Here is a 57,057-nt window from a genome sequence, read left to right as displayed (position 1 = left end):
CGCCATTCCTCCGCACTTTTGGGCACCTCACCCACACCCCAGAACGCGGGCTGCCGTCCTCCCGCCTTGCAACCACCAAGGGTATGGCGCATGCTTGGAAGGGTTGCCGAAGGCCCGATACAGCTTCTTGCCGGCCAGTTCCTGGGAACCTATCGCAGAAATCTCTCCGGAAAATGTTGCGACTTTCGTGAAAACCGGTTTCTTCCCATAGCTGGCAATCTCGCCGCGGTCTTTCAGGATATCAGGCCAGCCCGCCTTGATCCTGGGGCCGTACTTGCTGGTCAGCATCGCTTCGACTTCACCCTTGTCAGCACGGCACTCGGAAGAAGGGAATTTGCCACGCCGGATTTCCCGCGCAAGCCGTCGTTCTTCAAGATACGCCTCTGCTTCTCGACGTACCTTCGGCATGCCACCAGTAGCAATCTCATGAATTTCGCCACGGTAGACCATGTTCTGTAGCGTTTTGAGTTTCGCTTCGAATTCTCGCAACGCCTTGGGGACCATGCGGTCGGCCATGTCCTGCAACGCGGCGAAGCCCGCGCTCACCTAGTCGATTTTGCTGCGCCAGATTTCGGGCAACAGTTTTCCGACGCGTGCGTCGAGAGACCTCCGGATGGCAAGCTGAACCGTCGCACAAAAGTCCTTCAGCTTGTTTAGGACCTGAGACTCGTACTGCGCTATGTTCAGTGCTTTCAGCCATTTCGGCGCGTCACCGTGACCCATGCGGTTCAGGAACTGGATGACTTCCGCAAGGAGCGCATGGTCTTTCGCGGCGATGCCCTCAACCCGCAAAGCTAATCGGCCTACGCCCTTGTCGTAGCTAACCACGCGCCCATCGGCGCGACGGATATTTACCGTCAGTTCGATTTCGCTCGAAGCCAAGTGCGTACCCGAACGCTGAAACGCCGGTGAGTGATGAAGACCTGGAGTGGGCGGTACGACTGGCCCTAGAGGTGCGGCGCCGGGTGAAGGAGCAGCAGAAGCGCATTGGCGCGGCCGAGTTCCGCAACACGCATTTCAGCTACACCATGGGCGCGGAAGGTGTCGAAAAGTTTGTGAGCACGCCCGAACTTCAAGTCAGGGCGGTATTGGCGATGAGCCGCTAGAGTGCGGACAGATTTGGACACTGAGCCCCGGCGGCCAGGACGAGCACCCGGGGCTGTTCCGACTTGAAGTCACCGAAGGACCAGGCAGCGGCGTGAGGGTGCTTAACAACCCGGGGCCCGCTGCTTTCAAGGAGTCAATTCGCTGTGCCGAGCAGAATCTCTATGCAAGGGCGCAGCAACTAGTGGGAGACCGAGACCCTCGGTCGCACGAGTTTTCTGTTCAGTTCCGAGGATTCGATGCCGCCAAGTCAGCTGCCAAGACTAGCGTGGCCGCACTCATCGCGCTGGCTAGTGCACTGTTGAAAAAGTCGGTTCGCGGTGGTCTGGTAGTGGTGGGCGAAGTGACCTTGGGCGGCACCATCGAACTCATCCACAACGCAATTACCTTGGCTGAGATAGCCGTGGAAAAGGGTGCTAAGTCGCTACTCCTGCCGGTGTCGTGCCGGCGCCAATTGTTTGACTTGTCGGACGAGATGGCAACCAAGTTAGACGTCGAGTTTTATCAGGATGGGCGGGACGCGTTGTTGAAGGCGCTTGCCGAATGACGGCCTCACCTTCGCAAACAGTGTCAGCTGAAAGAGAAAAGGGCCTGTAAGTATCTCGACATACAGGCCAGGCGGACTTCGTTCATACCCGTTTATGCCACCAATTATTGGTGGCTATTGAAAGGCAGAACCCATAAATTTCTCAGTTTATGGGTCCGTTTTTCTCAGGTTATGCGTCTATCTACAGGTACTTTCTGTACGTTCTCAAAGAAAATGAAAAAATAGTCCATTGAAAATTAAGGCGTTTTTCACATTTGAGCAAATGTGCACGCGCTCGCGTTTGCCGGAAAGGTGAAAATTTCGCTCTAAATTCTCACTTTTTCTGACAATTCCCGCAAACGTGCTCACCACCACTTTAGCGGGCCATGGAAGAGGTTGTTTCGCGGGCATCCCGCGACCCCGAGTGCCCGACTGGTTGAATCAGCCACCCTTCTCGGTCGTTACATACACCAGCTGCCAAGCGACCGCTTTGAATCAGAACTGCCCTGCGCTGCGGCGGTCGAGACATAGCTCCTGACCTTCACAAGGCGTGTGCGGACTGTGCACCATCTACGGTGCCGCCGCACAGTGTTATGCTTAACTATTTCGAGCCCATGTGCGGCGAAGGGAAATTGTCAGCATCAACATTCTTGCCTTCTTTCCGAACTTCATCACGGATCCAGTCGTATACCGCCCGGCCGCCGATTGCGGGCGGATGCAATCGCGGATCAGGGTCGAAGGCCGTCTTAATCAACGGGCAACAGTTCATCGCACCGGCAAGCACCGAGATCGAACGAAACGAGCAGCTCAGTGATCGGCGCGCTTTCCTGCCTCCCAAGCGCACCGGTCTATGCTGTCGGGGCGCTCTTGTTCATACCACACCGAATGCAATTTCGGGGCCTAAGCGACATAGATCACGGTGGCCTCGCTTGCGAACCTGTCGAACCATGCTACCGCGTCTTGCGGCGCATCTGCAAACGCGCTTTCCTCGTTCTCGTTCGTGAGTAAATAGGTGTAGAGGTACACCGTGCTCGCCTTCGCAATGTCCAGCAGCGGCAACGTCATCTCGTTCTCGTCATCCAGGTGTGTGCAATGAACTTGTCGCGCAAAAATCGCATCTCGTCGATGTACTTCAGCCAAGTCGACTCCTCTACGTCGAGTTCCTCCAGCAATCCAGCTATAAACACCGCTTGGTCTTTGACTACCTTCGTCCAATGATGCTTCCCTCGCCCGTCAGCCAGCACTTTGCACCACTCCAAGATTGTGACATCAGCAAAATTTCCGTTTGCTGTGACCCAGAACTGCTCGCTCACCCGTGGCTTACCCATCTCGAACCATGTCCTGTAGTACGCAAGGTTTCGGAGCGTGTGGCAGCACACGATGCCGACACGCCGCAAACGCTGCCTTCGGGTCATTGCCATACAAACTCCCCATTTTGATTGACAAAGCGAGCAGTGGAGTGCACGACAGAGCTGCTAAAGCTCGGCGAGGTACGTACTTACCGAATACGGCGAAGCATTAGGCTTTATGCGGCATGCCTACTGTGCATTACCCTGTGTCTGCGTGCATTTTGCCATGGCACCGATAAACGAATCGCGGCGTGCAACTAGCTCCTCGCGAGGGGACCGACTCCCGTAGCCATTGTCTAGCGTATCGTCCAAATTTCTTACCTGCTGCTGCAAGAAGGCGCAGGTGTCGTTTTGTTTGACGAGGGCCATCAGATCGTTAATTTGCTTGCCTTGCGACAGAATGGTCTGCTGGTCCGCGTTGTATGCGTCTCTCCATTCGGAGATATGTTTCTCGGCTTCGATGATTGTTGCAGCGTCTGCGCTAGCTGTAACAGAATTCTTGTCTAGGCTGGCTTGCAGGGTGGAAGTTCTCGTATCGCATGCGGCATTTTGTTCATCCGCTCCAATCTTCTTGCCATGTTCGTAACTTGCATCCGCAATGCCAATGATGCCGCCGATGATTACAACGGCAGTACCCAATATGGCAAGTAGCCCACGGTTATTACTGCCTTCGTTCTCGGTCGAACCACCCGTTGCAGAAGTTTCTGACATTCGATGCCCCCAAATTCTTAATTAACGGCGTCTTTGGGGACAGCTTTACCCCCTCTGGCTGACACGGTGCGCAGGATGTCCGCCTCGACCGTCTCGGAGTGGCGCAATGCGGCGTTCATGGTGCTCTCGGTCATTTGTTGTTCCTCGTACCCACCCCGCATGTAGCTCGCGTCTATCCGCCCCTTCTGCGGCCGAAATATGATTGAATCAGGCGCTGATGCGAACATCGCGTTCGTCCGTTCGCATCCGGCGAGCGGACATTGAATGCAACCTCGGCCACCGTCCTCTCATGGCCCGATCACTGACTCGACTCATACGATATGCATGCGCCCCCACTTGTTCAGTGAATCTATCTGCCGCAAGCGACCCAATACCGTCAGTTTCGCCCTCGGGACTACGACGGCAGCAAACAGAGCGGATCGGTCATCCGAGTCGGCTTCTCGGGGACAATGGACATGACTGATTGCTTCCGCTTAACTGGCAGCCGCTCACGTCTGACGCCTATGGGCGGCTCAGTGGGCAAGGCTCAAGAATGGTGAAAACTTCGCATCAAGTACATCGAATTGCTCACGCATCCATGTCTTGATTTCGCTCTGCGTCTTAACATTAGCGGAGCGTTCCGTCCCGACCGGCAGGCCTTCGAGTTCGGCGGATAGGGTCTGCAGCTGCAGCATTCTGAGGCGCAGTTCCTTGTCGAGATAGTCGGCTACGCCCGCGCTGAGCAGCCATTTCGCCTCTCTCGTACCTGCGAAAAACATGAACATTTCTTCGTCCGAGACTTTGCCGCTGGTCATCACCGCCGATAGCATCCGGCGGCTGGCGTCGTACACCGCAAAACGCTTCTCGAAGAGATCCAGCTTTAGTTTGTTTTGCGCGGTGCGCCATTGCCGGTACGCAATCGCGACGCCCAGCACGGCGACCGTGGGCACCATAAAGGCTGACACATAGGCGGTCCAGTGCGGATCACAGCTCATAGGCAAAAAGTGGGTTGCCACTTAGAAACAAACGCCGGGAAATCCGGAATTAAGCCGAACCGTGAAGCGGCGTCACCATGAATTAGTTGCCAGACACCACGGTGCTATGGCTGCCAACTGGTTTGAACAACAACGTTGCCATCACAGTCTTTTTGCACGACAGAGTGCGTCACGCGGAATCCTTTTACTGCCGTGTGCTCAGTGTGTTCAACGGAGCCAACAATATTTTCTGATGCGTCCAAGATAAGGTAATTAGTAACGTCTGTCTCCCCCATGAACCCGTGGGAGCGAGAGCTCTTGTACTTGAGCGTCTCATCAGCAGCTAATTTTAACTTTTCTTTCATGGATACCTCGAAGAACAATTTCTATGAGGGAGGTTAAACAAGCGCTTAACGCCTAAATCAAGCCTTGCCGCGAAATGGCATCGGCTGGGATGAACTGTTACGCACTCTGCTCACTCTGCATCGGTCGCTGTGTAGAAGTCGACAGCGATCCCAGCCTCAACGAACATATCTCGCGCCGTCTTTCCACTATTATCCCAATGAGAGTCTGTATCGCCTGGCGCCAGTGCCACAACTCTTTTGATTCCGGCCTGGATAATTGGGCCCGCGCAGCGAGCGCAAATAGGTTTGCCCCAGACATAAATAGTTGATCCCTCTGCACGAGCGCCTGCTGCAATTATCGCATTGACCTCTGCGTGAACAACTAGCTCCAGCTTCACGTCTTTATCCGTTAGGCGCTCCGCAGAATCCTCGACGCCCATAGGGAATCCGTTGTATCCGATGGAAACGTTGCCTCCCTTCTTCGAGAAAAGTACAGCGCCAACTTTCGCGTTAGGATCTTTAGACCAAGCGGATATATACCTTGCCAGTTCGCAAAAGCGAACGTCCCACTTCTGCATTTGCTCGGCTTCGATCATGTAGTCCATACACTTCCCCTCTTATTGCCTAACTAGATTTAGACCCCAAGCGCCCATGCGGTCTGATTGTTTAAAAATGGCATTTCCCGAGCGGCTTGCCGCATCTGCACGCCTAAAAAGCTCTGCTGCCCTTCCTCTATTCGGCAAGCCTGCGGCCGCGGTCTGGATCGCCGCGCGCCCGCTTCGGGCCAGATCTTGACGGACGACGAGTGGCACGGTTCGACGCTAACCGGCCCACGACGCATCATGCCAGAAGCGGCGGATTTCGGCCGGGCGTGTGAAAAGGCAGGCTGAATGCGATGTTCAAAAGACGCGACCCTTCAGATCGCGCTGAATTGGCTTGGTTGTAGCTTGTGAAGGGTAAAGCGACACCCGAAAACCGAGTACTTTTGCGTTTTCGCACACCTTTGCCGCCAGCGGGCACTCGACGTGATCCACGCGACCGCATAGGCCGCGATAATAGCTTTGCAAGAAAAACTTCGGCAGTCATCTCATAGCGGACGCGCCGCTTGCGCCCAGGATCTCTATCCCGTCATTTCCAAAGTCAGAAACATGGTCCGCCGTCCGTGTGCCCAGCACGAGACGTACATCCGGCGTCGGCTGCTACTGATTAACTACCGTCCCGGCAAGACACAACACTTATCCGTGCACTAATTCCGCTTCCCTGCGAACCTACAAATCTGTATGTTGTCAGAGTAATCGAAAAATTCGACCCTTGAGAACCAACGTTTTTTTCATCCTCTATGACGGGCCCGTACGCGCGATACATTCGCCGCATGGCGCGAATGCACCTCACACGCCGGTTCGAACTCCATTTCGATCGAAGCGTGTTGATGAGGGTGAGTGCGCCACGTACACTCGCTACCTCAGTCTGATGCTTGCAGCTTATAGCAATAGCGGTGTCAAAAAGAGCGATAATTCAACGTCAAAAATGGGGTGACGATTGGTGACGGGAATACGATACTGGCCCGTGGGAGGTGGCGAGCAGCACCTGGGTTTAACCGACACGGATATAGCTGCTCATTTGATCGCAGACTGGATTCCGGGCGTACCTTCTGCCTCCCCTCTAGATCTACTTGGATGGCCGGGTCATCTCCTCGCCCCAGTCGCTTCCCGTGGCCGGTCTTATCTGGCTATGCATCAGATTGTGGCGGGGTGCGAGAGACAGTGGAAAGGCGTTATGTCATGGATGTTGGGGGTTGCGTGTTGCCGCAAAGTTTTGTTAGAGGAGGGGTACCAATGGGTCGCACCAGCAAGCGCTTTTTATCCTAACGTGAATACCGCTGTCAGTGCCCCGCACTGGCACCACCACTATCCAGCATCAAGACTCAAGATCCATCGTCTCCCTAGGCCGATAAGCAAACTGCTCCCAGACTATATTGCCATCCGTCCGGTAGCGGGTTCAAGCTCCATTGAGTGGGCTCTCGCGGAGTCTAAAGGTACACGTGCATCCATCAGCGGCATGATGACCTGCCCGTCAAGCTGGACCGCCCAAGTAAATAACGCCGCGGTCGAGGTTGATGGCGTCACTGTTCCAATTGCAAGGAATTTGGTGGTCGCCACCCGTGTTAATCCAAATGCAAAACGTCCCCTAACCCGGCGCCTCCAAGTTCGAGCTTGGAACTCTTCAATTTCGGCTCCGACTGACGATTTCGAGCTCGCCAAAATCGAGGTGATCGCTGCGTCATTGTTCGGAATTTGCCGAAATCTTGATCTAATCGATAATGCGAATGCAATAGCTCAGGCGACGCGCATGCGCCGCAAGGGACAGGCGACCGACACGGAGAGAGGTTTGCTCTACAGGTTGAATGAACAAGCAAGTCAAGAGCTGAGAGAGAGACGGGTAGACTCTCATTTCGACGGTGCGGAGCTTAATGTTCCAGTCCGCTATCGAGAGGATGGCTTTTCTCGGTTGCGTATAAAAATCGAGCGTTCGACTATGCAACTGATAGAAGCCATGCAGATGCTTGTGACACCATTTGAGGATGTCATGTCGCGCGTGCCGAGTCTCGATCGCGAAATTACTGGCTGGTATGAAGGTCAGCGTTCGCAACGCACGGCGACAAGATCAGTACTTCCCGAAGGGATTGTAGTACAGCTCGACCGATAGACGAAGTAGCCGCTTCTTGCTGGCTTCGCCCTGCTATGCGCTTCGGATGATCAACGGCTCCGCGATTTTGTTCGCGACGCCCGTGCTTGACCGAAGGGGTCACCGGATCGGCCTTTTCTGTAAGGCTGGCGTTAGGAATCGACAGGTGAGAGATGTTCATTTCTTCCCGGCCGGGCGCTCCGACAGCGAGAATCCCGAAAAACTGCTGGCTCTGGCAATTGCCAAATTCTAAATCGGGAATCTTCGGTGCTAATCTCTGGCAATCTGCCCCTCAATAAGCTAAAGGTGAGCATTAATCGCGGCCTGTGGTCAGAGGGGGCGACGGGGCGGCTCGCTCTCACGTTTGCCTGTTGGCAATGTGCTGCAGGCGGGCTGCACGTGGAGGACACACGCTCCTCGTCGTTCAGACAGGACATTTGAAGAAGGATGAATTTTCTGCGCTTTCCGATTTCTAACTTCTCTTGCGATTTAGCCACGTGAGGGCATCTCAAAATATTGGCTCGGACGGGTGCTCGCATGACGAACGGAATGAAAAAATGCACGTACAAGAGCCTGACGCGGCCCTAGAGGCCCTTGATGACCTTTCCCTACGAACCAGGCTGGCTCGCGGAGACTGGGAGCACGACATCCTCTACGTTTCGGACGAACAGGTATTCCGGCTGTTTGGGCGTGCTCGCGCCTCAGGACATAAAGGCCGCATCGGCTTGCTCTCCGGGGTTCTGTCGAAGCGGCTGCTTGGTTTGGCTAAAGGATTCGCTCTGCGCAGCGGCATCTACCCCGGAGTCATCGGCAATCTCGATCAGGCAGCGGAAGAGCTTTCCCAGTACGTATGGGAGTGCCTCGTCTCAAGACCTGGCGACGCGGCTCACGCAGAAAAGCTCTTCGGTCAGTTATTCAAGCGCCGCGCGCTCGACTTCCAACGCCGCCTGCTAGCGAAGAAGCGGAAGTGCCAAGACAGTCTTGACGCCATGGAGCACTCTGCGGACGATGATGATCCGGATAAGACAATACGAGAGGTGGCTGGTCTACGCCAAGCTGCTACGCCTGCAGATGCTCTAGAAATTAAGCAGCGGCACGTTCAAGTTGCAAATCGCCTGCAGACGATCCTCACCAAGGAAGAGCACTTCGTCTTCGTCATGCTCCATGTCGACGAAATGCAGGTCAAAGACATCGCTGCGACACTCGGCGTGACCGTCAAGTCCGTCAATAACTATAAGAACAGGGCCCTCGCCAAGATTGAGAAGGAGTTCAAGCAATGACATCGCCCACCAATAGGCTGTCACTCGAGGAAGTTCTGGACGAGTTCTTCTTCTCCGCGGACCAGCCGTCCCCCTCCGCCATACTCCATGCCTGTAAAGCTTATCCCGAGTACCGCCGAGACATTCTGGAATTCGCTGCCCTGTGGACTTCGTATGAAGCTTCGCCCGCACCCACCAGCACAGAAGCCGTGGCTGAAGTTTCCGAAGATGCAGTCTCTCGCTTGCAGAGTTTTGTCCTCAATCGCATGCACGAACTCGACTCGAAGCCTACATCCGAATCCGACGAAGCAGCTGCACGTGCCGCACTTGCAGGGCTGGCGGGAGGAAAGCTCAAGCGAGCAGCTGCAGCTGCGGGACTCGGGACGTCGACAGTTCTTCTGACCAAAGCCATCACTCGACGATTCATTGACCTCCCGACCAAAGTTGTGAACGACTTGGCGAGGTACCTAAACGTAACTGCGGCAGCACTTGAGCGCTGCTTCGGTCAAGAGTTGGCAGACGGTCTGAGTTACAAGGCATCAAGCAAGCCGAGCGCCCCTCAAATAGAGAGTTGGGAGAGCGCGGTACGTGCACTTCCGGTAACGGAAGAGGAGAAGAGGCGTCTGCTCGCACTGCAAGGGGAGGAAGATGCTTCATGACACCATTTCGTCGAGCGCGTGAAGCCGCAATACAGCTTCGCCACGAGCTGTTCAAGTCTGACGCGATATCAGCAATTAGGTCTCAGGTACTTATTGACGCCGTGGCAGGCGAGGACGCCGAGGATTTCACAATTGAGGATATCAATCCCGCCGACGCGATGCTCGGCGGAGCCGATGCACTGCTGGTTCGAAAGTTGAGGCAAGTCTTCGTCCGAAACGACGTCTCTAGCGACGAGCGAGCATTTCTAATCGCACACGAATTTGGACATTGGAAGCTGCATCCGGAAAGCCATGACAGCTGCCACAAAGTCATCGATTCAAGCTTGAGGCCTGAGGATGGAGACACCTTCGGCGCACAAAAGGTCGAGGCATATGGCGCTCGGGAACGGGCGGAGCTTCAGGCAAACATCTTTGCGCGCGAGTTGCTCCTGCCGCGAGAAGTGGCACGCGCCCTCTTCCTCGCAGGCAAAACCGCGAGGCAACTCCAGAGAGAATTGGACCTCCCCCTAGAGCTTGTTCGCCAACAGCTGCTCGATGGAGTGCTCCTCCCTGAACCGCTTGTGGAGGACGAGGCGTCCAAAGAACCAATCACTCCGACCGTCGAGCAGGCCAGAGCTGCGACTTCGAAGGAGAAAGCCTCGCTCGTTGTAGCGGGTCCGGGAACGGGCAAAACCGCGACGTTGCTCATGCGAGTGCAGCACCTCATCTCAAAGGGCGTTAAGCCCGGCGAGATATTGCTGCTGACATTCTCCAATCGTGCCGCACGAGAGTTGGTTGACAGGCTTCAAGCACTTGGCGTTCAAGATGCCCATGATATATGGGTAGGCACATTCCACGCCTTCGGACTGGAGTTTCTGCGAAAGAATTATGATCAGTTCGGTCTCCGGCCACGATTTGGTGTGGCGGACAAGATGGCTCAGATTGCAGTGCTTGAGCCACACATCTACGGATTGGGGTTGACTGCCTTCAATCCGTTGGGAGACCCGCTCGATTGGCTAAACGAGGTGGTCAAGGTTATCCAGCGTGCGAAGGACGAACTCGCGGACGTCAAGGCGTTTGCCAGAGCTGTGGAGGCCTCGGCACCTGATACCAACTCGAGTGTCGTCGAAAAGCAACGCGACGTAGCCAAACTGTACGAATGCTACGAGACAAAGCTGCAGGCAGACGGAGGCTTGGTCGACATGGGCGACCTGGTGATGCTGCCCGCACTGGCGTTGACCCGCAACTATGAGAAGTTCAAAGCCAGCGTTGGCCGTTTCAAACACATCCTAGTTGACGAATATCAGGATGTGAACCGGGCCAGCGCTCAGCTTGTGAAGGCGCTGGCCGACCACGCCGACAGCCTCTGGGTTGTTGGAGACGCACGCCAAGCCATCTACCGCTTCCGTGGCGCGTCAATGCGCAACATCGTCCGATTCGAAGACGACTTCCCCAAAAGCAAAACTTTCCCACTCAACGAGAACCGGCGCAGCTATGAGGAGGTCATTCGCGTCTTCGAGCACACCGGGAGAGACTCCAACCCGTTGCAGATGGTGCTACCTTTGGATGACGTCGAGCCAGTTCGCGGGTCCAGCGGCGTCAAGCCTCGCCTTATCCAGTGCGCGAGCGATAGAGTCGTTCAAGGCGAGTTGATAGCAAATGCACGGCGCCTCCGCGCTCTGGGAGTCGCATATCGCGACCAAGTGGTACTCGCGAGCACGCACGAGACTTGCGGAACTGCCGCCGAAGCCCTGAACGCTTCGGGAGTGCCTGCGCTCCATCTCGGGGATATCTTCCAGCGCCCTGAGGTCAAGGACCTCCTGGCACTGCTTCAGCTCTTCATTGATCGCTCGGGCAGTGGACTGCTACGCATAGGTCTACTGCCGACTCTGGAAGTTCCACCTGAGGATATTGAACTCCTGCTGGAGTGGCTCAAAGCGAGCCGACCAGTTGCGCTTTCGTGGTTAGGCTCGCCTCCGCCGGGACTCTCCTGTGACGGCGTAGCCGCAGTGAAGCGCTGGGCACACGTCTTCCAAGGGCTGGCGTCGACCAACTCTCCTTGGGAGGTCACGTGCGAGCTGCTACTTGAGAGAGCTGACATCTTGCGCCCATACCTCGAGGGGCAAAGCATCCTCGACATCACGCGCCGGATTGCGCTGTGGCAATTCATCTATTACCTCAGGGTACCCGACGGCGGGCGGGCCTACCAGACGGTGGGCAGCTTCATTACTCGCCTTCGAAGGCGGTTGCGGATTGGCGACGACAAGGAGCTCCGTATGCCCCCGCCCGAGGCCGACAGTCTCGATGCAATCGCGGTGATGACCATTCACGGTAGCAAAGGACTCGAGTTTGAGGCCGTTCACCTTGTCGACATTGACGCCAGACACTTTGCCGCATCCGCCGATTCGGAGCTTGTTCCTCGTTCTCTACTCAAGACTATCGTGGGGAAGGATAACTTCGAGGAGGACACTGAGGCATCGAACAAGCTCTATGTAGCTCTCTCAAGGGCTAGGGAGCATCTGGTGCTCTACGAAACGCGCGAGAGGTACGATGCCGCGTGCGTAGAAGCGGTCTCTCAAGCTGCCCACCTATTTGAAACTGTTCTCGGACGCGCGGAGCTACGTGCGCCGGGGAGGCCAATGAAGGGCGGCGCCACGGCAACTTCCCCAGCCACCTACGACCTCGCCGGGTTTCTTTCCTACAGGGTATGCCCGCGTCGCTACTACTACGACTATGTCAAAGAACTCAGGCCGGCTGCTGGCCTGCACCCGGCAGCACTGGTGGAAGGTGCTGTGATGAGGGAGCTATTCGCCGCATACGGCGAGGTCCCGGGCGAACCGCCTGGCGAAGTTGACCGCGCGTTGGCTTCACTTGGTCCAGGTTTCAATGACGCGCTACCTCATCTCAAGGCCTATGCCGACCAGCTTCTCGAAGCTGGAAGGAACTGGTTGGGGGCTAGCCGAGTCGCAATGGCAAAGCCATTTGACATCATCTGTGCTGGCCTGCCGCTCCACGTCAGGCCGCACAGGATTACCAAATCAGGCTCAGTCATCACGATTGAGTTCGTCCGTACAAGGCCGTCGGGTAAGCGGGCGAGACAGCACAAGGTCCTGAAGTGGGTGCTCAAGTATTTGGCGGAGAAGTACCCCTCCTACTCCTTCAGGGGAAGCATCTTTGCGCTGAGCGCCGCCGCTGCTGAATCTGTGGCACCGTATGGCCGGCTGCCAGGCGAGTTCTTCCTCGTACCCATCGCTAAGGGGTTGATGTCCGGCAACTTTGAAGCGCAACCAAACCCTTGGGAGTGTCCCAAGTGCAGGCACTTTATGCATTGCCCAGCATAGCCCTGTAGGTGGGCTGTGCTGATCGTCGAAGTCTGCATGCTTCGCTTTCCGATTTTCGAACCTGCCTGCGACTTACCCAGTATGAGCAACGCATCCCGCGGAACTCGCCAAGCTGAGTAAGGAGGGCAGAGATGCCTACCCGTATTTACATCCAATCGGAACACTTCCCCAACGTCAAACTAGTCGAAATCGACGACGACGCCACCATTGAAGACCTCAAGCTCGCTGCCCTAGCGCTGTTGCCTCCCGGCACGGACGCTTCAGGCCTGATGCTATCGGTCGAGGACGATGACGACGACGCCTACACCCGAACGACGCACATCAAGCACCTCAAGAAGGAGCACGGTGTTCGCGTCCACCTGCACCGCTGCAAGCATGTCGAAGTTCATGTGCGTTTCGGCGCCGAGGTGGTACGCCACCCGTTCCGCCCGGCAACGACGGTCGGCCGCGTCCGCCAGTGGGCTGGCCACAAGCTGGGCATGCAGCCTGGCGATATTGCAGAACACGTGCTGCAGATTGCCGGGACTAACGATCAGCCAGACGTCGATGTACACATTGGCACCCTGACCCATGACCCGCAGTGCTCGGTTACGTTCGACCTAGTGCCCGCGCACCGCATCAACGGCTAGCCGGGAGGCGAAATGGCACCGGACGAACAGTCCCTGCGTGCCGACCTTACGTCGGCACATTTCCTCTCTGGCGAGGACCGCAACCGCTGGCAGTTCAAGAAGCTGGAGTGGCCGATCCTCTACGTGAGCGTCACAGCACGTGATGCACGGGAATTCACTCTACGATTGGACTGCAGCGGCTTCCCCTCGTCGGCACCTACCGGCACGTTTTGGGACCTGGCCTTAAACAGCCGGCTCACGTTCGATAAGTGGCCCCACGGAGGGGAGCGCATTCAGCTGGCCTTCAAACCGGGCTGGATGAACGGCGATGCACTCTATATTCCCTGTGATCGAGCGAGCTTCGCTGGCCACGATTGCTGGGTGACGCAGTACCCGCAGCTCATCTGGAAACCCGCCAAGGGGATCACCCACTATCTCGAGGTCGTTTATGAACTTCTTCAAAGCCGCGACTATGTCTGCGCCCCTAATTGAAGCGCCGGCGCCGCTGTGGGCGGCGCTTATAGAACACCTGCGTGTTCAGAGCGCAGGTGTTCGGGAGAGTGGTGCTTTTCTGCTTGGCCAAAAGACCGATTCCGGTCGTGTGGTGACGCGCTTCTTGCCGTACGAACACCTTCAGGCCGACGCTTTGCACGATGACTACGTATCGCTGACTTCGAACAGCTTCGGCAAGCTCTGGGATCTGTGCCGCAGCGACGGCGTCGGCGTCGTGGCCGACGTCCACACCCATCGCCGTGACCCAGGTCAGAGTCGCTCCGACCGAGCCAACCCCATGGTCGCGCTGGCCGGCCACATCGCGTTCATCGTGCCGCGCTTCGCCCAGGGCCCGATCCACCTCAGTGAACTAGGCATGTACGTCTACGAAGGAAGCCACGAGTGGACGGCCCATTCCGGTTCCGCTATCAGCCGGCTGGTGCGGCTTACCGGTGATGGAGGTTCTAAATGAGTTCCCTCGATGCCGAATCCATGCACCGCCTGGCCAAGATGGCCCTAGACGCAGGCGAAGTTGCATCCCCCGAGCAGGCGCTTGAACTGTTTGCCGATTACCGTTTGCGTCTCCACGTGGGGGACGGCTGGGCCGACACTTTGGCTGGCCAAGCCTGTTTCCTGACGGCCCTGAACACGGCTGCGCGTGCCTTTCTGGGTGGCGTGGAGGTCCACGGCGATCTCAACGTCATGCTGCAGGTGCCGCTGTACGAAGGACGCGAGGCGCACGAGGTCGTTGAAGAGTTGGGTGGTAAGGTTTCCAAGAATGCCATCACGAGTTTGCCGACAGTTGTACTCGGTGCCGCGCCAGCAGCGCCGCTACCGGGCTTCTGCATCCGCCTGAGCTGGGACCATTGGCGCGCCTCAGTGACACCAGTTATGACTAGTGCCAGCCTCATTTGCAAGAATGACAATCCCCTGGCCGGCGTGGCGGCCGCCGCGATCGGCGTCAACGAGGCGTTTCTGCACATTCGCGGCGACTTGCTTGACGCCGGGCATCGAACTGTTGGCTTGTCGCTCTGGAACCCGCTCGCGGTCACCGATTGGCACGAGGACGTGCTCAGAGGGCCGGCGCTCCAGTACCTGCCTAAAGCTCTGTGGCTCGTCGGCCTAGGGCACCTCGGGCAAGCCTATGCATGGACAATGGGCATGCTGCCCTATCGCGTCGATGGTCGGCCGCATTTGGTGCTCCAGGACTTCGATAAGTCGACGAAGTCGAACCTCAGCACGTGCATGCTTCTGTCGTCCGCAGACATTGGCAAGCGGAAGGTGCGTCACGTGGGAAAACGTCTCGAAGCCGCCGGATTTACCATCGACCTTGTCGAACGCCGCTTCGGTCCACATCACCACGTCATGCCCAATGAACCGACCACCGTCCTTTTCGGTGTGGACAATGTTGCTGCGCGCCGTGATCTTGATTCGGCAGGCTTCGCCATGGTGGTCGAAGCTGGCCTGGGTAGCGGTTACCGCGACTTCCGCAACATCCGCACGCATACCTTCCCTGGCCCGCGAAAGCCGTCCGAGATCTGGACCTCAGGCGCTGGAGCACAGGTTGCAGTCGAATTGAACGACACCTACAAGAAGCTCGCCCGAAAGGGAAACGACCTCTGTGGCATGACGCAACTCGCCTCGCGTGCGGTGGCGACGCCGTTCGTCGGAGCGATGGCCGCAGCCTTAGTGCTGTCAGAGGTGATTCGACCTCTCCACGGCGGGCCTGTCCACCCGACAATAGACTTGCAATTGAAGAACCTTCGCTACCGCACTGGCAGCCCCCCTTCCAAGTACGTCGGGCTGCCCACTTCCTACGTTCAAGCGCTTTCGCCGAAATCTGCAGCAAGCAAACCACAACAAAGTGACCCACAGTCTTACGGGGCCACCGCGACACTCTCCTGGTCATAGGACGAGGCGACCTGACTGCGGCGGGTCACTTCGGAATGTAGGCTCCCCTAACTCGATAAGCGCCAGAGCAGACACTGGCGTAATTTCAGCGCTTCGATCTCTCTAGCATCGGATGCTGTAGATCGAAAGGTCTTTTTGACTCGGGAATGGTCGCCTTTGTCCACCGTCTGGAGATGAAGGTTCTTCATGCAGTCTGTCCGTAGCTTCACGTCCATTGGCAGGCGCGCTTGCTTCGGATGAACCGAGATGGTCCATAGAGGAGAAGAATGCGTACACCTCCGATCCCCAAAGCGCAGTTATGAACGCGGTAACAACCACTTGGCTTCTGTATCTCCGAAGCCATGTCAAAACCCGTTTGTAGCGTGGTCGCCTTACTCCTGCCTTGAGTCGGATCCGCACCTTAACCACCGGACGGGTCTGCTCAATCGCTAGTTGCGGGAATAAGACCTGTCTAATGTAAAACCACGTGTTGTACCACAGTAACGAGAAGAAGCCGATAAAGAGCACCGTCGCCAACAAGACAGCTATGCCTTTTCCCGCGATAGCGATGATGCTATCCGCATGGGCCGAAAAAACTTTCGCAGCAGCCACTGCAACAGCGACTACAAGCGTCGAATTTTTTAGATGATCGAAAAGCGCCTTGTAGTAGCGCTCTTCCGCGAGACGCTTCCAACCGATCCTAACCGAATAATTCGCCACAGATTGCCCACTCTTTTTATCACAACTCTATTTCGGCAACGCGAGCTAAAACATGAATGTATACCGTCTGCGTCTTGCTGCCATTCGCGGGGTGTCTTGTCTTCCGCATGGCGCGACGAGGTATACCTCCGGCTGAGTTCCACCCGCTCCCAGTAGCGAGGCGGCATTGGTGTCTTATGCTTGGTCACTACTCCGCGACCGCCGCAGGCGGTAACGCCGCGATTATCGCGCTGATGAGGACGTACATGGTAGGCAAAAGTTCGCCGGAAATCACGTTCAGTCTGACAGGTAGAATGAGCACACTGAATCGCTAGGAGAAACCGAATGGCGCATCTCCTTTTGCTCGGGGCGGGCTTCACCCGCAACTGGGGCGGCTGGCTCGCTGGCGAACTCGCCGACGACCTGATCAGCCGCCTCGCGGATAATCGGGATCTCTGCAGGCGGCTCATCGAAAATCAGAACTTCGAAGAGGTTCTCGGAGACCTGCAACGCGAGTGGCGGCAGCATCAGCAGCCCGCGCACCGCGAGCGGCTCGATGCGATGGAGCACGCCATCAGAGCATCGTTTAACGACATGAATCGGATGCTCGTTGATGGTGGTGGATTGGATGGTCAGGGGAACGGCGCAAACTTCGCCGATAGAGGTCTTACGTCCTTTCTCGCGCGTTTCGACGCAATTTTTACGCTCAATCAGGATCTACAACTCGAATTACACTACAGGCATCCGCCACTCAGGCAACGTGGCCCGGAGCAGATGGCTGATCGCCCGCAATATCCTGGCATACGGCTTCCGCCGAACTATTGGCAGCTCCGACCGGAAGAGTTACTGGCGACCGAACTGCGACCCACGCCGGGCGCCAACTATCACATTGAAGACGACTGCCAACCGATCTTCAAACTACACAGCTCAGTCAACTGGCGCAGAGAGGATGGTAACGATCTGCTCGTGATGGGCGCTCGCAAGATAAATGCGATTGCAGGATCGGCGTTGCTGACTCGATACGTCGATGAGTTCCGTGTGCGTCTTCGGGAACGGGGCACGCATCTCATGACTATCGGCTACGGCTTCGGCGACGAGCACATCAATCAGGAGATCGTCGCGGCTGCCGAAGCCGACGACGCATTCGGCATGTTTGTGGTCAACCCTAGCGGGCGAAAGGTACTCCGACCGCGCAATGACAATGGGGCAATTGCGCAACCGCGCCGAGCGATCGAGGACGTTCGCTATATCGGCGGTTCGACTCGGCCGCTTCGCACGACCTTCACGAGCGACGAACTCCAACGCCCGAAGCTGATGCGTTTCTTCGAAACCTGAAGAGGTTTGCACAGGAAAGGTTAAATTGCCAAAAACATTGCAAGCGATCAACGAAGACGGCTCCCGACTGGATGCTCGCTTCTCCGTGGACGAAGCAGACATCATCCTGCACAGTCGAGGTGGGGCGAAGGGCCGGCGTGGAGCGGAAAATGCAGACTATGCAAAAGCCCTGCTCTTGCTGACTAGCAGGCTTTCTCAAGCCGCTATACCTATACTTGGCGCATGGGTGGATAGCACAACCGTCCAGTCACTACCTCTCAGCGCGCGATCTGTTCTGAGCAAATCCGAAGGAAGCCTGTCGCCGGAACAAATCTGCAGCCTGCTGAGCAGTCGCATGAAAGATATTCGCAGCGACCCAAATTCAAGTGCGAAGGGAGGAAACTCAACAAAGCGCATTCGAATAGCGACTGGCTTTAGCGGATCCAGCGAGGATCTGGCTAACCGGCTCGGAGGCATAGCTGCGGACGGAGATCCCCCGGGCATGGAAAGGCTACCCGCCGACGTGCTGCGTCAAGCAACACCCGAGTACATCTGGCGAGCGGTTCAGCAATTCATCAATGGCAATATCACGGATGATCCCTTTGGCCCGTCGACCGACTACGACCTGATCGCTGACGATGGCCGTCGACTGCGGCCCAAAGCCGTCTTTGGACTCGCACTTTCGATGGCGCTCGATGGCGCTCCGATCGGACCGAGACACTTTACTGCCGGGGGATTGTGTTTCAACCTGCTGCAAGAGGCCGGTTACCAGATTGTGCCGAAGGGCAAAGCGTACGAATCTCCCGATAGCGACACTTACATCGACCGGGAATGGCGTGAGGGCGGTGCAAGGCTGAAATCTCACTTGAAGCGTGAACGAGCCGCTGGCCTCGCAAAGGCAAAGAAGGCGCAGTTCCGTCGAACACACGGACGGCTTTGTTGTGAACAGTGCGGCCTAGATCCGGTGGCGCATTACGGAGCCGAAGAGGCCGAGGCATGTATCGAAGTTCATCATTCCGCCACTCACGTGAGCGAAATGGCAGAAGACCACAGAACCACCCTTGACGAACTCCAATGCCTCTGCGCCAACTGCCACAGATTGCTCCATCGGATTCTAAGCGTGAAGAAAAAGAAGGTCTGACGAAGGACGAGGGCGGACAGAGTGTGCGGGCGCTTCAACCCAACCCATGGGGACGTTTGCGGACTGCGCCCACTGGGCGCTAGGGCCGGACACGCTGGCGTCCCTGAGCCTCCGGATTCACGTCGTACGATACCGGAGTTGCAAGATCGTCTGACGCCGGTTACGCAACATGCGCGCAGATGACTTGTATGTCCGTTGTCATTTACTAGCGGTATGCAGCTCTATTTGCTCGTGCGTCATGAAGAGCGTGGTGACGGCCACCGTGCACTCGGAAGTATTCTTCCTTCGTGACGGGATCAATTCTTGAACTGATGAGCTTTTCCTTCCAGCCGGTGGTTCGTCCACCGACTAACTCCCACAACAGTTGAAGGTCAACAGGATAGTCGTAACAAATTACTGGTCGCTGTTTCAATCCAGTGAACATCGACATCCAGCTTCGCACCGATTCGCTCAATGCCGCTCGTTCCATTACTCGCGCCGGATCCGCACCAAGCTGTGGCAACACATTGGCTTGGACAAATACGCTGCAAGTATCTCTATTTACGTGCGCTTGCTCTGCATAGAACTCAGGCCCGTCCTCAGCGACCATCGCCAAGCTTATCAAGCACGGCGCTGCAACGTCCGTAAATTCCGTGTCGATGAAGATTCGGCGTTCCCATGGGTGCAAGGTGCTCACGCTATTCTCCAGCGGTCTGTAAAGTACATGGTTCTGACCATTATTTCTCCCCGAGATTCGACGCCTTAAGCGCTTCTGAAGCAAGCTCAACGTCTCTACGCCGAAAGATGTTCTGCCGGCTACCATCCGTTTGCGGTCCACAAATCGGCAATACGCCGTGGTCGGAAAGCACTGCCACGACCCGTCCAACTGAAAGCGACATAGCCGCGGCCAGCTCAGCCGAGGAAATATAGCGCTGTTTGAAATCAGATACGGCATCCGAGGTGATCAAAGTTGCAGACCTCCGACCACGAACGGCTACTCGCCCCCTTAATAAGCCTGATTTCACTAGGTGGTATGCGACTTCTTGCTTGACGTGAAGGTGCGCCGCTGCTTCTGGAACGGTCATGCCTCCAACGCAACATTGTTGTCGATGCCAATTGAGGAACTCGTCACGCCCAAAAGTCGCGCCGGCAAATCCCCGGGCGGCCTCGTCACACCACCTCACGTTGATACGCCGCTCCTGTACCGCGCGAATAAGGGCCACGAATTCCGCTCGTTGAGACACGAAATATCTACTGACTTCTGCAAAGGAAATTTCGCGATCTGAAGTCGCGGTAACGAACCCGCCGCGTCTGAGGCTTTCTATCAACGCCAATGCCTCGCCACGTCGGAAAAGCGATGTCGAAACAAATCCGTGCGTCACGGTTCTTCGTTTCAGTAGACCTGCATCGGCGAGTTGTTCGACTCGCGATGTCGACATTCCAAGAAGCAAGCTCATAGTCCGAAGACTGACTTCCTCCGACAGTTCTTGCTTAAGTGACGAAAGCGCCGTCCGCTCGATCAGAGTGAAGTGCCGCCGAACTCCTCCGGGTATCTGGATCTCCTTGACACCAATACGTGCGGTCAAGGCGTGTAGTGTGGCAGCGCGAATTCCAAGTTGGCGTGCGGCGACAGCTGCCGCGACATACGCCTGAGATTGCACGTCGCCTGCGGTTGCCCAACCTCGTCTTCGATCTAGAGTGTTCATGGACTCGGCACGCATGTATCCACGGAATCCGTCGAGGAGAAAGTTCAGATCCGGAGCGAGCTCGTGAAATAAAAATTTCTTCAGTCGGCGCAGGCGAGGCGACATGAGAGCGGTACCCTCGGTCGATCGCTCTTCCTCGCGCAGGAATTCGTGAAACTTCAGCGGCCAGTCGGTCAAGCGTGAATAGGCGGCAGATACCAGCCGGGAAGTTTCCGACAACGTAAGGTTCCGCCATGCTTTGGGCGACAGCATGTACTCGGTGGTATCCGTCGTCGCGCCGAGATGGGAGATCAACGATGCAACAGAGGGTAAGCAGAGGTCATCGATTGCACTCACTTGTGGCCTGTTGGCGTCTTGCTGGACACCCGTCGCTATCACAAACGCGCGCCAAATATGCTGAGCGGCGTCGACGCTAGTGCGGCTCGCTTCGATTTGTTTCCAAGACGCAATCTCACTCCCACAGCGGCATCTCATTGTTGACGCTCGCCTCCAACAGAGTTTGGTTCCGCATGTTGCGCACGTATCGATCAGCTCTAAACCGTGTTCGTGGCAAGCAACGTACAGTCGATGTTCCCATATCGCTCGCCAGTACGGCGTTGCCAGCAGGCAGGCTACGCAGCATTTTGCTCGCAGCCCGAGACAAAATTTTTTATCGAACGCAGGTGGAGCTACGGCGGGTGTTTCAGGCTCACCAAGCCATTTGGGCATGAAGCCGAAAATGGTAGTACCCGCGCACTCCCGAAGTTGCGCTTGGAGACCATCAACGCGCCGTAACCACTCGATACCCGGGTATGCGTTTGCTTCCGCCAATCGCAAAAGAAACCCCTGCACGCTCTCGAGAAGGTAAGGTGACGGCAGGTTGATCAATGGCACTCGCATGAGAGCACTCCTTCAATAACGGCGTCGTGCACCCCGGGTTTCACCTCGACGACTTGTGGGCGCAAAGGGCTCGCCTGGTTGATCCAGGCGACGAAATGAAAATCTTGAATGGAATGGATTTAGTTCTTCCTGCCCACCCCGCCATATTTCTTGAACGAAAGCCTCCTGTAGCAAGGCTCGGTCAATGCTGCATTGGTTCGCAGCCTCCATCAATTCATAGGCACCAGTTGTCAACCGTCTGACGTACCCAATAAGGCCGTTGGTCGCCATGTATATCCGACGAGCGGTTTCAGGCTCGGCAAGGCCTGAACGACGTCGACAGGGAAGCATTTCGTCCAAGGCATTCAATATTGACCGGAACTCCATCTCTTCCTCGTCACGCTCGATTGAGAACGGAAGAAGTTCTATGCGAGCAGAGAATCGGCGCCGCAGTTGCTCGTTAAGCGTAAGAATAGCCGTCGATCTTGGTAGGCCCATCAGCAAACATGGTATTTGCGCATCCTCGACGAAATTCTTCAGCCAGTCGGCTACCGATTGAGGTGAATTGTGAGAGCCATGGTCGAGGAAATGCTGAAGCTCATCAACGATGAGCATCTGTACCTGGCACTGGCGAATGAGCGCCAACGCCCGTAGCCGCTTGACTTCAGCATTGCCAAGGCTTGCAAGCGGGTCGCCGAGTGCAACCAGTATGGCCTGCGCGAGGCTCTTCAAGGTCGGTGCGGTAGGCGTTTCCACGACAAGGACTGGCTTGATCCGGATGCCGTCGCTTTCGGACTCCGGCAGTATCGACCGGAGGCAGCGCGCGATCCACGTCTTACCAGTTCCAGACTCACCTACAAGGAGGGTATGACGCGGATCCGCATCGTGTCGCGCCAAATCAAGTACGTGCTCCAAGCGATCAACCACAACCTTAAATTGTCGATGAGGGATGAGAATCCGCTCTACGTCTCGCACCCGAGCGTAGTAGTCATCGTTGGAGTGTCGATCAATCATGGCCTCGCCTTTCCACGAGGAGGACTATCAAGCAGCAACCCGGTCAGCTTTGGCAGTTCCGATGCTGGCACGGCAGGCTTCGTCGCTGAACGAGATTTGGCAGTTGTGGATGCTGTCTTGGTCGGCGACGTCGCAAATATGTCCACAGCCTCAGTCCCGACACCACGCCAGGTCGCGCTCTTTTGACGTTTCCGTTGTGATTTGCTCAAGGCAAACTCGGAAATCAACATTCGAATTTCGCCTTTCGCCCGCGCAAGGGCACTTTGATCAACCAGCCCTTTACCAGTTTCGCGCGCACGTGCACAAAGCAATCGGTGCTGCTCCCGCGTTAGACAGTTTGCGTATTCCTGGTCAAGCGCGGGCACAATGACGGGGATCTTGCTGTCGGGGTCGATAACAGCAATGCGCGAGACATCATCGAAATACGAGATGACGTCGACCTTGATTCGCGGCCCGTGCTTTCTGCGAATTTGCAGCAGCGCGGGGTCGTTGTAGCGTAAGTTGTCGAGTTCAATACCCTGATGGGACAGCGTTCGGGTGTGCGTCTCGCCGATCATGATATCGACGTCTTCGATGCTCGACGGCAGCACGGGCGGAAAACGTGTCGCTCCCGCAAGCCATTTCTCACGCGGCGTAGTTTTGATGCCTCGATGGAGGGAATTTGCGTAGACATCGACCATCCAGCGAGTCAGGACGTGCAACAGTTGATCGTACGTAACCAACGCCTGCTCCTGGGGATCGTAATCCTCTCGATGAAACCATCGAGCGAAACTTGTTCCAGGCAGGGCGTGTGCAAACTGAAAATTTAATGTCTTCAGGAAGCGTTCAACCGCACCTTTGAACCATGGTTGACGCTTGGGACAAAACGTCACCATCATCCCTAGCTGGAGCCCAACGCTCTTAAGCGCGCTACTGTGAAACTCCAGTCCGTTGTCACAGACGAGTTCACGAATTTTTCCGTGGCACGGCCAGTCGCTTTGAAGATCTGGATAGCGGTCTCGAAGGTCGGCCTTCGGGACTACCGCATGCCTCAGGCACCTCAAGACGGCGTGGACTGAGGGCCCCTGAAATCCCACGTGCATACCAACTGGCATCCTTGAGTACCGGTCAAGTGCGATGGTTACCGTCGGACGGCCCAAGGGTAGCATTGTCCTTTCGTCGATGACGAAAAGGTCCAGAGGCGAGTGGTCGATCTCCACACGCTCGAGAATTTGTTCAACATGAACGCCGCGGCCACTTGTACGAAACTCTATGTTCGCTATCCGCTTTCCACGGCGGGCCACGGTCACATCAAACGCCTCAAGAGAATGGATCGCCCGATACACAGTGGCAAGACTTGGCATCGGAACTTTCTCACTTTCGCCGCGAAATTCATTTTCTCGATCTATCCTGTATCGGAGGTCAGCGTACACATCACTTACGGAGCCTCGTTCCGGCGCCATGTATATCGACTCAATAGATTGCTGCAGCATGTTCAGGCTCGTAACGGGTAGCCTGCTGCCACTGCCCCCCTGGCGGTCGAACCGATCAATTAGCGCTCGGTAATCACCTCCCGCTCGCGAAACACCACGAGCCCATCTGTAGACACTGATAACGCTCGGCGGATTAGGGTCGTTCAATTCTCGCGCGCATTCCTGGATAAGCGGCGCAAGCACTGCCGGCGTCGAGACTAACGGGCCGTGCGCGAGCAGCATGTCGAGGTATTGTTTTTTTCGGATAGCCTTTTCCCGAACCCGGTTAGGGAACGTCGACAGCGGACGTCCTAAGCGTGAGTCCGCTCGTTCGCCGATTTTCGCGGTCTCATCCAAAAATCGCAGTCGGCCAGACTGATACTGTCTTTGCAGCTCTGTGGTTGACGTCACTGTTAGTGCGCCGCTGGACACCGCCGTCAGGTGTACCAGTCCATCCGCCGCGAGATGCGCAATCCTGTGAGTTTGAGTGTCGAGAACGACGGACACTCCAACTTTAAAAATATAGCTCGGCATCGCTCGGCTCACAGTTTTGTATGGTCAAGACTGTCGGTTCACTCAACTGCTGATGTAGATCACAGGTGAGGAGGTCTTGGGCAAGGAACCGCCAAACTTCTGCGGTCGAACCGAGGCGAGCGCCGGCATTCGAGACAGTCAGGAGCGGCTCGTCGAGAAGCGGTGCCACAGCCAGTCTTCGTTGCAACCCCGTCAGTGGCTTGTCTAGATAGGGGAACAACGTGTTCAGGTTGCGCAGAAGCGCGCCGCGACGAATCTGGGTGTCCGTCAGAACCCGAAACGGTACGCCTAACTCGGAAAAGTGCTCCCCAATCCGTCGGAGCCGTTTCCGTTCTTCTGGCGCAAGCGCTTTGTCTTCTGGTTTGACCTCAATAAGTAACACTGAACCACTGGCGAGCGAGAGCTCGAAGTCAGGTGTGTATTTACGCGATCTACCTTCGAATGTGTAATGGATCGAGTAGGGTTGCTCTCGATAACTGGTGACACCGCGAGAGAACTCGAACAGGAGTAATGCATCACGCTCGATTAGCGACTCGAAAGCCACTGATCTGCCTGACTTTCGGGAAGGAAAACGGCCACGGAATATGCCTCCTGTAGGCCGAACTACCTCTCGGGCGGGAGTATGATGAATTCCCTGCCTAGCCGTCAAACTGACGGCGGCATGCGGTTTGTTTTGCATGATTTGCTCCGCTTGCAAATAAAAAGGGCGCATTAAACCCTCTCAACTTGCGAGATCAGAAAAAATTGGGCGCAAAAACTTGACCGCGGGCGGGGGATTGACGATACTTTGATTGACTAGATCGGGTAGCGTCAGCGCCCACCAGCGGGGCAAGCTTCCAATAGGGGGCTTTGCTCCGTTTTTACATCATCTCTCCTTTTTTCATTGCCCCTCAAAATCGACGGGCATGCTTGACCCTGCTTAAAATTAGCATCTTTTTTCAATGAAGACGTTATTTTATTGATTACCGGCGCACGGTCAATAACTATTGGAGTATTTTTTCATCACAGATCGACCGGCGCCAATTGAATCTCTAACCGCTTGAAATGATGGGAAAATTGACTCTTCGGGGCACAATTCGTTTTCACTAGTGCAATGTGCAATATTTATTGTATTTAATGTTTCCTGTTATTTAGTCGCGTGGATTTCGGTGTCGAAAAATAAAATAGCCCGGCTGACGCAGGACGTCGACCGGGCTATAACACTGGCCTAAATTTTCATAAACACTGAGAAATAATTTTCATCTCAGTGAGAATGTTTTCACGAACTCTGACAACCTACACTTTCAAACATCAATATTCCCCGCCCGCAACGCATTCGACTCAATGAAAGCCCGACGCGGCTCCACATCATCCCCCATGAGCGTAGTAAAGATCCCATCAGCCGCAATAGCATCCTCAATCTGCACACGAAGAAGACGACGCACAGTCGGATCCATCGTAGTCTCCCAAAGCTGCCCAGGATTCATCTCACCGAGGCCCTTATAGCGCTGCTTCGAGATATTGCGTTCAGCATCAGCCAACAACCACTTCATAGCGGACTTAAAGTCAGTAACAGCCATACTCCGCTCGCCACGTTTAATGACAGCGCCAGTCCCAATCAACCCCTTAAACGTATTAGCGGTATTGATCAGCTGTTGATAGTCAGCCGTGAGTTGAAAATCCTGATCCAACACAGAAATCTTCTGATTCCCGTGATGCGTCCTCGCCACCCGCAGCGAGCGCAACTCCCTCACCGGGTCATACATCGTCGTGACCTTAACCTCAGGCTTCAACGGATCATCCCTTAGCTTCGCCTCAAGAGCCTTAGCCGACGCATCAGCCGCTTCCTCGCTGGACAGATCGATCGCAATTCCATCCATCACAGCCTCGAGCGCCCCAGCGTCATACAACCGGCTCAACCGATTAACCACAGCCTGCGCCAGCAAATAAGCCCGAGCCAACTCCCCCAACGCATCGCCAGTAATCGGCGTAGCCCCTTCAGAAGCCAACAACTCCGACCCCTGCAACGCCAGCTTCAGAATGTGAGCATTAACCTCAGCCTCATCCTTCAAATACCGCTCATCCTTCCCGGCCTTGATCTTGAACAACGGCGGCTGCGCAATATAGATATACCCACGCTCGATCATCTCCGGCATTTGCCGATAGAAGAACGTCAACAACAGCGTCCGAATGTGCGCACCGTCCACGTCAGCATCGGTCATGATGATGATGCGGTGATAACGCAGCTTATCGAGGTTGTAGTCTTCCTTACCAATCCCGCAGCCAAGCGCAGTAATCAAAGTAACAATCTGCTCCGAAGAAAGCAGCTTGTCATACCTTGCCTTCTCCACATTCAGCACCTTGCCGCGCAGCGGCAAAATCGCCTGAAACTTCCGATCCCGACCCTGCTTCGCCGACCCGCCTGCCGAGTCACCCTCGACGATATAAATCTCGGACTTCGCCGGATCCTTCTCCTGGCAATCCGCCAGCTTCCCAGGCAAACCAACACCATCGAGCACACCCTTGCGACGCGTCATCTCACGCGCCTTCCGAGCCGCATCGCGCGCCCGCGCCGCATCGACAATCTTGCTGCAAATAATCTTCGCGTCATTCGGCGTCTCGAGCAGAAACTCTTCGAGCGCCTTCGCGACCACATCCTCCACCGGCGCGCGCACTTCCGACGACACCAGCTTGTCCTTCGTCTGCGCGCTGAACTTCGGCTCCGGCACCTTCACCGACAACACGCACGACAACCCTTCACGCATATCGTCGCCCGAAGTCTCGACCTTCGCCTTCTTCGCGACTTCGTGATCGTTGATGTACTTGTTCAACACGCGCGTCATCGCCGCACGCAACCCGGTCAAGTGCGTCCCGCCATCACGCTGCGGAATGTTGTTCGTGAAGCACAGCACGTTTTCGTTGTAGCTGTCGTTCCACTGCATCGCCACTTCCACGCCCACGCCGTCTTTCTCGCCGCTGATGTGGAAAATGTTCGGGTGCAGCACGGACTTGTTCTTGTTGATGTACTCGACAAAGCCCTTCACGCCGCCCACGAACGCGAAATCTTCTTCCTTGCCGGTGCGCTGGTCGGTCAGCTTGATTCGCACGCCGTTATTCAGGAACGACAGTTCGCGAATCCGCTTGGCCAGAATGTCGTAGTGATATTCGATGTTGCCGAAAATCGTTTCGTCGGCGAGGAAGTGCACTTCGGTGCCGCGGTTCTCGGTCTCGCCGGTAACCTGAATCGGCGAAACAGCCACGCCGTCGATCTCTTCGATAATGCGGTTCTGCGGCACGCCACGATGGAATTCCATGAAGTGCTTCTTGCCGTCGCGGCGAATGGTCAAACGCAGCCACGCGGACAATGCGTTCACGCACGACACGCCCACGCCGTGCAGGCCGCCGGACACCTTGTAGCTGTTCTGGTCGAACTTGCCGCCGGCGTGCAACTCGGTCATCACGATTTCAGCGGCGCTGCGCTTCGGATCGTGCTTGTCGTCCATCTTCAGACCGGTCGGCACGCCGCGGCCGTTGTCAGTGATGGAAATGGAGTTATCCGCGTGAATGATCACCTGGATGTCGTTGCAATGCCCCGCCAACGCTTCGTCGATGGAGTTGTCCAGCACTTCGAATACGAGGTGATGCAGACCGGTCCCGTCCGATGTATCCCCGATGTACATCCCGGGCCGCTTGCGCACCGCCTCCAGACCTTCGAGGATCTGAATCGAGGATGCGCCGTAGCTGTTGTCGGGTTGCGAATTGTTCGTTTCAGTCATGGATTTTTTCCGGTTCTGCGTTGCTGCAAGGTTGCTGCTCGGGACTTTTCAAATCACCATAAAAACGCCAAAGGGGCGCTGCGCCCCTTGGTGTGTTCTTTGGTGTTGGACGCGTTAGATGCGCATCGGCATGACGACGTATTTGAATTCGTCGTTCTCGGGAATCGTGATCAACGCGCTGGAGCTGGCGTCGCCCAAGCTCACTTGCAACGTGTCGACCTTCAGGTTCGCGAGCACGTCGAGCAGATACGTGACGTTGAACCCGATATCGACGCTGTCGCCGTCGTATGCGATTTCCAGTTCTTCCTGCGCCTCTTCCTGATCGGCGTTGGTCGACATGATCTTCAACTGGCCCGGCTCGATGATGCAGCGCACGCCCTTGAACTTGTCCGAGGTCAGAATCGCGGCGCGTTGCAGCGAGCGCTGCAGTTCTTCACGGCCGATCACGAACTGATTCTTGTGCGACTTCGGAATCACGCGCTGGAAGTCGGGGAATTTGCCTTCCACCAGCTTCGACACCAGTTCGACCTGGCCGAACGTGAACTTGACCTGCGTCTGCGCGATGTCGATCTTCAGCGTGTCGTCGATGTCTTCCAGCAGACGCTGGAGTTCCAGAATCGTCTTGCGCGGAATGATCACTTCCTGACGCTGGAACGAGCCTTCGATCTTCATGGACGAGAACGCCAGACGGTGACCGTCGGTTGCGACCGCCATCAGCTGGTCGCCGTCCACCACCAGCAGCATGCCGTTCAGGTAGTAGCGGATGTCCTGCTGGGCCATCGAAAAATGGACCATGCCGAGCAACTGGCGGAACGTCTTTTGCGGAACCACGAGGTTCGCGCCGTAGTCTTTAGCTTGCGCGACCGTCGGGAATTCGTCCGCGGCGAGCGTTTGCAGCGCAAAGCGGCTCTTGCCGGATTGCACGGTCAGACGCTTGTCGTTCAGCGTGAGCGTGACCTGCCCGTCGGGCATGGCGCGCAGAATGTCGAGGAGCTTTCGCGCTGCCACCGTGGTCGCCACCGAATCGCCGCCCACGCCGAAATCGGCACGCGTGGTGATCTGCAACTCGAGGTCGGTCGACAGGAACGACACGTCCGGGCCGTTCTTGGTAATCAGCAAATTGGCGAGGATCGGCAACGTATGGCGGCGTTCGACGATGCCGCTCACAGTTTGCAGCGGCCTGAGGAGGTTATCGCGTTCGGTCTTGACCAGTTGCATAGAGTTCCTTCGTTGATATAACGGCCTGCGCGCCTTGCCAGGACAGCGTTCCCGCGCGTAGCCGTGGCTCCCCGCCGGCGCCACGCAGCGCCTGTCACGGCGTGAAATCCGCCCGCGGCCGCCGGGCGGTTAAACCTGTATTGTGCCTGAAAACGGAACCGCCTCACTAAAATGGGGGCGACTTCAGAAATAAACAGGTCGTTTTTTCCAGACAGCCCGCTCAGCCCTTCAGCGTCTGCTCCAGCACGTGCAGTTCGTGGTTCAGTTGCGCGTCCTTGCTGCGCTCATCGGCAATTTTGCGCACCGCATGCAGCACCGTGGTGTGGTCGCGTCCGCCGAATAGTTCGCCGATTTCGGGCAAGCTCTTCTGGGTCAGCTCTTTCGCCAGATACATGGCGATCTGCCGCGGCCGCGCGATGTTCGCGGGACGCTTCTTCGAATACATGTCCGCGACCTTGATGCTGTAGAAGTCAGCCGTGGTCTTCTGGATGTTTTCCACCGAAATCTGCCGGTTCTGCACCGTCAGCAGGTCTTTTAGCGCTTCTTTCGTTACTTCGATCGTGATTTCGCGGCCGTGGAACTTCGAGTACGCGAGGATCTTGCGCAACGCGCCTTCCAGCTCACGCACGTTCGAGCGCAAGTGTTTCGCGACGAAGAACGCGACGTCCTCATTCAGGCTCACGAACTCGGATTGCGCCTTGCGCATCAGAATCGCGACGCGCATTTCCAGCTCGGGCGGCTCGATCGCCACGGTCAGGCCGGAGTCGAAGCGCGAGATCAGGCGGTCGTCGATACCCGAAATTTCCTTCGGATACGTGTCGCTGGTGATGATCACCTGCGCCTTGTTCGCGACCAGCGCCTCGAACGCGTAGAAGAATTCCTCTTGCGTACGCGATTTCCCGGAGAAGAATTGAATATCGTCGATCAGCAGCAGGTCGAGCGAGTGGTAGTAGCGCTTGAAATCGTCGAACGCCTTGCGCTGGTAGGCCTTCACCACGTCGGACACATACTGTTCCGCGTGGATGTAGCGGATCCGCGCGCCGGCTTTGTCCATTAGAAGCTGGTTGCCGATTGCGTGGATCAAGTGAGTCTTGCCCAGACCCACGCCGCCATACAGGAACAGCGGGTTGTAGGAGATGCCGGGATTGTCTGCGACCTGAATCGCCGCGGCGCGCGCCAGCTGGTTGGCCTTACCGGTCACGAAGTTGTCGAAGGTCAGCACCGGATTCAGCTTGGAGCGCTCGTACATCGAGTCGGTCTCGCCGTTGCCGTTCGAGCCGGCGCTTTGACCCGGACGCCACGTGCGACGGGCGGCCGCGGCTTCGTTCGCGTCGAGGCTGGGCAGATCGAGGTCGGCGGAGTCTTCTGCCGCTGCGGCGCGCGCGTTCGCGTTTTGTTCAGCTGCCGCGCGGGCGTTCGCGTTGAGATTGGCCATCGCGTTGTTCGCGCCGTTCGCCCCACCGGTGCGCGCGGCCTGCGCCGCTTGCACGGCGCCGACGGCTGCGTCCACCGCAGCGCCGTTGCCGGCGCTACCGCCCATCGAACTAGGCGCGGAAGCCGGACGCACCGGCGCCGTTGCCGGCGCGGCTGCCACAGGGGCGCGCATGCCGGCTTTCGGGTCGAGCACGAATTGGACGTCGACGGGAGCCTGCCAGAAATCGCGGGCCATATCGGCGATGCGGCCGGAGAACTGGCTCTTGACCCAGTCGAGCTTGAAACGGTTCGGCGCGGCGATGCTAAGCGTGTTCGCAGCGGCGTCGAAGGCGACCGGGGCCAACGGTTTGATCCACGTCACGTACTGCTGGGGCGTAAGCTCACGCTCCAGCAATGCGGAACAGTGTTGCCAGAAATCGTTCATCGAGTTGCTGTCGTTATGGTGTGCACGGCGGTTGCCGCTGCCCCCGTCGCGCGCACGCAACAAGGCCCTGAGCAGCCAGACTAACCAGGCGCAATGGCTCCAGGCGCTTGTGCCACAAGGGTTTGCGGGGCAAGCGAGCCGGAGCGGCGTGCAGGATTTTTGGGAAGTAAGGCGAGATTCTAACGCCAAATCGGACCCACAAGGGAGTTATCCACAGGGACGGATCACCTGGCGAACTGCTCGCGGGGAACGGCCGAACCAGGCTAAACTATTGACGGTCAACGAAAAACCGGTTTAAATAGCGGGTTCCGCGAAAACCAATTCAGTAAACCTCCGGCCATTGCGCTTTCAGCGATGATCGCGCGGTTATTTTTCGATCAAGTGAGAGCAACATGAAACGTACTTACCAACCTTCCGTTACCCGTCGCAAGCGCACCCACGGCTTCCGCGTTCGCATGAAGACCGCAGGTGGCCGCAAGGTCATCAACGCACGTCGCGCGAAGGGCCGCAAGCGCCTCGCCATCTAAGGCAGGCGTTGCACGCGACGCTTATGCCGGGTAGTGAAGCCCGCGGTGACGCGGGAACGGCTGAAGCGCAGCAACTGGGCTCGGTTCCGTTGCGAGCGCAAGCCGCCTTCCCCAAAGCCGCAAGGCTGCTGAAAACGGATGAATTTTCATCCGTTTTTCGTTTGCGCCCGTGGCGCCGCACTGCGCACTTCGTGGTGTACGGCCGGCCCACCGGCAACGAAGCTCGCTTAGGCCTCGTGATCGGCAAGAAGTATGCGCCGCGCGCGGCCACGCGTAATCTGGTACGTCGAATCGCGCGTGAAGCCTTCCGGCTGCGTCGCGCGGAATTCGGCGGTTGGGATGTGCTGCTGCGTTTGCACACGCGCTTCGACAAGAAGGCTTTGCCGAGCGCTTCGTCGCCGCCGTTGAGGGCGCTGTGCCGCAGCGAAATCGAGGCGTTGCTCGACAAGGCAGCGCGCGAAGTGACCCGTCGCGAGGCGCCGCCCGCGGAAGCGCCCAAGACGGAATGACGCTCAAGTGACCGCCCGCTTTGCAGTTCAGGCCGCTCCGGCGGCCGTGCTGCGCGGGCGTCGCCCGGTACTCCACGTTGCGCGGCGCCGTCCGGCCGCACCAGCCATGCAAACGGTACTTTTCGCTTTACTGCGTTTCTACAAGGTTGCCGTGAGCCCAATGCTCGGCAACCGGTGCCGTTTTTACCCTTCCTGCTCTGATTACGCGCGCGAAGCAATCCAGTATCATGGCGCCGCGCGCGGGACTTATCTCGCCGCCAGGCGTATTTGCCGCTGCCACCCGTTTTCCGCGGGCGGCATCGATCTCGTCCCGCCTCCCACTTCTGAAAAGCGCTGACGCGCCGTTCCATCGACACTGAGACAACGCATGGATATCAAACGCACCGTCCTATGGGTCATCTTTTTCATGTCAGCGGTCATGCTGTTCGACAACTGGCAACGCGACCACGGACGCCCGTCGATGTTCTTCCCGAGCGCCACGCCGACCAAGACCGTCGGTAGCGCCGCACCGGGAACCACGACGCCGGGAACCCAGCCCGCCGATCTGCCGGCCACGAACGCAGCCGCTCCGGGCAACGCGCCGGCGGCCACGCAATCGCAACTGATCAAGTTCAACACCGACGTCTATAGCGGCGAAATCGACACTCGCGGCGGCACGCTGTCGAAGCTGTCGCTGGTCAAGCAAGGCGACGGCAAGCAGCCGGATCTCGTCATCACGCTGTTCGACCGCACCGCGAACCATACGTATCTGGCGCGCACGGGCCTGCTCGGCGGCGATTTCCCGAATCACAACGACATCTACACGCCGTTGCCGAACCAGCCGCACGACCTGACGGGCGACGCCAAGTCGTTCCAGCTCAGCTTCGAGTCGCCGGTGAAGGGCGGCGTGAAGGTCATCAAGACCTACACGTTCACGCGTGGCAGCTATGTGATCGGCGTCGACACGAAGATCCAGAACGTCGGCACCACGCCGGTGAGCCCGTCGGTCTATATGGAACTGGTGCGTGACGACCAGCCGGTGGAAACGCCGCGCTTCTCGCACACGTTCATCGGGCCGGCTGTCTACACCGACCAGCATCACTTCCAGAAGATGACGTTCGGCGACATCGACAAGAACAAGCAGGATTACGCGACTTCGGCCGACAACGGCTGGATCGCGATGGTTCAGCATTACTTCGCGTCTGCCTGGATTCCGCAGCAAGGTGCGAAACGCGACATCTACGTCGAGAAGATCGATCCGGCGCTGTACCGCGTCGGCGTTAAGGAACCGGTCGCGACGATTGCCCCGGGCCAAACGGTCGACGTGTCGGCCAAGCTGTTCGCCGGTCCGGAAGAAGAGCGCATGCTCGAGGGCATCGCGCCGGGTCTGGAACTGGTGAAGGATTACGGCTGGGTGACGATCATCGCGAAGCCGCTGTTCTGGCTGCTCGAGAAGATCCACAGCTATGTCGGCAACTGGGGCTGGTCGATCGTGCTGCTCACGCTGCTGATCAAGGCTGTGTTCTTCCCGCTGTCGGCCGCGAGCTACAAGTCGATGGCGCGCATGAAGGCGATCACGCCGCGCATGCAAGCACTGCGTGAACGCTTCAAGGGCGATCCGCAGAAGATGAACGCCGCGCTGATGGAGCTGTACAAGACCGAGAAGGTCAATCCGTTCGGCGGCTGTCTGCCGGTCGTGATTCAGATTCCGGTGTTCATCTCGCTGTACTGGGTTCTGCTATCGTCGGTGGAAATGCGCGGCGCGCCGTGGATTCTCTGGATTCACGATCTGTCGCAACAGGATCCGTTCTTCATTCTGCCGGTGCTGATGGCCGTCTCGATGTTCCTGCAAACCAAGCTGAACCCGACGCCGCCGGACCCGGTTCAAGCCAAGATGATGATGTTCATGCCCATCGCGTTCTCGGTCATGTTCTTCTTCTTCCCGGCCGGTCTGGTGCTGTACTACGTCGTGAACAACGTGCTGTCGATCGCGCAGCAGTACTACATCACGCGAATGATGGGTCAGGCGAAAACCAAAGCCGCCTGATTTCGCGGCTGAGGCGGGCGGCAACGCCCGCTAGCGCAGGCTGATGCAAGCCGCGTCTGGCCGGCAACGAAGCAGCGAAAGAAAATGCCGCCCGGTGCAAACCGGGCGGCATTTTTTATGGTCAGGTTAAACGCGCTCAAACGACGATGCGGTCGTTACTCTCCTTCCGCATCCTCGCCGTAAAAGCGCACGATCATCTCTTCGACCAGAAAGCGGTCTTTCGGCGTCAGCGACTGAATCTTCGAAGCAAGTTCGATCGTCTCCGGCGTCGGCGGATATTTTTCACCGCGCGCCAACGGCCTCGCATTCGTGCCCGGTGGCGGTCCGTAGTGAAGCCAATGCTCCTTGACGTTCAGCCATTCGGCCAACGTGCGCAACTTGTCCGGCTTCGGGATCGTCGTACCGGATAACCACTTGTGAGCGGTTTGCGGCGTAACCTCACGTTCACCCCGGTAGCGGAGATTGAATTGCTCGGCGAGTTTGGTCCCGCCGCGAATTTTCAGCGGCTCTAGCAGGTCCTTCAACCGTTTGGCGAAGGCGGCTTTTTCTTTGTTGGTCGGCATGGGCCGGATTGTGCAATTCAACGTTCAACCAGTTGACAACCAGCCAGGCTTCGTTATAGCTTATTTGAGATACATTTAGCTTGCAGGCGCCGCCGAACAACGCGTCTGCCGAAGTTGTCATTTTTTGTTGTTTTTCGTTGTGCGGTGGGCCGCTCGTGGCCTTAAGGTTCGGCGGCGTCCTATTTTTCCGCAAGAAACGCGGTAGCAATCCTAGCCTAATTGAGATAAATCCGACTTGCTTGTGGCGTTAACCGACAGGCAGTCCGGCAGGCGGCGCAGTCGTCCGGATCGTCCGGATGTTAGGTCGACACGATCTGGTACTACCGAGGCCGGTGGGTACGAAGCCGTTGAGCGCCGAATGCATCAGCAATCAAAGGAAAGGCCTGCAGGCCCCACCCTCACTAACTTTCCTCGCCATTCTGGCTAGTAAGGCGGACAGTCACCTCCTGGAATCCGGCACGGTCTTCGAGGTTTATCGTCAAAACCAGCGCACCCTTTTGCGGCTCCCATTTGATCGTCTCGGCCGAAAGCGGATAGTTCTCGCCGGGCGCGAGCGGCTTGGCCTTCGTACCCTTCGACAGTCCGTAGGCCAGCCAATGCTTATCCACGTCTAGCAATTTAGCTAACGTGCGCAGGTTGGCCGCGCGTGGCATCGTCGTTCCATTGAGCCATTTGTAGATGGCCTGATCCGTCACATCTGCGCCAGTGTGGAGGAGATTGAATTTTGTGCAGAGCTCGGCCACGTTGGAAATATTGCGCCGCTTCATCGAGCGGCTGAGTCGTTCGGCAAATGCGGCTTTCAATGGGTTGGTCGTCACGCATCGGATTGTGCAAGCGGCCGAGCCATTGGCTCTCAACCAACCAGGCTAGCAATTATCGAAAATCTCTCATTTTTTTAGCTTTGGCCAGCGCCAGCCGTGATGTGCCGCGATTTTAAAAAATTGTGCGTTTTTGCTCTTTTCTACAGTCTGATGGGCACAGGGTCATCTCGTGAAGTTACAGGTATTCTCAAAAAATCGAGGCACAATTTAGCTTTTGTGAGATAAATCCGAAATCAGCTCCGAGTCGTCAAAACGACGGCTCCGCCGCGCCGTCGGTCAGCCTTCACACACCGCCGCGTTACAATGCCTCGCGCCGCGTTGACCGCCGGCACCCCGCCCTCCTCTCTGTTTTTCTGCCACGCTTCTATGCTCGCCACCGATTCCGATCCGATCGTCGCCATTGCCACCGCGCCCGGCCGGGGAGGGATCGGCGTGGTGCGGATCTCGTTCGGACGAGCGGGCGAGGCGGCGGCCCAGCCGCTCATGCAGGCGCTCACCGGTCAGACGCTCGCGGCCCGCCACGCCAGCTACGTCCCGTTCCTCGACGCGAGCGGCAACGCGCTCGACCGTGGTATCGCGCTGTACTTCCCGGCGCCGCATTCCTACACCGGCGAGCATGTGCTCGAACTGCAGGGACACGGCGGTCCGGTGGTATTGCAACTCGTGCTGCAACGTTGCATCGATGCCGGCCGCGCGTTCGGTCTGCGTCTCGCCGAACCGGGCGAATTCACGCGCCGCGCGTTCCTCAATGACAAACTGGATCTGGCGCAAGCCGAAGCGGTCGCCGACCTGATCGAGGCCAGCACCGAGGCCGCCGCGCGCTCAGCGGGCCGCTCGCTCGACGGCGCGTTTTCGCGCGACATTCACGCGCTGGTGGAAGACGTGATCACGCTGCGCATGCTCGTCGAAGCGACGCTCGACTTCCCCGAGGAAGAGATCGACTTCCTCGAAGCCGCCGACGCCCGCGGCAAGCTCGCGCGGATTCGCGAGCGGCTCGCCCACGTGCTGAGCGAAGCGCGGCAAGGCGCGTTGTTGCGCGAAGGCCTCTCAGTGGTGCTGGCCGGGCAGCCGAACGTCGGCAAATCGTCGCTGCTGAATGCGCTGGCGGGCGCGGAGCTGGCCATCGTCACGCCGATCGCCGGCACGACGCGGGACAAGGTCGCGCAGACCATTCAGATCGAAGGTATTCCGCTGCACGTGATCGATACGGCCGGCCTGCGCGATACCGAGGACGAAGTCGAAAAAATCGGCATTGCGCGTACCTGGAATGAGATCGAGCGTGCGGATGTCGTGCTGCATCTGCTCGATGCACGCACCGGCATGACAGCCGAAGACGAGGTGATCGCCGGACGCTTTCCGGTCGGGGTGCCAGTGGTACGCGTATTGAACAAAACTGACCTGACGGGCCTCGCGCCAGCAGCGCAAACGCTCGACGCCGAACTCGAACTGAGCGAAGTGCGGCTCTCGGCCAAACAAGGCGACGGCGTGGCGCTGTTGCGCGACGAGTTACTGCGAATCGCCGGCTGGCAAGCGGGCGCGGAAAGCGTGTACCTGGCGCGCGAGCGTCATCTGATTGCACTGCGCGCCGCCGAAGAGCATCTCGCGACCGCCGCCGCGCATGCGGATCAAAACTCGCAGGCGCTTGATCTGTTCGCTGAAGAACTACGCCTCGCCCAAGACCAGTTGAATTCGATCACCGGTGAATTCAGTTCGGATGATCTTCTCGGAGTGATTTTTAGCAGATTCTGTATCGGCAAGTGAACGCGGATTGCCTCTTTGCCAAGAAAGCCGACCTGAAAGACTTCCCGCAGCACCGAGAGCGTGCCATCGCGGATGCAAAAACTCCCTTCGTTGACCCAAAAACAGCAAATTCTTTGGTACACAGCCGGCATAGGTTTAAAATCGCCGCTGTCCGTGTTTGAACGATCCGAGCATGCCCCGTCTAGCCGTTCCCCTCACCGAAGCCCAGATCCGCGCGCTCGAACCGCGCGCCACCCGTTATTGCGTCGCGGACGGCAACGGTCTCGTCATCGAAGTCATGACGACCGGCACCAAGGTCTGGCGCTTCCGCTATTCGCTAAACGGCAAGCGCCAGCCGCTCGCCACGATCGGCGATTACCGGATGATCTCCCTGCGCGTCGCGCGAGCGAAAGCTCAAAAGTATGCGGAGATGGTTGCTCAAGGCATTTCGCCGGTCGCCACGGCGCGGCGCGACCGCGGCGCCGAAAGCAAGGCGGACGTCCTGCGCGAGGCCGCCGAGCTTTATCTGGCGACGGAAATGGCGGGCAAGTCGGAGGAGTATCGCCGCACCACGCGGCGCGCGCTCGACAAGGACGTCCTGCCCGCCATCGGCCACATGCCGATCAAAGCCGTCACTGCCACCGATATCGTCGCGATATGCGACAGAATCAAAAGCCGCGGTTCGCCGAAAATGGCGCTGCATACGCGTAATGTGATCAAACGTCTCTATGAGTATCTGATTGCGCGGCAACTCGCGGTCAGCAACCCGGCCGAGGTCGTTCCGGCGCGCTCCATCGCCACCTTCGACACTCGCAACCGCGTGCTCTCGGGCGACGAAATCGGCGCCATGTTTCGCTCGATCGACGCGTCGAGCATCCGCCGGCCCCTGAAGCTGGCGCTGCATCTGCTGGTGCTGACCATGGCGCGCAAATCGGACCTGGTGGAATCGACGTGGCCCGAATTCAATCTGGACAAAGCGTTATGGACGATCCCCGCCGCGCGCCTGAAAAAAGACCGCGATCAGCGTGTGCCTCTTTCGCATCAGGCGGTTTCCATGCTGCGCGAGCTGCAGCACGCCAAAGCCAGCCGAAACTTCGTATTCCCGAGCGTCAGGGGCGACGACCGGCCCATCGCCAAAAGTACGTTGAACCAGGCCGTTAAGGCACTGGGTCTCGACGTGGAGCATTTCGTCCTGCATGACTTCCGGCGCACTGCGGCGGCACACCTGCGCGAGATGACGGAGCACGCGGACGCGCTCGACCAGAATGCGGGCGAAGTGCCCGAGCGCATGAAGCCAGGCGCGAATGCGGAAAACGCAGCGGATCAGCGCCGAATCATGCAGCGTTGGGCAGACTTCGTCGACGAGCAGATCAAGGGCGTCCGCGACGCCATGACCGCCTCGTCCTGAAAGGCCCTGCAACAATCCTGGTGCCGTTCCGCCGGCTGTCACAACAAGCCGTCATTTGGTACACAGCACCACTCACGTCAGCCGTAACTCATTGCCGTAATTGAGAAATTGAAGTTCACGCTAGGTTTTGAAAGGGAGAAATCCCACACCATCAAGCATGCGCCACGATTGAATCACGCGGTCCTTTTTTCCCGCGTTTGATCGCCTACACTGAAGGTTGCACGCAACCCGATACGGAGGCTCCCATGTCTGAATCACTGATAGCTTATTTACTGGGGCCTACCGTGATGCTGCTGGTCGGCGTGGCAATCTGGGCCGCGTCGCGCTACCACCAGAAGACAAAGCCGCAAAAACTCGAGCGTTGGCTCGACACGCACTACGCGGAGTGGCTGCATCACAAGCACTAAACAGCGCAATGAAATGAAAGGCCGTCGCATAGAGCGACGGCCTTTTTTACTGTGACGCGCACAGCATGCGCGCGCTGCGCAATCACCAACCCGGTTGCGGTTGCGGATATCCATACTGCGCGGGCGGCGGCGGCGCACCGCACGCCACATAGGCGCGCTGGTACTGGTCATAGCAGTATCCCGGCGGCGCCTGGGCGTACACGGGCGCGGGCTGATACGCCGGCTGCGCGTACACCGGCTGCTGGTAAGCCACCACGGGCGCCGGATTCAGCGCGGAGGTCACTACGGCCCCCAGCACGGCGCCACCAATCAACGCACCCACCACGTCGCCACCATTGCCGTGCGCCGATGCTTGCCCGGCTACGCTCAGACTTCCCACCATCAACAACGCCACTGCGATCTTTTTCATGTTTGACTCCTCGCCGTTCAGGCATGGAACCGATTGTGGCTGGCGCACGCGGAAATAGATGCTGCAAGTGGTAACGGCACATTACTCATGTAACGCACTAACCGGCGCTCGTCGCGAACCTGCCTCCAGTTCCTTTGTTCGCCTGGCATTCGCCCGATCAATGTAAAATTCGCCACATAAGCCGTCGGGTAAATCTGACGACCTGTAAAGCTTTCCGACCCGTCGATTCAGGACAGACCACGTCGACAACACCGGTCGAGACAAAGCCAAAAGTAAGGGGCGTTCGCGTGAAACAATGGACCATCCGGCAACGGATTCTGTGCAGCTTCGGGATCGTGCTGATCGTGATGCTGGCAATGGCAATCGTCACCTTCCAGCAGCTCGGCGGCATCGACCGCGATGCGAAGAGCCAGCAGCAGGACTCGATGCCCGGCCTTTACTACGCGACTGCAATGCGCGCGGCGTGGTTCGAGAACTACAGCGTCACGCAGCGCCTCATCTATGTCGACGCGGACCCGGACACCGTGAAGCGCGACACAGCCCGTTTGCAGGAGACCCAGCAAACGCTCCAGAAGCTCATCAGCGATTACGGCGCGACGATCTTCCGCGACGTCGATCGCGACCTCTTCAACGACTTCCGTCAGCAACAGGCGCAGTACCTGCCGATCCAGGCGTCGGTGCTGGACGCGTTGCCATCTTCGAAAGACAACGCCGCACGCATTTTTAATACGCAACTCACACCGCTCTGGGAAACCGGCCGGCTCTCCGTGCGCAAGCTCGTCGAGAACAACAAAGGCTACGCGGACCAGGCCGCAGACAGCATCCGCAGTTCGGTCGAGACGACGCGCATCGTGCTGCTCGTCATGCTGCTCACCGCCGCCGTCGTCGCCGCGCTGGCGGGCTACTGGCTGCTGCGCGCCGTCACCATGCCGATGGCCAAGGTGCTGCAAGTCGTCGACGTCATGCGCACGGGCGACCTGACCCAACGCCTGCAACTGAATCGCGCGGACGAAATCGGCGCGCTCGAAGCCGGCTTTAACCGCATGACCGACGAACTCACCGCGCTGGTCGGCCAGGCGCAGAAGTCGGCGGTGCAGGTCACCACGTCGGTCACTGAAATCGCCGCGACCTCGCGCGAACAACAAGCCACCGCGAACGAAACCGCCGCCACCACGACCGAAATCGGCGCCACGTCGCGTGAAATCTTCGCGACCTCGCGCGATCTGCTGCGCACCATGAACGAGGTGTCGGAAGTGGCCGGCCAGTCGGCGGTGCTCGCGGGCACCGGCCATGCCGGCCTCGCGCGCATGGAAGAAACCATGCGCCTAGTGATGGAAGCGGCCGGCTCCGTCAACGCGAAGCTCGCCATCCTCAACGAGAAAGCCAGCAACATCAACCAGGTCGTCGCCACCATCACCAAGGTCGCGGACCAGACCAACCTGCTCTCGCTGAACGCCGCGATCGAAGCGGAAAAGGCCGGCGAATACGGTCGCGGTTTCGCGGTCGTCGCCACGGAAATCCGCCGCCTCGCCGACCAGACCGCCGTGGCGACCTACGACATCGAACAGATGGTCAAGGAGATCCAGTCGGCGGTCGCCGCGGGCGTAATGGGCATGGACAAGTTCTCCGAAGAAGTGCGCCGCGGCATGCTCGACGTGCAGAACGTCGGCGGCCATCTCACGGAGATCATCCAGCAGGTGCAACAACTCGCGCCGCGCTTCTCGATGGTCAACGAAGGCATGCAAACGCAGGCCACCGGCGCCGAGCAGATCACCCAGGCACTGACGCAACTCTCGGAGGCCGCGCAACAGACCGCGGAATCGCTGCGCCAGTCGACCCAGGCGATCGACGATCTGACGCACGTCGCCAATAGTCTGCGCACGGGTGTGTCGCGCTTCAAGGTGACGGCCTGACGCGCCACGGCGCGCAGCTCGAAACCGGCCCCGCACGCCTATCCATCGCCCACGCACATGCCGATGCTCTTCGTCCTCTTCACGCTCGATAGCGAACGGTACGTGATCGACGCAACGCAGGTGGAGCGTCTCATGCCGCTCACGCCGCAGTCGCCGCCTAAGACGATACCCGGCGCGCCCTCATGGGTGGCAGGCGTACTCGATCACGAAGGCGCGCCGCTGCCGTTGATCGATCTGCCGGCGCTCGCGCTCGGCCGCCCCGCAGCACAACTCATGTCCACGCGCGTGGTGCTGGTGCGCTATCCGCATGCGGGCACGACGCGTCTGCTCGCGCTGCTGCTGGAAGGCGCGACGCGCACCATTCGCCTCGACGTGGCGGCATTTCAGCATGCCGGCCTCGACATGCCGCACGCGCGCTATCTCGGCCCGGTCGCGAGCGATGCGGGCGGCCTCGTGCAGTGGATTCGCGTCGAGCATCTGCTGCCCGACCACGTCAAGGCGCTCCTGTTTCCCGAGGCGCACGCATGAACGCGCATCACGACAACGCGCCGCTTTATCGACGCTTCGCCGAACTGCTGCATCGGACCATGGGGCTCGACGCGGCGTCGCTCGGTCATAGCGCGATCGAACGTGCCGTCGATCAGCGCGCCGCCGCCTGGTACGCGGAGGGTCACGCCGAAGCCACGCTGACCGACTATTGGGAAGCCGCGCAAACTTCGCCGGCCATGCTGCAATCGCTGATCGAAACGGTCGTCGTGCCGGAGACCTGGTTCTACCGCGACGCCGACGCGTTCAAGGCGCTTGCGCGGCTCGCGCATGAGCGCCTTGCCGAACGCGGCGGCGCACTGCCGCTGCGTATCCTGAGCTTGCCTTGCTCGACCGGCGAGGAGCCGTACACGATCGCGATGACGCTGCTCGATGCGGGCATCGACGCCACACAGTTGCGTATCGACGCGATGGATATCAGCGACCGTTCGCTCGCCGTCGCGCAGCGCGCCGTATATGGGCGCAATTCGTTTCGCGGCAATGCGTTTGCGTTTCGCGACGCGCACTTCACGCGTACCGAGGACGGCTGGCGTCTTGCGCCGCGCATCGTGGAAGCGGTGCGCTTCTCGCGCGCCAATCTGATGCAGTTCGACGCGTCGGCGCTTGGCGTCTACGACTTCGTGTTCTGCCGCAATGTCCTGATTTACTTCGACCGCGACGCGCAGCAGAAAGCGTTGCAGGCGCTCAATAGCGTGCTGGCCGAAAACGGCACGCTGTTCGTAGGCCCTGCGGAAACCGGGCTGCTGATGCGCTACGGTATGCAGTCCGCCAGGATCCCGTTGGCCTTCGCATTTCATCGCGGCGCGCCCGACGAAGCGCAGTCGAACGGCTGGCGCGCCGCGCCGCTCCCCACCGCCGCCGCGCTCGCGATGACGCCTTCACAAATGCCCGCTCTTGCGCGAGCGCAAGCGTTGTCCGCGCAGCCTTTCGCGTGGCCCGGTCAGGGCGCGCGCACGGCGTTCCACGGCGCCACGCAGTTCGCGCCACCCATGCGCAAGATGTCGATAGCCGCGTCGTCGGTACCCAACCCGCTGTCCGCGCCAAGCCCCGCAACGACCCACGCGGCAAGGGACACGTTGCAGGCTGCGCGTGCACTCGCCGACGCCGGCCGCCTCGCGCAAGCCGCTTCAGCAATCAACGCCTATCTGGAGCACCACGCTCCGCACGCCGACGCGTTTTATCTGCTCGGCGTTCTCGCCGATGCCAACGGCGACGCGAACCTCGCACGCGGACACTATCGCAAGGCGCTGTATCTCGATCCGCAGCACGCGGAAGCGCTCGCGCATCTCGCGACGTCGCTCGAACTCGAGGGCGACCGCGACGGCGCGCGCCTGTTGATGCAGCGCGCGGCGCGCGCACAGGGAGCGCAACGTGGCTGACGCGCAGACGGTGAGCTTCGACGACTGCTGGAATCGCATCGGCGTGCGCGGCGATTCGTCGTGCGAGCGTCTCGTCGAGCATGTGCGCTGCCTGAATTGCCCGGTGTTCGAAGCCGCTGCAGCCAAACTGCTGGAGCGGCCGATTCCCCAGGTGGATCTCTCGCTGCATGACGCTCGCGCGCCGGCGCAAGCGCAGCATGATGTGCAGGGCGCAAGCGAATCGTTCCTCGTGTTTCGCATCGGCGACGAATGGCTGGCGCTGCCCACGCCGACCTTCAAACGCATCGTGCAGACGCGGCCGATTCACACGTTGCCGCATCGGCAGCATCGCGCGGTGCTCGGCGTGGTGAATGTGCGAGGCGAGTTGCTGGTGTGCCTGTCGCTCGCGCACCTGCTCGGTTTCGAAACGGATACCGCCGCGCGCGACGACCGTGCTCGCCACGATCTGCCGCGTTTGCTGGTGGTTTCGCGCGCGGAAGAACACGCGGTGTTCCCCGTCGACCAGGTCGACGGCGTGCACCGCATCGCGGCGGCCAGTTTTTGCCCGCCGCCCGCCACGCTCTCGCAAGCGGCCGCCGCGCATACGCGCGCCGTCGCACCGTGGCGCGGCATGAGCGTTGGCCTGCTAGACGCCGACGCGCTCTTCGACACTTTGAACCGGAGTCTCGGATGACCGACGAGCCGCGCCGCCCGTCGCTAATCGATCTGTTCCGCGAAGAAGCGCGGACGCAGGCACGCGTACTGAACGACGGACTGCTCGCGCTCGATCGCGCGCCGCGCGATGCCGCCGCGCTCGAGGCCTGCATGCGCGCCGCGCATTCGTTGAAGGGTGCGGCGCGCATTGTCGGCGTGCAGGTCGGCGTCGAACTCGCGCACGCCATGGAGGATTGCTTCGTTGCCGCGCAGGAAGGGCGCGCGTTGCTCGACCCGGCCTGGATCGACGAGTTGTTGCGCGGCGTGGATATCGTCGCGCGTATCGGCAATGACGAGGACGAATCTGCGCGCGATGCGGTGGGTGCGTGCGTGGCCTCGTTGCAGGCGCGTATGGTTGACGTGTTGCCGCACGGGGCCGTAATACGGCGCGATGTGACTTCGCCAGCCGCAGTGGTATCCGAACCCGCGCCGAGCGCAGCCGCGGCATCGCCCACGCCTGCTGTCAGCTCAAGCGCGGACCCACGCCCGGACCCCGACGCCGCGTTCAACCTGATAGCCGACGCGTTGCGCGCCGAGGCCACGCAGCAGAATGCGCCAGACGCCGCATCCGCAAAACCGTCCGCATCGAACAGCGCGAACAGCGCCAGCAACATAACGGCCGAATCCGGCCGCATGCTGCGCGTGCGCGCCGACAACCTCGACCGCCTGCTGTCGTTGTCCGGCGAATCGCTAGTCGAATCGCGCTGGCTGAAACCCTTCGCGCAATCCATGCTGCGCGTCAAACGCGTCCAACGCGACAGCACCCGCGCGCTGGATCAACTGCACGAAACGCTTGCCGATCTGAAGCTCGATCCGCGCGCCCAGGCCGCGCTCGAAGAAGTGCGCCGCCTCACCGCCGAATCGCAGCATCTGCTGGCCGAGCGTCTCGCCGATCTGGAGAGCTTCGACCGTCGCTCGACGCATCTGTCGCAACAGCTCTACGACGCCGCATTGCAATGCCGCATGCGGCCATTCGGCGACGGCACGAGCGGCCTCGCGCGGATGGTGCGCGACGTCGCGCGTTCGCTCGGCAAGAAGGTGCGCTGGCAGTTGGTCGGCGAATCCACGCAGGTGGACCGCGACATTCTCGATCTGCTCGAAGCGCCGCTCGGCCATATGCTGCGCAACGCGCTCGACCACGGCATCGAAGCGCCCGCCGTGCGCCTCGCGCGCGGCAAGCCGGAGGAAGGCACGCTCACGCTCGACGCGCGTCACACGGCCGGCGCGCTGCTCATCACCGTTTCCGACGACGGCGCGGGCATCGATCTCGACGCGCTGCGTGCGTCGATCGTGCGCAAGAAGCTCGCGAGCGAGGAAACGGCCACGCGTCTGTCCGAAGCCGAGTTGCTCGAATTCCTGTTCCTGCCGGGGTTCTCGCTGCGCGATCAGGTGACCGACGTGTCGGGCCGCGGCGTCGGACTCGACGCGGTGCACGACGTTGTCAAACGCGTGCGCGGCACGGTGCGGATCACGCATGAGGCGGGTCTCGGCACGCGCGTGCAATTGCAGTTGCCGTTGACGCTTTCGGTGATCCGCAGTCTGCTGATCGAAGTCGCGGGCGAGCCGTACGCGGTGCCGCTCGCGCATGTGAACCGCACGCTGCACGTGAGCCGCGCCGAGATCGAATTGCTCGAAGGGCATCAGCACATCGCTTTTTCCGGCCGGCGTATCGGCGTCGTCACCGCGCATCAGATTCTCGACACCGCGCCGCCCGCGGATGAAAGCGACGCCGTCAGCATGATCGTGATCGGCGACGGCCCGCAAACCTACGGCGTGGTGGTCGACCGCTTTCTCGGCGAGCGGATGCTGGTGGTGCAGCCGCTCGATCCGCGCCTCGGCAAGATTCGAAACATCACCGCCGGCGCGTTGATGGAGAACGGCGATCCGGTCCTGATCGCCGATGTCGACGACTGGCTGCGCTCCGTCGAACGGCTCGTGGCGGGCGGCGATCTCCGGCATACGCAGCACGGCGTCGCGCACGCGGCTCAGCGTACCAGCCGTCGCGTGCTGGTGGTCGACGATTCGCTCACCGTGCGCGAGCTCGAACGCAAGCTGCTCGCCATGCGCGGTTACGACGTGACGATCGCCGTGGACGGCATGGACGGCTGGAACGCGGTACGCGGCGAGCGCTTCGACCTCGTGATCACGGACATCGACATGCCGCGTATGGACGGCATCGAACTGGTCACGCTGATCAAGCGCGATCCGCAGTTGCAGTCACTGCCGGTGATGATCGTCTCGTACAAGGATCGCGAAGAGGACCGCCGCGCCGGGCTGGATGCGGGCGCGGACTACTATCTGGCGAAAGGCAGTTTTCATGACGAAGCACTGCTCGATGCGGTGCGTGATCTGATCGGCGAAGCTTACGGTTAAACCTACGGGCAAAACGGATGAAAATCGGAATCGTCAACGACATGCCGCTCGCCGTCGAGGCGCTGCGTCGCGCACTCGCGGCACGCCACGACTACGAGGTGCTGTGGATCGCGCAGGACGGCCAGCAGGCGGTCGATTTCTGCACGGCGCAGCGGCCCGACATCGTGCTGATGGATCTGGTGATGCCGAACGTCGACGGCATCGAGGCCACGCGCCGCATCATGGCGCGCGCACCCTGCGCGATCCTGATCGTCACCGTCGACGTGGGCGCGAACGCGTGGCGCGTCTATGAAGCGATGGGCGCGGGCGCGCTCGACGCCGTCGATACGCCGTCGCTGAGCGGTCCCGATGCGCACAAGAGCATCGCCACGCTGATCGCGAAAATCGACCGTATCGCGGCGCTCGTCAAGGAACGCAACGCACCCGGCGCAGCCGCCGCGACAACGCCCGCCTGCGCGACGAACCGCGACACGCCGCTGGTGGCGATCGGCGCATCGGCGGGCGGACCCGCTGCGCTGGCCACGCTGCTCGCCGGCCTGCCCAAGGATTTTGCGGCGGCCGTCGTGATCGTGCAGCACGTCGACGCGGCCTTCGCCGCCGGCATGGCGGACTGGCTGAATCAGCAATCGGCGCTGCCGGTGCGAATCGCCAGTGAAGGCGACCGGCCGCAAGCGGGCGTCGTGCTGCTCGCCGCCACCGACGATCACTTGCATCTGAAACTGCCCAACGTGCTCGGCTACACGCGCGTCCCGGAAGAGACGCCGTATCGCCCTTCCGTCGACGTGTTTTTTCACAGCGTGGTGGCCCGCTGGCCGGCGCGCGCCGTCGGCGTGCTGCTGACCGGCATGGGCCGCGACGGCGCGATCGGACTCAAGGCGATGCGCACCAAGGGCTATCACACGATCGCGCAGGACGAGGCGACCAGCGCCGTGTACGGCATGCCGAAAGCGGCCGCGGCGCTCGACGCCGCCGCCGCGATCCTGCCGTTGCCGCGCATCGCCGCCGCGCTCGCGACGGCGGTCAGCTCGCGCTAGCCGCGTACTCGCCGCCTATGACCCGCTTTGATTCACTGACATCTTTTCTGGCTGAACGACATGGACACTCCTGAACCGCATCAGAACGCCGCCGCGCGGGATCTCGCGCAAGTCGACGCGAACGCGCAGACGCTGGACGCGGTGGACGCGGCCAATCTCGCCGTCGACGATGCGCTCGCGCGCATTCTCGGCAATCCGCCCGCGGCCGAGTGTCCGATCATGGTGTTGCTGGTCGACGACCAGGCGATCATCGCCGAAGCGGTGCGTCAGGCGCTGGCGGACGAAGCGAGCGTGGACTTCCACTACTGCGCCTCGCCCGACGACGCGCTGCGCTGCGCCGCCGAAACGCGCGCGACGGTGATCCTTCAGGACCTGGTGATGCCGGGCACGGACGGACTCACGCTCGTGCGCCAATACCGGCAGAATCCGGCGACCCGCGACATTCCGATCATCGTGTTGTCGACCAAGGAAGAGCCGCTCGTCAAGAGCGCCGCCTTTGCGGCAGGGGCCAACGACTATCTGGTGAAACTGCCGGATCGCATCGAGCTGATTGCGCGCATCCGCTATCACTCGCGTTCGTATCTGAATCTGCTGCAACGCGACGAGGCCTACCAGGCGCTGCGTCAATCGCAGCAACAATTGCTCGCGACCAATCTGGAATTGCAGCGCCTCACGCATTCGGACGGCCTGACGGGCCTGTCGAATCGGCGCTACCTCGATCAATATCTGGCGGCCGAATGGCGTCGCGGCACACGCGACAAGACCGGCCTCGGCTTCCTGATGATCGATGTGGATAACTTCAAGGCGTACAACGACACCTATGGCCACGTCGCCGGCGACGAAGTGCTCAAACGTGTCGCGCACACCGTCGAATCATGCCTCGGACGCTCGCCCGATCTTGCGGCGCGCTTCGGTGGTGAAGAGTTCGCCGTGGTGGTGCCGGGCACGTCGGCCGGTGGCTTGCGTCTGCTTGCGGAAAAAATCCGCATCGCAATCGAAGATCTGGCGATTCCGCATTCGGGCTCCGCAGCCGGCGTGGTGACGATCAGCATCGGCGCAGCGACGCTCGTGCCGTCGCTCGCCGAGCCGGTGACGAAGCTGATCGAAGCCGCCGACATCGGCCTCTATCGCGCGAAACGGGACGGCAAGAACCAGGTCGCGGTGAGCGACTGATCGTCCGCGAGGCGCGTTCCTAGCATTGCCAGGACGCCGCGCCGGCCGCTGCGTCGCCGAGATACTTGCGACGCGCTTCGGCAAGCCGGCTCGCGTCGATTGCGCCCTCGTCCGCCAGGGCTTTCAGTGCGGCGATCACAATCGACTTGCGGTCCACTTCGAAGAACTCGCGCAACGCCTGGCGCGTGTCGCTGCGGCCGAAGCCGTCGGTGCCGAGCGTCACGTAGCGGCGCGGCACATACGCGCGGATCAGCTCCGGCACGGCGCGAACGTAGTCGGTCGCGGCAATGATCGGGCCTTGCGACGCTTCAAGCGCTTGCGTGACATACGGCGCGCCGGTCGCTTCACCAAGACGTGCGAGCCGTTCCGCCGCCATGCCGTCGCGCTGCAACTCGGTGAAGCTCGTCACGCTCCACACGGCGGCGTCGATCTGCCAATCGTCCTTCAACATCTGCTGAGCCGCGATCACTTCACCGAGAATCGCACCGGCGCCGAGCAATTGCACCGTGGCTTGCGTGCCCTCCTGCGCTGGCGTGGCGAGCGGATAAATACCCTTGAGAATCCCTTCGCGCAGCGCCTGCAAATTGCCGCCCGGCACCGAAGGCTGCGCGTAGTTCTCGTTCATCACCGTGACGTAATAAAACACGTCACGTTGCACGTCGAGCATCTCATGCATGCCCTCGTCCACGATCGCGGCAACCTCGTACGCGAACGCGGGGTCGTACGCGCGGCAATTCGGAATCGTCGATGCCGCCAGATGGCTCGTGCCGTCCTGATGCTGCAAGCCTTCGCCGCCGAGCGTCGTCTTGCCGGACGTCGCGCCGATCAGGAAACCGCGCGCACGCTGGTCCGCCGCCGCCCAGATCAGGTCGCCGATCCGCTGGAAACCGAACATCGAGTAGTAGATGTAGAACGGCAGCATCGGTACATCGTGCACGCTGTACGAGGTCGCCGCCGCGATCCATGACGACACCGCGCCTGCTTCCGAAATGCCCTCTTCGAGAATCTGGCCTTTCGTGTCCTCGCGGTAGTACAGCATCGAGCCGAGATCTTCCGGCTCGTACAACTGCCCGAGCGGCGAATAGATGCCGACCTGGCGAAACATGTTCGCCATGCCGAAGGTGCGTGCCTCGTCGGCGACAATCGGCACCACGCGCGGGCCGACTTCCGCGTCCTTGAGCAGCGCGGTCAACATGCGAACCAGCGCCATGGTGGTGGACATGTCGCGGCCATTGGAGTCCAGCGCGAATTGCCCCCAGGAGGACACCGGCGGGACGATCAGCCCCTTCGATGCGACTCGCCGCCTTCTGGGCAGATAGCCTCCCAAGGCAGCCCGGCGCGCGTGCAGGTATTGCATTTCCGGGCTGTCTTCCGCTGGTTTGTAAAACTTCACCTGTTCGACGTCCTCGTCCGTGAGCGGCAGGCGAAAGCGGTCGCGAAACGCCTTGAGGTCGTCGAAGTCGAGCTTCTTCTGCTGATGCGTGGTCATGCGGCCCTGGCCCGAGGTGCCCATGCCGAAGCCCTTCATCGTCTTCGCGAGGATGACCGTCGGCTGGCCCTGGTGCGCCAGCGCCTTCGCGTAGGCCGCGTGCAGTTTGCGCACGTCGTGGCCGCCGCGACGCAGGCGGTCGATGTCGTCGTCGCTCAGTTGCGCGGCGAGCGCGGCAAGCTCCGGGTTCAGACCGAAGAAGCGTTCGCGGTTGTACGCGCCGTCGTTCGCGGAGAAGGTCTGGAACTGGCCGTCGACGGTATGCGCAAAGGCGCGCAGCAATGCGCCGGTGCGGTCGCGCGAGAACAGCGCGTCCCAATCCGAGCCCCAGATCACCTTGATCACATTCCAGCCGGCGCCGATGAATTGCGCCTCCAGTTCGTCGATGATGCGGCCGTTGCTGCGCACCGGACCGTCGAGACGCTGCAGATTGCAGTTGATCACGAACACGAGGTTGTCGAGCCCCTCGCGCGCGGCCAGCGACAGCGCGGCGGTCGACTCCGGCTCGTCCATCTCGCCGTCGCCGAAAAAGCCCCACACCTTGCGGCCTTCCGTTTGCACAAGGCCGCGATTGGCGAGATACCGCATGAAACGCGCTTGATAAATCGCATTGATCGGCCCGATGCCCATGGAGCCGGTGGGAAACTGCCAGAAGTCCGGCATCAGCCACGGGTGCGGATACGAGCACAAGCCCGGGCCGCCGATCTCGCGCCGGTAGTGCTGCAGGTTCTCCTCGGAGAGGAAACCTTCGAGAAAAGCCCGCGCGTAGACACCCGGCGACGAATGCGGCTGGAAGTAGATCAGGTCGCCCGTGCCGGCCTCGCCGCCCGGCGCGGCGGCGCGAAAGAAATGGTTGAATCCGACCTCGAACAGATCCGCCGCCGACGCATAACTCGCAATATGCCCGCCGAGTTCGCCGTAAGCCTTGTTCGCGCGCACCACCATCGCGAGCGCATTCCAGCGCAGCGCGGCGGCGAGCCGCTCTTCGAGTTCGAGATTGCCGGGATAGCGCGGTTGTTGCTCGAACGGGATGGTGTTCTGATACGGCGTCACGTTCGTGCGCGCCGATTCCACGCCAAGCGTCAGCGCATGGCTCGCGAGCTTGTCGAACAGAAACTGCGCGCGCTCGCGGCCGACATGCGCGACCACGCCGTCGAGCGCCGCCAGCCATTCGGCGGTTTCCTGCGGATCAGGATCGGCCTGCTCCCTGGTGTGCGCATGCTCTGTGTTCAAAAACCGCACTTGCTTGCTACCGCTGGACAAATCCGTCATGGCACCACTCCCGCATCGCCGCGTTCAGATCAAGATCGAATGAGTCAATGGTAACCACGTGCCTGCAAAATGAGCGTCTCATTTGCTTGTGGTTGCGCGCTGCGATAGGCTATTTGTTCCGGAATTTCCCCACGACACGGAATATTTCATCTATGGCCACGCCACCCAGACGACTCGACCGCATCGACATCGGCATCCTGAGCCAGTTGCAGCAAAACGCGCGCATCACCAATTCGGATCTGGCGCGTTCGGTGAACCTGTCGGCCACGCCGTGCTTCAACCGCGTGCGGGCGCTCGAGAAGCTGGGCCTGTTCAAGCAGCAAGTCACGCTGCTGAACCCGGAGCCGCTCGGGCTGCGCATCAACGTGTTCATTCAGGTGAGTCTGGAGAAGCAGGTGGAAGACGCGTTGCAGCGCTTCGAACAGGCGATTTCGGAGCGGCCCGAAGTGATGGAGTGCTATCTGATGACGGGCGACGCCGACTATCTGCTGCGCGTGGTCATGCCGGATATGCAGACGCTGGAGCGTTTTATCGTCGATCATCTGACGAAGATTCCGGGCATCTCCAATATCCGCTCGAGCTTCGCGCTCAAGCAGGTGCGCTACAAGACGGCGCTGCCGCTGCCATCGTCGGGATTGACGCTGGTCGATCCCGACGACGTGTCGACTGACTGGCGTTAAGGGCGCGCCACGGGCGTGCTTTTGTCTGCCCTTCTACTGATTTGCCGCTAGTGCGCTTATCGGCGCTTATCGGCGCTTTATGCCGTTGCCGCAACGCGCTTATAACGAGCGGCCGGCAGTTTGTGCGACAGGTTCGGCTGCAAGTGCTGGCGCGCGTTGTTGAAGCGCTCCCAGTCGGCGGCGTCGGGCAATGACGGGATCGTCACCAGTTCGCCTTGGTCGAGGCCGGCGAGCGCGGCGTCCACCATGTCCTCGGCGCTCATCACGATCTGCGACGGCAGATGCTCGACCGGCAGACCCGCACGGTCCCAGAATGCCGTGCTGGTCGCACCCGGCAGCACCGCTTGCAACTGCACGCCCTTGTCGCCCACTTCGTGATGCAGCGACTGCGTCAGGTTGAGCACATAGGCCTTGGTGCCGCTATACGTGCCGTTCAACAGTTCCGGCGAGAGCGCGACGATCGACGAAATATTGATCACGATGCCGTTACCCCGCGCCACGAAACCAGGCACGACGGCCGCCGTCAGACGCGTGAGCGCCGTGACGTTCAGATCGATCATCGTTTCGAGCGCATCCACGTCCGAGTCGATCAGCGAGGCGGTTGCGCCGACACCCGCGTTGTTGACCAGCATCGTGATCCCTGTGTCCGCGCGCAGCCGTTCTTCAATGCGCAGCACGTCGGCTTTGACGGTGAGGTCCGCCGTGATCGTGTCGATACGGCGGCCGGTCTCGGTCGTCAGACGTCCCGCCAGAGCGTCCAGCCGCGCTGCGTCGCGCGCCACGAGAATCAGGTCGTAGCCGCGCCGCGCGAGGCGGTCCGCATACACCGCGCCGATACCCGACGATGCGCCCGTCACCAATGCCGTGCCTTTGCCTGTTTGCGTTGCCATGTGTATCTCTCCTTGCGGGCGCGGCGCGTTGCGCCTCTGCCCTGTCCGATGAATGGGAAAAACCTGGAAACCTCCGCCGCTGCGCTGTTTCGCGTTGCATTGCGGTGTTGACGAGGCAAGTGTAGGCGCGTACTCTTTTGTCTCAAATGTCGTATTTACCTCGTTTTAGGACATTGCAATGAGACACGTCGGCGTGGTGGTTTTTCCCGGCTTTCAGATCCTCGACATGGTGGCGGTCGCAGTGTTTGAACTGGCGAACCTGGAGGCCGGCCAGCCTGAGTACGACGTGGAGATCATTTCCGAGCATGGCGGCATGGTGCGCAGTTCGGCCGGCGTCGAGATCGCCACCCGGCCGTTCGGCGATCCGGCTTACGACACCGTGGTGGTCACCGGCGCGATGCAGATCGCGCCGTCGTCGCCGGGATTGCTGGCGTTCCTGAACGACGCGCTGGTCGCCTCCCGGCGTACCGCCAGCATTTGCACCGGCGCGTTCGTACTGGCCGAGGCCGGGATTCTGGACGGCCGCCACGCCACGACCCACTGGATTCACGCCCGCAATCTGCAACAGCGCTTTCCACAAGCGCGCGTGGATGAGGACCGCATCTTTATCGTCGACGGCTCGGTGTGGACGTCGGCCGGCATGACCGCATGCATCGATTTGTGTTTGGCGCTCGTTGAAAACGATCTCGGCGTCGAGGTTTCCCGCGCCATCGCCAAGAAACTCGTGGTTTATCACCGCCGCACCGGCGGCCAGTCACAGTTCTCGGCCATGCTGGACCTCGAGCCAAAATCGGATCGCATCCAGAACGCGCTCTCGTACGCCAAAAGCCATCTGCGCGAGCCATTGACGGTCGAGCAACTCGCCGACGTCGCGCACCTGAGCCCCCGTCAGTTCAGCCGCGCGTTTCGCGACGAAACCCGCCAATCCCCAGCCAAAGCGATCGAGTCATTGCGCGTCGAAGCCGCGCGCGCCATGCTGGAAGCGGGCCGCCATTCCATGGAGGCGGTGGCCGCGGAAACCGGCTTTGTCGATACCGAACGGATGCGGCGTGCGTTTCTACGGGCGTACGGCCAGCCGCCGCAGGCCATCAAGCGTGCGGCGCGCGTGATGTAACACAGGTGATGGACAATATCGCCAACCGCAGCAACAACCGATATGACCTTCCACCATGAGAGGAACGCGATGACCTACGACAACAGCAATCCCTTCGCGAGGATTCTGCGCGGCGAACTACCCTGCATCAAAGTGGCCGAGACCGATGCCGCCCTCGCCTTCATGGACCTGATGCCGCAAGCCGACGGCCATCTGCTGGTGGTGCCCAAGGAAGCCGTGGCGGAGATTTTCGAGTTGTCGGATGCTTCGACGGTGGCATGCATACGCATGACGCAGAAGCTCGCGATCGCGGTGCGCGCGGCCTTGCGGCCGGATGGTGTGTTCATTGGGCAATTCAACGGCGCCGCCGCGGGACAAACGGTGGCGCATGTGCATTTTCACGTGATTCCGCGCTGGGAAGGCCAGCCGCTGCGCATGCACGCGCGCGACGTCGCCGATGCGGAAACGCTCGAAGCGCTTGCTAAACGCATTCGCGCGCATTGGCGTGCCGACTAAGGGGTGAGTAAGTGACGCGCGCGCTCCCGCGCGCCGAAACGGCTGCGAAAATTCGCGGTATTCAATCTCAGGCGAATCAATTGGCGAGCCAGCGCGGCGCGTTAAAGCCGATGCCGCGAACGGCGCAGCGGATGCCGCCAGTCGATGCGGCGCGGTTTCAGGTGCGCGGGTCGCATCTCGTGCAGATGCCGGTGTTCCTGCCACAATTCGTCGGAGAAAAGAAACGCGACGATGAGCAGCGGAATGACCAGAAAGACGCCCAATATCAAGTGCTCGATCACGGTGGCCTCCGATCGCGGGAGCATGATTTCATTGTAGAGCACCGCGCGTACCCATACCGTGCCGCGCCGCTCACAATTGCGCGAGCGCGCCCATTCGCGAGCCTGCGGCAATGCGACGCCCTCGCCTCGCCAAACCCGCATGCCGCCTCGCGCGTTGCAAAAAGGTGGCACAGGAGTGCAAGAGGTTGCAAGAACTCCCCGCATCAAGACCTGACTAACTGAAAGGCGCTCGATCCGATATGGCACGCGCGCACTCAGACCAACAAGTTCTCAAGGGGAATCCAATGACTACCGAACGTAGCAGCGAACTCACGTTGCGCCCGCTCGAACGTACCGATCTTCGCTTCGTCCATGAAGTGAACAACAACGCGAAAATCATGCGTTACTGGTTCGAGGAGCCGTACGAGACCTTCTCGGAACTGACGCAGCTTTACGACCAGCACGTGCACGACCTGCGCGAGCGCCGCTTCGTGGCGATCGACAACGAAGGGCAAACGGTCGGCGTCGTCGAGTTGATCGAGCTCGACTATATCCACCGGCGTGGCGAGTTTCAGATCATCATCGCGCCCCATGCGCAAGGCCGCGGCTATGCGACTCTGGCAACCCAACTCGCTACCGACTATGCGTTTTCAGTGCTGAACTTGCGCAAGGTTTATCTGATCGTCGACAAGTCGAATACGTCGGCCATTCACGTTTACGAGAAGTGCGGGTTCAGGCACGAGGCCGAGTTGATCGAGGAATTTTTCGGCAACGGCAGCTATCACAACGCCCTGCGCATGTGCATGTTTCAGGACGAGTTCTTCAAGATGAACCAGCAGGTCCGATGAAGTGCGGCCGGGCACAGCGCTGCCATCCCAGCGAACTCTGCCGACACAGCTTGTTGCACCTGGCACTCTTTATCTTCTGCAAATACACCGTTATTTCGTGATTTTATTTTGGTCAGTTGAATGACTTTGTGTGCAATGCACCAACGCGCGGAATTTATTGTAGTAAATCGCTTAATTGAGGCTGCTCGTTTACGCGAATACGCGGCGCAAAACGTTACTAGCTAAAGCGGCGCACCCTGCCCGTCTCTGCGTTAACCACGGCAATCACACTCACTTAAACCGTTGCCCAGCAATTAAGCAGCCGCAAAGCATGGTGCGACAATTCGCCACTGTTGCGACCGCACACAAGATGTGCTTGTCGTTCTCTCGCGTTCTCCTAAAGTGCAAGGTGCGGGTTCAACGTTAAAGTTAAATACATAGCTAACCTGAGTATCCACCCGCACCGGAGGAAAATATGAAAATGCGAATCGCCCTTGTTTTCGCCATTGCGGGATTGGCTGCCGCCACTGTTCAGGCGCAAGACGTCATGATCAAGCCGCAGCAAACCATTCAGTTCAAGGCCAACGCATATGGCTGCCTGTCGAAGGATAAACTCGACGCCGCCGACCAGCATGCGCAAGCCGGTGAACAGCAAAAGATGCAGGAATTTTTCTCTGGATATCAGTGTGTCTCCACACCGGAAAATTCGAGTTTCCGCGTCGTGCGCGTGGTTGGTCACGACGTCGAATTCGTGAATTCCGGCAATAGCGACACGCAAGGACTTTGGGCAAACGATCGATTCATCAAGCAATAAGCTAAGCGCCGTCATTCCGGCGGAATGCCGGAATGTGATTTTGCGTGCGTCGATTCTCTGGCTTTTAAAAAGCCGGAGACGGTGAACCTGTGAGTTAAAAATCGGCTGGGCATCAAATGCCTGGCCGTTTTTATTTGTGCGCGTCCACTTCGCTTGGGAAACGGACAGAAAAAAGCCGATGCGGATTATGTCGATCCGCATCGGCAGTACGCCTTCTCGCAAAGCGCAGGAACAACCGTTGGCTCGTCGTGCGAGGAGCCGTGTCGAT

At 59.4% G+C, this 57,057-nt stretch carries 54 protein-coding genes and 1 pseudogene (1 of these 55 only partly in view); 31 read left to right on the top strand and 24 right to left on the bottom strand.

The features are described 5' to 3' along the window. The 3 genes in view from P0D68_RS34380 to P0D68_RS34370 are tightly spaced (each overlapping or abutting the next) and all read right to left on the bottom strand, a layout consistent with a single transcriptional unit that may run on beyond the window. A protein-coding gene (locus tag P0D68_RS34380; protein ID WP_408468818.1) for a hypothetical protein crosses the window boundary here: on the bottom strand, positions 1-35 show its 5' portion. The gene continues 451 nt to the left of window position 1, outside the view; only the first 35 of its 486 coding nucleotides appear in the window; its start codon is at positions 33-35; the stop codon falls past the left edge of the window. After that, a complete protein-coding gene (locus tag P0D68_RS34375) occupies positions 28-546 on the bottom strand; it encodes a hypothetical protein (protein ID WP_408303590.1) in 519 nt (172 codons plus the stop codon). Before P0D68_RS34375 ends, P0D68_RS34380 begins: the two co-directional genes overlap by 8 nt. Further along, complete coding sequence (locus P0D68_RS34370; RefSeq protein WP_408303591.1) at positions 547-882, bottom strand: hypothetical protein; 336 nt, start codon at positions 880-882, stop codon at positions 547-549. It lies immediately after the preceding gene. A 26-nt stretch (positions 883-908) separates the two neighbouring features. On the opposite strand from P0D68_RS34370, the gene P0D68_RS34365 reads away from it, so the two are divergent. Then, a complete protein-coding gene (locus tag P0D68_RS34365; protein WP_408303592.1) occupies positions 909-1,106 on the top strand; it encodes a BREX system Lon protease-like protein BrxL in 198 nt (65 codons plus the stop codon). Positions 1,107-1,198: 92 nt separating this feature from the next. Next, positions 1,199-1,651: a S16 family serine protease gene (locus P0D68_RS34360; RefSeq protein ID WP_408468817.1), complete on the top strand. Its 453-nt coding sequence runs from the start codon at positions 1,199-1,201 to the stop codon at positions 1,649-1,651. Between the two features lie 879 nt (positions 1,652-2,530). Here P0D68_RS34360 and P0D68_RS34355 read toward each other — a convergent pair. The 6 genes from P0D68_RS34355 to P0D68_RS34330 all read right to left on the bottom strand — a co-directional run bounded on the left by P0D68_RS34355 (position 2,531) and on the right by P0D68_RS34330 (position 5,592). Next, the gene (locus tag P0D68_RS34355; protein WP_408303593.1) at positions 2,531-2,695 is read right to left on the bottom strand and encodes a hypothetical protein; all 165 of its coding nucleotides are present in this window, start codon (positions 2,693-2,695) and stop codon (positions 2,531-2,533) included. After that, complete coding sequence (locus P0D68_RS34350; protein WP_408303594.1) at positions 2,692-3,051, bottom strand: hypothetical protein; 360 nt, start codon at positions 3,049-3,051, stop codon at positions 2,692-2,694. The genes P0D68_RS34355 and P0D68_RS34350 overlap by 4 nt, the downstream gene beginning before the upstream one ends. A gap of 117 nt (positions 3,052-3,168) precedes the next feature. Next, the gene (locus tag P0D68_RS34345; protein WP_408303595.1) at positions 3,169-3,690 is read right to left on the bottom strand and encodes a hypothetical protein; all 522 of its coding nucleotides are present in this window, start codon (positions 3,688-3,690) and stop codon (positions 3,169-3,171) included. Positions 3,691-4,202: 512 nt separating this feature from the next. Further along, positions 4,203-4,685, bottom strand: a complete 483-nt coding sequence (locus P0D68_RS34340) for a hypothetical protein (RefSeq protein ID WP_408303596.1) — start codon at positions 4,683-4,685, stop codon at positions 4,203-4,205. Positions 4,686-4,768: 83 nt separating this feature from the next. Then, a complete protein-coding gene (locus P0D68_RS34335; protein WP_408303597.1) occupies positions 4,769-5,008 on the bottom strand; it encodes a hypothetical protein in 240 nt (79 codons plus the stop codon). A gap of 110 nt (positions 5,009-5,118) precedes the next feature. Beyond that, positions 5,119-5,592, bottom strand: coding sequence for a dCMP deaminase family protein (locus P0D68_RS34330; protein WP_408303598.1), 474 nt, complete (start codon positions 5,590-5,592; stop codon positions 5,119-5,121). Between the two features lie 1,453 nt (positions 5,593-7,045). On the opposite strand from P0D68_RS34330, the gene P0D68_RS34325 reads away from it, so the two are divergent. The 10 genes from P0D68_RS34325 (at position 7,046) to P0D68_RS34280 (ending at position 19,054) form a co-directional block, all read left to right on the top strand. Continuing rightward, complete coding sequence (locus tag P0D68_RS34325) at positions 7,046-7,693, top strand: hypothetical protein (RefSeq protein ID WP_408468816.1); 648 nt, start codon at positions 7,046-7,048, stop codon at positions 7,691-7,693. A gap of 536 nt (positions 7,694-8,229) precedes the next feature. After that, positions 8,230-8,952 (top strand): RNA polymerase sigma factor, encoded by a 723-nt coding sequence (locus P0D68_RS34320; protein ID WP_408303600.1) that lies wholly within the window; start codon positions 8,230-8,232, stop codon positions 8,950-8,952. Then, on the top strand, positions 8,949-9,590 hold the full coding sequence (locus tag P0D68_RS34315) for a hypothetical protein (protein WP_408303601.1): 642 nt from the start codon (positions 8,949-8,951) through the stop codon (positions 9,588-9,590). Before P0D68_RS34320 ends, P0D68_RS34315 begins: the two co-directional genes overlap by 4 nt. Then, a complete protein-coding gene (locus tag P0D68_RS34310) occupies positions 9,587-12,910 on the top strand; it encodes a UvrD-helicase domain-containing protein (protein ID WP_408303602.1) in 3,324 nt (1,107 codons plus the stop codon). The genes P0D68_RS34315 and P0D68_RS34310 overlap by 4 nt, the downstream gene beginning before the upstream one ends. 131 nt (positions 12,911-13,041) lie before the next feature. Continuing rightward, on the top strand, positions 13,042-13,539 hold the full coding sequence (locus P0D68_RS34305) for a hypothetical protein (RefSeq protein WP_408303603.1): 498 nt from the start codon (positions 13,042-13,044) through the stop codon (positions 13,537-13,539). A 12-nt stretch (positions 13,540-13,551) separates the two neighbouring features. Continuing rightward, on the top strand, positions 13,552-14,010 hold the full coding sequence (locus tag P0D68_RS34300; RefSeq protein WP_408303604.1) for a DUF7665 family protein: 459 nt from the start codon (positions 13,552-13,554) through the stop codon (positions 14,008-14,010). Beyond that, positions 13,967-14,482 (top strand): hypothetical protein, encoded by a 516-nt coding sequence (locus P0D68_RS34295; RefSeq protein WP_408303605.1) that lies wholly within the window; start codon positions 13,967-13,969, stop codon positions 14,480-14,482. Before P0D68_RS34300 ends, P0D68_RS34295 begins: the two co-directional genes overlap by 44 nt. Beyond that, positions 14,479-15,921, top strand: a complete 1,443-nt coding sequence (locus P0D68_RS34290; protein ID WP_408303606.1) for a BilD N-terminal domain-containing protein — start codon at positions 14,479-14,481, stop codon at positions 15,919-15,921. The genes P0D68_RS34295 and P0D68_RS34290 overlap by 4 nt, the downstream gene beginning before the upstream one ends. 1,023 nt (positions 15,922-16,944) lie before the next feature. Next, positions 16,945-17,934 carry an SIR2 family protein gene (locus tag P0D68_RS34285; RefSeq protein ID WP_408303607.1) on the top strand — a complete coding sequence of 330 codons (990 nt, stop codon included), beginning with the start codon at positions 16,945-16,947 and terminating at the stop codon, positions 17,932-17,934. 25 nt (positions 17,935-17,959) lie between these two features. Next, positions 17,960-19,054, top strand: a complete 1,095-nt coding sequence (locus tag P0D68_RS34280) for a hypothetical protein (protein WP_408303608.1) — start codon at positions 17,960-17,962, stop codon at positions 19,052-19,054. Positions 19,055-19,259: 205 nt separating this feature from the next. On the opposite strand, the gene P0D68_RS34275 is transcribed toward P0D68_RS34280, so the two are convergent. The 9 genes and pseudogenes from P0D68_RS34275 to dnaA form a co-directional block, all read right to left on the bottom strand. Further along, positions 19,260-19,730, bottom strand: coding sequence for a 3'-5' exonuclease family protein (locus P0D68_RS34275; RefSeq protein WP_408303609.1), 471 nt, complete (start codon positions 19,728-19,730; stop codon positions 19,260-19,262). A gap of 40 nt (positions 19,731-19,770) precedes the next feature. Beyond that, a complete protein-coding gene (locus tag P0D68_RS34270; protein ID WP_408303626.1) occupies positions 19,771-21,075 on the bottom strand; it encodes a hypothetical protein in 1,305 nt (434 codons plus the stop codon). Positions 21,076-21,279: 204 nt separating this feature from the next. Beyond that, positions 21,280-21,618 (bottom strand): annotated as a pseudogene (locus P0D68_RS34265) (TniQ family protein); the annotation flags it as partial. Between the two features lie 12 nt (positions 21,619-21,630). Next, entirely contained in the window at positions 21,631-22,611 is a 981-nt protein-coding gene (locus P0D68_RS34260) for a TniB family NTP-binding protein (RefSeq protein WP_408303610.1), read from the bottom strand. Beyond that, entirely contained in the window at positions 22,608-24,596 is a 1,989-nt protein-coding gene (locus P0D68_RS34255) for a TnsB C-terminal domain-containing protein (protein ID WP_408303611.1), read from the bottom strand. Before P0D68_RS34255 ends, P0D68_RS34260 begins: the two co-directional genes overlap by 4 nt. Further along, positions 24,577-25,140 (bottom strand): TnsA endonuclease N-terminal domain-containing protein, encoded by a 564-nt coding sequence (locus P0D68_RS34250; protein WP_408468815.1) that lies wholly within the window; start codon positions 25,138-25,140, stop codon positions 24,577-24,579. The genes P0D68_RS34255 and P0D68_RS34250 overlap by 20 nt, the downstream gene beginning before the upstream one ends. Positions 25,141-25,879: 739 nt before the next feature. Beyond that, on the bottom strand, positions 25,880-28,351 hold the full coding sequence (gene gyrB, locus P0D68_RS34245) for a DNA topoisomerase (ATP-hydrolyzing) subunit B (RefSeq protein WP_091797614.1): 2,472 nt from the start codon (positions 28,349-28,351) through the stop codon (positions 25,880-25,882). 114 nt (positions 28,352-28,465) lie between these two features. Beyond that, positions 28,466-29,569 (bottom strand): DNA polymerase III subunit beta, encoded by a 1,104-nt coding sequence (gene dnaN / locus P0D68_RS34240; RefSeq protein WP_007180118.1) that lies wholly within the window; start codon positions 29,567-29,569, stop codon positions 28,466-28,468. A gap of 220 nt (positions 29,570-29,789) precedes the next feature. Then, positions 29,790-31,427, bottom strand: a complete 1,638-nt coding sequence (dnaA, locus tag P0D68_RS34235) for a chromosomal replication initiator protein DnaA (protein WP_408187328.1) — start codon at positions 31,425-31,427, stop codon at positions 29,790-29,792. Between the two features lie 392 nt (positions 31,428-31,819). Here dnaA and rpmH point away from each other — a divergent pair, with 392 nt between their 5' ends. From rpmH to yidC, 4 genes are all read left to right on the top strand, one after another. Next, positions 31,820-31,954 carry a 50S ribosomal protein L34 gene (rpmH, locus tag P0D68_RS34230; RefSeq protein ID WP_004198824.1) on the top strand — a complete coding sequence of 45 codons (135 nt, stop codon included), beginning with the start codon at positions 31,820-31,822 and terminating at the stop codon, positions 31,952-31,954. 23 nt (positions 31,955-31,977) lie between these two features. Continuing rightward, positions 31,978-32,463, top strand: a complete 486-nt coding sequence (locus P0D68_RS34225) for a ribonuclease P protein component (protein WP_091797623.1) — start codon at positions 31,978-31,980, stop codon at positions 32,461-32,463. Between the two features lie 106 nt (positions 32,464-32,569). Next, a complete protein-coding gene (gene yidD / locus P0D68_RS34220; protein ID WP_081936011.1) occupies positions 32,570-32,800 on the top strand; it encodes a membrane protein insertion efficiency factor YidD in 231 nt (76 codons plus the stop codon). 30 nt (positions 32,801-32,830) lie between these two features. Next, positions 32,831-34,489, top strand: coding sequence for a membrane protein insertase YidC (gene yidC / locus P0D68_RS34215; RefSeq protein ID WP_408303613.1), 1,659 nt, complete (start codon positions 32,831-32,833; stop codon positions 34,487-34,489). Between the two features lie 155 nt (positions 34,490-34,644). On the opposite strand, the gene P0D68_RS34210 is transcribed toward yidC, so the two are convergent. Together P0D68_RS34210 and P0D68_RS34205 are read right to left on the bottom strand one after the other, a co-directional pair. Beyond that, positions 34,645-35,052 carry a transcriptional regulator gene (locus P0D68_RS34210; RefSeq protein WP_091797629.1) on the bottom strand — a complete coding sequence of 136 codons (408 nt, stop codon included), beginning with the start codon at positions 35,050-35,052 and terminating at the stop codon, positions 34,645-34,647. A gap of 401 nt (positions 35,053-35,453) precedes the next feature. Next, entirely contained in the window at positions 35,454-35,870 is a 417-nt protein-coding gene (locus P0D68_RS34205) for a helix-turn-helix domain-containing protein (RefSeq protein WP_408303614.1), read from the bottom strand. 369 nt (positions 35,871-36,239) lie between these two features. Here P0D68_RS34205 and mnmE point away from each other — a divergent pair, with 369 nt between their 5' ends. The 3 genes from mnmE (at position 36,240) to P0D68_RS34190 (ending at position 39,428) form a co-directional block, all read left to right on the top strand. Continuing rightward, the gene (gene mnmE, locus P0D68_RS34200) at positions 36,240-37,634 is read left to right on the top strand and encodes a tRNA uridine-5-carboxymethylaminomethyl(34) synthesis GTPase MnmE (RefSeq protein WP_408303615.1); all 1,395 of its coding nucleotides are present in this window, start codon (positions 36,240-36,242) and stop codon (positions 37,632-37,634) included. 172 nt (positions 37,635-37,806) lie between these two features. Next, positions 37,807-39,021: a tyrosine-type recombinase/integrase gene (locus tag P0D68_RS34195; protein WP_408303616.1), complete on the top strand. Its 1,215-nt coding sequence runs from the start codon at positions 37,807-37,809 to the stop codon at positions 39,019-39,021. Positions 39,022-39,266: 245 nt separating this feature from the next. Further along, positions 39,267-39,428, top strand: a complete 162-nt coding sequence (locus tag P0D68_RS34190; protein WP_177205047.1) for a hypothetical protein — start codon at positions 39,267-39,269, stop codon at positions 39,426-39,428. A gap of 82 nt (positions 39,429-39,510) precedes the next feature. On the opposite strand, the gene P0D68_RS34185 is transcribed toward P0D68_RS34190, so the two are convergent. Beyond that, positions 39,511-39,837, bottom strand: coding sequence for an ecotin precursor (locus tag P0D68_RS34185; protein ID WP_091797641.1), 327 nt, complete (start codon positions 39,835-39,837; stop codon positions 39,511-39,513). A 287-nt stretch (positions 39,838-40,124) separates the two neighbouring features. Here P0D68_RS34185 and P0D68_RS34180 point away from each other — a divergent pair, with 287 nt between their 5' ends. From P0D68_RS34180 to P0D68_RS34150, 7 genes are all read left to right on the top strand, one after another. Continuing rightward, positions 40,125-41,750 (top strand): methyl-accepting chemotaxis protein, encoded by a 1,626-nt coding sequence (locus tag P0D68_RS34180; RefSeq protein WP_091797644.1) that lies wholly within the window; start codon positions 40,125-40,127, stop codon positions 41,748-41,750. A 63-nt stretch (positions 41,751-41,813) separates the two neighbouring features. After that, a complete protein-coding gene (locus tag P0D68_RS34175; RefSeq protein WP_408303617.1) occupies positions 41,814-42,278 on the top strand; it encodes a chemotaxis protein CheW in 465 nt (154 codons plus the stop codon). Then, positions 42,275-43,675: a CheR family methyltransferase gene (locus tag P0D68_RS34170; protein ID WP_408303618.1), complete on the top strand. Its 1,401-nt coding sequence runs from the start codon at positions 42,275-42,277 to the stop codon at positions 43,673-43,675. The genes P0D68_RS34175 and P0D68_RS34170 overlap by 4 nt, the downstream gene beginning before the upstream one ends. Beyond that, positions 43,668-44,348, top strand: a complete 681-nt coding sequence (locus tag P0D68_RS34165; protein ID WP_408303619.1) for a chemotaxis protein CheW — start codon at positions 43,668-43,670, stop codon at positions 44,346-44,348. The genes P0D68_RS34170 and P0D68_RS34165 overlap by 8 nt, the downstream gene beginning before the upstream one ends. Next, on the top strand, positions 44,345-46,741 hold the full coding sequence (locus P0D68_RS34160; protein ID WP_408303620.1) for a hybrid sensor histidine kinase/response regulator: 2,397 nt from the start codon (positions 44,345-44,347) through the stop codon (positions 46,739-46,741). The genes P0D68_RS34165 and P0D68_RS34160 overlap by 4 nt, the downstream gene beginning before the upstream one ends. A 17-nt stretch (positions 46,742-46,758) precedes the next feature. Continuing rightward, the gene (locus P0D68_RS34155; protein WP_408303621.1) at positions 46,759-47,775 is read left to right on the top strand and encodes a chemotaxis response regulator protein-glutamate methylesterase; all 1,017 of its coding nucleotides are present in this window, start codon (positions 46,759-46,761) and stop codon (positions 47,773-47,775) included. Between the two features lie 60 nt (positions 47,776-47,835). After that, positions 47,836-48,948, top strand: coding sequence for a diguanylate cyclase (locus P0D68_RS34150; RefSeq protein WP_408187320.1), 1,113 nt, complete (start codon positions 47,836-47,838; stop codon positions 48,946-48,948). A gap of 19 nt (positions 48,949-48,967) precedes the next feature. Here P0D68_RS34150 and mdeB read toward each other — a convergent pair whose 3' ends face one another. Beyond that, a complete protein-coding gene (gene mdeB, locus P0D68_RS34145; RefSeq protein ID WP_408303622.1) occupies positions 48,968-51,709 on the bottom strand; it encodes an alpha-ketoglutarate dehydrogenase in 2,742 nt (913 codons plus the stop codon). A 152-nt stretch (positions 51,710-51,861) separates the two neighbouring features. Between mdeB and P0D68_RS34140 the strand changes: the two genes are divergently transcribed. Then, positions 51,862-52,389, top strand: coding sequence for an Lrp/AsnC family transcriptional regulator (locus tag P0D68_RS34140; RefSeq protein ID WP_091797665.1), 528 nt, complete (start codon positions 51,862-51,864; stop codon positions 52,387-52,389). A gap of 77 nt (positions 52,390-52,466) precedes the next feature. Here the strand turns inward: P0D68_RS34140 and P0D68_RS34135 are convergent, their stop codons facing one another. Beyond that, complete coding sequence (locus P0D68_RS34135; protein ID WP_408303623.1) at positions 52,467-53,279, bottom strand: SDR family NAD(P)-dependent oxidoreductase; 813 nt, start codon at positions 53,277-53,279, stop codon at positions 52,467-52,469. Positions 53,280-53,457: 178 nt separating this feature from the next. Here P0D68_RS34135 and P0D68_RS34130 point away from each other — a divergent pair, with 178 nt between their 5' ends. Further along, positions 53,458-54,393, top strand: a complete 936-nt coding sequence (locus P0D68_RS34130) for a GlxA family transcriptional regulator (RefSeq protein WP_091797671.1) — start codon at positions 53,458-53,460, stop codon at positions 54,391-54,393. Positions 54,394-54,462: 69 nt separating this feature from the next. Continuing rightward, positions 54,463-54,888 (top strand): HIT family protein, encoded by a 426-nt coding sequence (locus tag P0D68_RS34125; protein WP_408187317.1) that lies wholly within the window; start codon positions 54,463-54,465, stop codon positions 54,886-54,888. 101 nt (positions 54,889-54,989) lie between these two features. Here P0D68_RS34125 and P0D68_RS34120 read toward each other — a convergent pair whose 3' ends face one another. Then, positions 54,990-55,193, bottom strand: coding sequence for a hypothetical protein (locus P0D68_RS34120; RefSeq protein WP_408468814.1), 204 nt, complete (start codon positions 55,191-55,193; stop codon positions 54,990-54,992). A 260-nt stretch (positions 55,194-55,453) separates the two neighbouring features. On the opposite strand from P0D68_RS34120, the gene speG reads away from it, so the two are divergent. Further along, positions 55,454-55,996 (top strand): spermidine N1-acetyltransferase, encoded by a 543-nt coding sequence (gene speG, locus P0D68_RS34115; protein ID WP_091800922.1) that lies wholly within the window; start codon positions 55,454-55,456, stop codon positions 55,994-55,996. Between the two features lie 454 nt (positions 55,997-56,450). Then, the gene (gene sap1, locus P0D68_RS34110) at positions 56,451-56,789 is read left to right on the top strand and encodes a surface attachment protein Sap1 (protein ID WP_091797677.1); all 339 of its coding nucleotides are present in this window, start codon (positions 56,451-56,453) and stop codon (positions 56,787-56,789) included. Positions 56,790-57,057: the final 268 nt, after the last annotated feature.

The organism is Paraburkholderia sp. RL17-380-BIE-A (assembly GCF_046028085.1).
GTDB lineage: Bacteria > Pseudomonadota > Gammaproteobacteria > Burkholderiales > Burkholderiaceae > Paraburkholderia.
The sequence above is the reverse complement of the archived record's forward strand: the minus strand, read 5'-3'. Positions and strand labels throughout refer to the sequence as shown.

What these genes read in the sequence shown, in the direction of transcription:
- P0D68_RS34350 (WP_408303594.1), bottom strand. Translation starts at nt 3,051, where the DNA reads ATGGCAATGACCCGAAGGCAGCGTTTGCGGCGTGTCGGCATCGTGTGC.
- dnaN (WP_007180118.1), bottom strand. Translation starts at nt 29,569, where the DNA reads ATGCAACTGGTCAAGACCGAACGCGATAACCTCCTCAGGCCGCTGCAA.
- P0D68_RS34285 (WP_408303607.1), top strand. Translation starts at nt 16,945, where the DNA reads ATGGCGCATCTCCTTTTGCTCGGGGCGGGCTTCACCCGCAACTGGGGC.
- mnmE (WP_408303615.1), top strand. Translation starts at nt 36,240, where the DNA reads ATGCTCGCCACCGATTCCGATCCGATCGTCGCCATTGCCACCGCGCCC.
- yidD (WP_081936011.1), top strand. Translation starts at nt 32,570, where the DNA reads ATGCAAACGGTACTTTTCGCTTTACTGCGTTTCTACAAGGTTGCCGTG.
- yidC (WP_408303613.1), top strand. Translation starts at nt 32,831, where the DNA reads ATGGATATCAAACGCACCGTCCTATGGGTCATCTTTTTCATGTCAGCG.
- P0D68_RS34255 (WP_408303611.1), bottom strand. Translation starts at nt 24,596, where the DNA reads ATGCCGAGCTATATTTTTAAAGTTGGAGTGTCCGTCGTTCTCGACACT.
- P0D68_RS34120 (WP_408468814.1), bottom strand. Translation starts at nt 55,193, where the DNA reads ATGCTCCCGCGATCGGAGGCCACCGTGATCGAGCACTTGATATTGGGC.
- P0D68_RS34130 (WP_091797671.1), top strand. Translation starts at nt 53,458, where the DNA reads ATGAGACACGTCGGCGTGGTGGTTTTTCCCGGCTTTCAGATCCTCGAC.
- P0D68_RS34170 (WP_408303618.1), top strand. Translation starts at nt 42,275, where the DNA reads ATGAACGCGCATCACGACAACGCGCCGCTTTATCGACGCTTCGCCGAA.
- P0D68_RS34190 (WP_177205047.1), top strand. Translation starts at nt 39,267, where the DNA reads ATGTCTGAATCACTGATAGCTTATTTACTGGGGCCTACCGTGATGCTG.
- P0D68_RS34210 (WP_091797629.1), bottom strand. Translation starts at nt 35,052, where the DNA reads ATGCCGACCAACAAAGAAAAAGCCGCCTTCGCCAAACGGTTGAAGGAC.
- P0D68_RS34260 (WP_408303610.1), bottom strand. Translation starts at nt 22,611, where the DNA reads ATGATTGATCGACACTCCAACGATGACTACTACGCTCGGGTGCGAGAC.
- gyrB (WP_091797614.1), bottom strand. Translation starts at nt 28,351, where the DNA reads ATGACTGAAACGAACAATTCGCAACCCGACAACAGCTACGGCGCATCC.
- P0D68_RS34195 (WP_408303616.1), top strand. Translation starts at nt 37,807, where the DNA reads ATGCCCCGTCTAGCCGTTCCCCTCACCGAAGCCCAGATCCGCGCGCTC.
- sap1 (WP_091797677.1), top strand. Translation starts at nt 56,451, where the DNA reads ATGAAAATGCGAATCGCCCTTGTTTTCGCCATTGCGGGATTGGCTGCC.
- speG (WP_091800922.1), top strand. Translation starts at nt 55,454, where the DNA reads ATGACTACCGAACGTAGCAGCGAACTCACGTTGCGCCCGCTCGAACGT.
- P0D68_RS34330 (WP_408303598.1), bottom strand. Translation starts at nt 5,592, where the DNA reads ATGGACTACATGATCGAAGCCGAGCAAATGCAGAAGTGGGACGTTCGC.
- P0D68_RS34295 (WP_408303605.1), top strand. Translation starts at nt 13,967, where the DNA reads ATGAACTTCTTCAAAGCCGCGACTATGTCTGCGCCCCTAATTGAAGCG.
- P0D68_RS34320 (WP_408303600.1), top strand. Translation starts at nt 8,230, where the DNA reads ATGCACGTACAAGAGCCTGACGCGGCCCTAGAGGCCCTTGATGACCTT.
- P0D68_RS34310 (WP_408303602.1), top strand. Translation starts at nt 9,587, where the DNA reads ATGACACCATTTCGTCGAGCGCGTGAAGCCGCAATACAGCTTCGCCAC.
- P0D68_RS34150 (WP_408187320.1), top strand. Translation starts at nt 47,836, where the DNA reads ATGGACACTCCTGAACCGCATCAGAACGCCGCCGCGCGGGATCTCGCG.
- P0D68_RS34305 (WP_408303603.1), top strand. Translation starts at nt 13,042, where the DNA reads ATGCCTACCCGTATTTACATCCAATCGGAACACTTCCCCAACGTCAAA.
- rpmH (WP_004198824.1), top strand. Translation starts at nt 31,820, where the DNA reads ATGAAACGTACTTACCAACCTTCCGTTACCCGTCGCAAGCGCACCCAC.
- P0D68_RS34185 (WP_091797641.1), bottom strand. Translation starts at nt 39,837, where the DNA reads ATGAAAAAGATCGCAGTGGCGTTGTTGATGGTGGGAAGTCTGAGCGTA.
- P0D68_RS34135 (WP_408303623.1), bottom strand. Translation starts at nt 53,279, where the DNA reads ATGGCAACGCAAACAGGCAAAGGCACGGCATTGGTGACGGGCGCATCG.
- P0D68_RS34290 (WP_408303606.1), top strand. Translation starts at nt 14,479, where the DNA reads ATGAGTTCCCTCGATGCCGAATCCATGCACCGCCTGGCCAAGATGGCC.
- P0D68_RS34125 (WP_408187317.1), top strand. Translation starts at nt 54,463, where the DNA reads ATGACCTACGACAACAGCAATCCCTTCGCGAGGATTCTGCGCGGCGAA.
- P0D68_RS34335 (WP_408303597.1), bottom strand. Translation starts at nt 5,008, where the DNA reads ATGAAAGAAAAGTTAAAATTAGCTGCTGATGAGACGCTCAAGTACAAG.
- P0D68_RS34300 (WP_408303604.1), top strand. Translation starts at nt 13,552, where the DNA reads ATGGCACCGGACGAACAGTCCCTGCGTGCCGACCTTACGTCGGCACAT.
- P0D68_RS34140 (WP_091797665.1), top strand. Translation starts at nt 51,862, where the DNA reads ATGGCCACGCCACCCAGACGACTCGACCGCATCGACATCGGCATCCTG.
- P0D68_RS34155 (WP_408303621.1), top strand. Translation starts at nt 46,759, where the DNA reads ATGAAAATCGGAATCGTCAACGACATGCCGCTCGCCGTCGAGGCGCTG.
- P0D68_RS34355 (WP_408303593.1), bottom strand. Translation starts at nt 2,695, where the DNA reads ATGACGTTGCCGCTGCTGGACATTGCGAAGGCGAGCACGGTGTACCTC.
- dnaA (WP_408187328.1), bottom strand. Translation starts at nt 31,427, where the DNA reads ATGAACGATTTCTGGCAACACTGTTCCGCATTGCTGGAGCGTGAGCTT.
- P0D68_RS34315 (WP_408303601.1), top strand. Translation starts at nt 8,949, where the DNA reads ATGACATCGCCCACCAATAGGCTGTCACTCGAGGAAGTTCTGGACGAG.
- P0D68_RS34345 (WP_408303595.1), bottom strand. Translation starts at nt 3,690, where the DNA reads ATGTCAGAAACTTCTGCAACGGGTGGTTCGACCGAGAACGAAGGCAGT.
- P0D68_RS34160 (WP_408303620.1), top strand. Translation starts at nt 44,345, where the DNA reads ATGACCGACGAGCCGCGCCGCCCGTCGCTAATCGATCTGTTCCGCGAA.
- P0D68_RS34175 (WP_408303617.1), top strand. Translation starts at nt 41,814, where the DNA reads ATGCTCTTCGTCCTCTTCACGCTCGATAGCGAACGGTACGTGATCGAC.
- P0D68_RS34225 (WP_091797623.1), top strand. Translation starts at nt 31,978, where the DNA reads ATGCCGGGTAGTGAAGCCCGCGGTGACGCGGGAACGGCTGAAGCGCAG.
- mdeB (WP_408303622.1), bottom strand. Translation starts at nt 51,709, where the DNA reads ATGACGGATTTGTCCAGCGGTAGCAAGCAAGTGCGGTTTTTGAACACA.
- P0D68_RS34325 (WP_408468816.1), top strand. Translation starts at nt 7,046, where the DNA reads ATGATGACCTGCCCGTCAAGCTGGACCGCCCAAGTAAATAACGCCGCG.